The following is a 56280-nucleotide window of genomic DNA, read 5'->3' on the forward strand; positions in this document are numbered from 1 at the left end:
TTTACAACATCTGCGCTTTTTACTTTGAACTTTGATGCAATACCGCTGACTGTGTCACCTGATCTTACGTTATAAAAGACAGTTCGGATGATGGCACCGTCGGAACTATTCTTCCAAATGACCAGTTCTTGACCAATTCGAAGCGTGTCGCGTGGCCCCATACCATTCCACTTAGCAAGTGATTGATGAGATACCTTATTTGCGCGTGCAATCGTCCATAGGCTGTCACCACTTTTTACGGTATGACTAAGCTTATATTGACCTCGACTCTTCGACTGTGTGCTTGCTAGGCGATTTGAAGCGCTTAGTGCGTATGTCTTGTCGTCTTTGGTGGATGTTGGGATAAGTAAGTGCTGTCCAATACGAATATTGTTGTTGCTCAAACCGTTTGCAGAGCGGATCACTTTGCTGGTGGTGTTATATTTGCTTGCGAGCACGCTAATGCTGTCACCAGACTGAACCTTGTAACGCACCAACTTCATGCCTTTGCCTTTATTGGCAGCGACTTCTTTGTTGAATTTCTCAACAGAGCCTAGGGGAAGCAATAATTGCTGATGCTTTTCAGGTGCCGTCGCCCATTGGTTATAAGCGGGGTTGTAGCCTTGCAGTTCTTTGACTGGAATACCTGCGTAGCTTGCAGCAATCGCTAAATCAAGCTGTTCGTTTGGGTTAACCAAGGCCAGTACTGGCTTGTTTGGAATCGCAGGGATATCGATGCCATACTTTTCTTGGTTGGCAATCACATCAGCTAGAGCAAGCAGTTTAGGTACGTAGCTGCTGGTCTCTTTTGGTAAGTCCAAAGAGAAGAAGTCGATTGGCTTACCCAGCTTCTTGTTCTTGCGGATAGCACTGTTTACACGACCGCCGCCACTATTATAGGCAGCAATGGCATGGTTCCAATCGCCATCGAAACGTCGGTTAAGGTCTGAGAGGAAATCCAATGCGGCGTCAGTAGAGGCAGCCACATCACGACGACCGTCGTACCAGAAGTTCTGTTCAAGTCCGTAGTCTTTGCCTGTGCCAGAAATGAATTGCCATAGACCTGCTGCGCTGCCATGAGAGTAGGCAAATGCATCGAAAGAACTTTCTACAACGGGTAATAGTGCCAATTCTAGTGGTAAGCCTTTTTCTTCAATCTTAGTTGTGATCAGATAAAGGAAAGGTTCAGCACGTTGTGAGACGGTTTTTAGATGACTAGGGTGTTTTAAATACCAAGTTCGGTAGTAATCAACCTTCTTTTGGTCGGGTACTTCCATTTCTAGTTGCATCGCAATACGTTTCCAAACATCTTCTTGTGTTTGTGGAGTAACGACAGGTGCTTCAACTTTTTGATCTTCTTTGGCTGCTGCTTCTGATGAAGCGTTCGCTTGAGAAACTTCTTTAGTAGGAGATGTGTTGGTTTGCTCGGAAGCTTGGTCTGGATTCTCTGACTGAGTTAATTGGCAACCAGAAAGTAGTAATACCAAAGCCCAGCTGTACTTAACTCGCATGTTACAGCCTTTTTAATTAACGGCCGGTGATAATACTTGCCACCCCCTATGAGTGACAAGTCTGTATTTGTTAAAATTCGTTCTTCCACGCACGTAAAGCGGTAAATACCGATAAAGGATCGGTCTGCTCAGTACGATTAGATACTGATTTCACTACACTTGGCTCGGTATAGCGCAAGAAAGGGTTCACAAACTTCTCTTGTCTCAAATTTGTGGGGATGGTCGACTTATTCTGAGCTCGCAGTCGGTTCACTTGGTCGCGATATTGCTGCAAATGTTGGTTGTCAGGCTCAACAGCCAGTGCGAAAGCGATGTTCGCGGCGGTGTATTCATGAGCACAGTAAACCTCGGTTTCTTGAGGCAGTGCTGTGATCTTGTTCAGTGCATCAAACATTTGCTGTGGCGTGCCTTCCATGATTCGACCGCAGCCTGCTGAAAACAGCACATCGCCACAAAATAGTTTGGCATCGCCCACATAACCAATGTGACCAGCGGTGTGGCCACTGAGCCCGAGTACTAAAAAGACTTCACCAAACAATTCTAATTGGTCACCATCATCAACGGGGTGAGTTAAGGTCGGGATCGGTTCATTCCTTGGACCCACAACATCGATGCTTGGAAACTGTCTGACTAATTCTGGAACGCCACCAATGTGATCATGGTGGTGGTGTGTAATCAAGATTGCATCTAAAGTTAGCTCATGATGTGCTAAGTACTCTAACACTGGAGCCGCATCACCAGGGTCGACGACAGCACAACGACGATCGCTATTTTGAATCAGCCAGATGTAATTGTCGTTAAATGCAGGTATGCTTTTGATATGTAACATTATTGATTCTCCAGTCACTTTTAGTGAGACAGAATAAGTGAGACAGGTTATTGATGAAGCCAGCACGTAGCAGAAAGAAGTTTGAGCGTCCTTACACTTGGGCACAATTGCACAATGGGGACTGGTTGAGAGAATCTATTCAAACTCGACTCGATGAGTGGTGCCCAAAGCTATTTGGTTACCATATGCTCAAGCTTGGCGGTCTCAGTAGTGAGATTTCTAGCTGCACATGCAACATTCAACATCAAGTAAACCTAGATATCCAGAACCCATTACATAATGTGATAGCGGATGTCTATAATTTACCCTTTTTGGAGAAAAGCTTTGATGTTGTGGTGCTGAGTCATCAGTTAGATTATAGCAATGACCCGCATCGATTATTGAGAGAAGTCGACCGAGTGATGATGGACGATGGTTATATCATCATTACTGGCTTCAATCCGTTTAGTATTACCGGACTCGCAAGTTTACTGCCTTGGCGAAAGAACAGCTTGCCTTGGAGTGGACGTATGTACACGCCAAACCGAATTAAAGACTGGTTAGGTGTATTGAACTACGAAGTGATTCACTGCGATACCTATGCACTATTTCCGATGAGTAAGTATCAGGCGATGTGGACGTGGTTGGAGAATAGTTTAGGCGGCTGTGCTTCCTTTGCTGGTAGCCAATACTTTATTGTTGCTCGTAAACGAACTTACCCACTTAAGCCTATTAAGCCACATTGGCACCTTAAGCGACGTTTCTCTCCGGTTGGAGCAAGCTTTAGGACCAATACGCGTCGTACCATGGATTCAGCTAAAGCTTCATATCCGTTGAAAACAGAAAAAGCCGACTAGTAGTCGGCTTTTCATCTATTAATTAGGTTAATCAATTATCAACTAGTTTAAGAAGCTATCAATCAGGTTAAGAAACTATCAATCAGGTTTGGAAAGTATGAATCTGTTTCTGAAATCTGCATCTCATTTAAAATACGGTTAGCTTGGTTGATAGCCCGTATCTTCTTGAGTCGGATTCTCCGCTGCATTTCGCGCTAAATCATCACACATTTCATTTTCTCGGTGCCCAGCGTGTCCTTTAACCCAGCGCCAATCAACACTATGACGAGCAGTTTCTTTATCGAGCCTTTGCCACAGGTCTGCGTTTTTAACCGGTTTCTTGTCGGCGGTTTTCCAGTCACGCTTTTTCCAGTTGTGGATCCACTGTGTGATGCCTTGGCGAACGTATTGGCTATCCGTGGTCAGAATTACAGAGCAAGGTTCCTTGAGTGCTTGGAGAGCGATGACAGCTGCGAGCATTTCCATACGGTTGTTGGTCGTTAGTGTAAAGCCTTCGGCTAGTGTCTTTTCTACTTTTTTATAGCGAAGTACGATGCCATAGCCACCAGGACCTGGGTTGCCTAAACAAGAACCGTCAGTGAAAATTTCAACTTGTTTCGTCATGATTTGATACTATTACCTCAAGCACATTATCGGCATAGTCTGACACAGTTATCCTTATGAATACCAGTAGCACTCCAGAACAAAACACGAACGAAAAAAACAGTTCGGACGAAAATAAGCGCATCATTGTACTCGATACCGAAACCACCGGTATGAATACAGAAGGTGGCCCTCACTATATAGGGCATCGCATCGTTGAGATTGGTGCGGTAGAGATCATCAACCGTAGGCTGACCGGGCGTCACTTCCACGTCTATATAAAGCCCGATCGTGCGATTCAAGAAGAGGCGATTGGCGTTCACGGTATTACCGATGAATTCTTGATTGATAAGCCAGAATACCAAGACATACATAAAGAGTTTCTCGACTTTATCAAAGGTGCTGAGCTGGTAGCTCATAACGCGCCCTTCGATACGGGCTTTATGGACTATGAGTTTGAGAAGCTCAACCCAGCGATAGGTAAAACGGATGACTACTGTAAAGTTACCGATACCTTGGCCATGGCGAAGAAGATATTTCCAGGCAAAAGAAACAACCTAGATATCTTATGTGATCGTTACGGTATTGATAATTCGCACCGTACCCTCCACGGCGCATTGCTCGATGCGGAGATCCTAGCCGACGTCTATTTATTGATGACGGGTGGGCAAACTTCGCTGCAATTTAACGCCGGGCAAAAGGAAGGTGAAGGTGAAAGTATACGAAGAGCAGAAAGTGGTCGAAAATCCCTAAAGGTTTTACGAGCTACGGCCGATGAAGTAGAAGCGCATCAAAGTCGTTTAGACCTCGTCGAGAAAAGCGGAAGCTGCCTCTGGCGTCAGTAGGGAGAAAGTATGTTAAGGGTATTGGCTACCGGTTGCTTATTGTTGTTAAGCTTTAGCTTACATGCGGCAACAGAATCCGTAATGAGTTTATTGGACAACCGTTTTCGAGTTGATCCCAGTATTGAACAAGTCACCTTTGTGATTTATCGAGCCGATAACTCTAAACCTGTCGTTTTGGTTCGTCCGGATGGCAACAAATACTACTCTTGGCGCAATGCTGATAATGTCCGCTGGTACGAAGAATCGTCCATGGACATTATCTCTATCGACGATCCGATGCCAGGCCCTTGGCAAGCGGTAGGTAAAGTCTCACCTAAGAACAACATCAAGCTATTGTCTCACCTTGTTTTGGATGCCAATGACTTCCCAGACAAACTGTATCAAACCGAACACATTAAATTTACGGCTCGTTTGACCTCTGACGGCAAGCCTCTTGTGCTGCGTGATTTTTTAGATCGCGTGAAACTTAAGGTCACTTTTACTAAGTTCGTTGAAAATGAAGAGTCTTTAGTGAGAGAGGCGCGCCCAATTCCGGTTGTGATGGGCGAGTTTGCCGACGATGGCAGTGGTCTTGATGAAAAAGCCGGAGATGGCGTTTTCACTGTGTCGTTGCCGATTGATATTGAGCCAGGTAAATACCGCGCGCGTATTACTTCTGGCAATGGTGTGTTCCTGCGAGCGCAAGAGCAAGAAGTTTTGGTGTACCCAACACCGATCACTACAACCTTCATTCAGTCTCGAAAAGAGGGGCAGCCTCATACGATTGTCGTTTCAGGGGAGCCGGGCATGATTGCGCCGAGTTCGTTAGCGGTTCATGTTGAACACAAGGCTCCGGATGAATACCAAATGTATAAGCAGGGCCAAGCTGAAGTCGATGCAATGAAAGTCGCTTTAGAGGTGCCTTATAATGGCGATTTGGGGATTTATAACTGGTCGGGGATGGTTTACGCCACTGATGCCTCAAGCCAACGTCCATTGATCTTTCCCATTACTGAGCACTCGTACAGCGTTGTTGAAGATATCGACTTAGCGGAGTCACGACGCCTGCAAGAAGAAGCGCTTGCTGAGCAAAAGCGTATCGCAGCAGAGTTGATGATACTTCAGAAGCGAGAAGATGACAGACAGCGCAGTATGATCATTATTGCGGTGGGTAATGTGGTCGCGATTCTATTAGGTTTATTGATTTGGTTTGTGGTTCGTCGGGTAAAGGCGAAGAAAAAAGCTCAACCAGAGATGCAGCTTAAGGCTCCTAAGTAACTCGCCGATATCATTAGAGTTGTCTTGAGAGAGCAAACTTCGAGAGAACAAATCTCGAGAAAGTAAGCCTCGAGAATGTAAGCATTAAAATTTGTGACAACGATGTCATGACCAAAAAAAACGGGACTCATAGGAGTCCCGTTTTTGTTTCTTTTTCTAACCTTAAGCGACGTTATCAATCGATTGGTCTGGGTACTGAGACTTTGCTGCAAGCTCCTCTGGAGAGAAGTCGTCAACGTTAATCGTGTACAGTCTATGTTCCTCGGCGCTAATCAGCAGAACTGCCTCTTCTTGCGTTAAGATGCCTTTCTCTAGCCCTAATTGAGCAACAAGGTCTAGTCGTAAGAAAGCGCGCTTTTGGTGCGTCTCTTTGCAGACTTTGTCGAATAGAGGTTCTGCTTGAAGAATAACTTCTAACGCTTTTTCAATCTTACCTACTGGGTTGTATTCAGTCGCTTCCAAGTATTGGCCACGGCCGATACGAGAACGCGTTTCGCTTGGCGTTTGTAGAATGTGCGCGACTTGGCTGTCCAGTTTGTCGTTTGGTGCACGACGAATGCGACCGAATGGCATCAATACAACACGAAGTAAACGGCCAATCACAGGATTAGGGAAGTTCGCTAGGAACTCATCAATCGCAACTTCAGTCTGACGTAAACTATCTTGCATACCCCAATGTACTAACGGTAAGTCTTCAGCGTGGCTGCCTTCACTTTCGAAGCGCTTAAGTGTTGCTGAACCTAGGTACAGTTGGCTTAGGATATCGCCTAATCTTGCTGATAGGCGCTCTCTGCGTTTCAGTGAACCACCCAAAACGGCCATTGAAATGTCAGAAAGTAGCGCTAAGTTGGCACTGTAGCGGTTCAATTTTTGGTAGTAGCGTTGAGTTTGTTTGTCCGCTTTATTCGATGGTGTTGGCGTGTCTGAGCCTCGACCATCAGTTAAACCAAACCACACACTGCGGACTAGGTTGCTCATCGTAAAGCTAACGTGTCCTGCTAACGCTGAATCAAACTTATCCAGTGCATCACTGCTTTCAGAATAAGCGGCTTCCATTTCATTCAGTACGTAAGGATGACAACGAATTGCACCTTGACCATAGATGATCATCGAACGAGTTAGGATGTTGGCACCTTCCACGGTAATCGCGATTGGCGCGCCTTGGTAGCTACGAGCTAAGAAGTTTGATGGACCTAAACAGATGCCTTTACCACCGACGATATCCATTGCATCGATGATGCTGCGTTGGCCACGGTGAGTACAGTGGTACTTCACAATTGCTGAGATAACCGAAGGCTTTTCGCCAAGATCGATACCTGCAACCGTTAGGTTACTCGCCGCATCCATTACGTAGGCATTACCTGCTAGGCGTGCAAGCGGCTCTTCAACCCCTTCCATGCGACCAATAGGTTGTTTGAATTGGCGACGAATACGAGCGTAAGCACCGGTTGCAAGCGCGGCCGATTTAATGCCGCCCGTTGAGTTTGAAGGCAGTGTGATACCACGACCAACAGATAGACACTCAACCAGCATACGCCAGCCTTGTCCTGCCATCTTCTGGCCACCAATGATGAAATCGATAGGAACGAAGAGATCATCACCTTGGGTTGGGCCATTTTGGAACGGTACGTTAAGTGGGGAGTGACGATTACCAATCTTCACGCCTTTTAAATCTGTAGGGATAAGCGCGCAAGTGATACCGAGCTCTTGCTTGTCACCAAGTAGGCCGTCTGGATCTCGTAATTTAAACGCAAGTCCCAATACTGTTGCGACAGGTGCAAGGGTAATGTAGCGCTTGTTCCAAGTGAGGCGCATACCTAGAACTTCTTCGCCTTGCCATTGACCTTTGCATACTATGCCGTAATCGGGGATTGAACCGGCATCTGAGCCTGCTTCTGGGTTAGTTAGGGCAAAACAAGGGATCTCTTTACCTTCCGCTAAGCGGGGTAGGTAGTGGTTTCTTTGTTCTTCTGTACCGTAGTGCTGCAATAGCTCACCGGGGCCTAACGAGTTAGGCACGCCGACGGTTGATGATAATACGCTAGAAACGCCCGTTAGCTTTTGTAGAACCAAAGACTGAGCGTAAGCCGAGAACTCTAAACCGCCATATTTTTTCTTGATGATCATTGCGAAGAATTTATGGTCTTTCAGGTATTGCCATACTTTTGGTGGCAAATCAGCCAGCTCATGCGTTACTTGGTAATCATTGACCATTTCACACACTGTATTTACTGGACCATCTAAAAATGCTTGCTCAGCTTCAGACAGCTTAGGGTCAGCGATGTTTTGAAGTTTCTTCCATTCAGGCTTGCCTTTGAACAGCTCAGCTTCCCACCACACAGTACCCGCTTCTAATGCTTCCTTTTCTGTCTGAGACATTGCAGGCAGTACTTTTTTAAACAAAGAAAGTGCTTTTTGACTGATGATGGTCTGACGAATTGCCGGTACAGCAAAAATCGCAATGGCTAAGAGATAGCAAAGCCAGCCAGTGACAGCTGCGCCGCCAAACAGTGTTAATGCTACCATTGTGCCGGTTAATACGATTAATGCGCGTACTAGGCTAACTCTATGGTAAAGACAGACGCTTAAGACTGCTGTCATGCCGAGTAGGGAGAGCAATATGTTCATGATCGATTTCCTTTTCAGAGATCACTTATTGTCATTAAGTTTAGGTAAGAGGTCTAACCAGTCAAGTGTAAACAAAATATTAAATATTTGTAAAACTCTAAAGTGGATAAAAAGTGATCTCAATAGAGTTAAAGTTCTAATTATGAGAGGTTGGTGGCGAATATTTGGGCGGATCGGCAGCGACAGGCTAATAAAGGTGGCAATCTTTGGGCTTAAGTGTCGACACTATTTCATGTTTGTGGGTAAACTCAGGTAATAGAGGGAAAAACCCTCAGCTCTCATTTCACGTACTTTAAGTTGCGTAAAAAAATATAAGAGATAAGCCTTATGTACCAAGACCTAATCAAAAGTGAATTGAACGAAGCTGCTGACGTTCTTAACAAATTCTTGAGTGATGACCATAACATTGCTCAAATTGAAGCTGCTGCAAAGATGATTGCTGACTCATTCAAGCAAGAAGGCAAAGTGCTTTCTTGTGGTAATGGTGGCTCACACTGTGACGCGATGCACTTCGCGGAAGAGCTTACTGGCCGATACCGTGAAAATCGTCCAGGCTTCGCTGGTATTGCGATTTCAGACCCTAGCCATTTATCTTGTGTAAGTAACGACTTTGGCTACGACCACGTATTTTCTCGTTATGTAGAAGCCGTAGGCCGTAAGGGTGACGTGTTGTTTGGTTTGTCGACTTCAGGTAACTCTGCCAACATTTTGAAAGCGATTGAAGCTGCTCAAGCTAAAGGTATGAAAACCATCGCGCTAACCGGTAAAGATGGCGGTAAAATGGCAGGTTGTGCCGATATCGAAATTCGAGTTCCACATTTTGGTTACGCTGACCGCATCCAAGAGATTCACATTAAGATCATCCACATTGTGATTCAGCTTGTTGAAAAAGAAATGGAATAATAGTTTTAAAGACATTTGGGGCCCAACTTAGGCTCCATTGGTTTTGATAGGGAGTAGATTAAACCATGTGTGAATTGCTCGGTATGAGCGCGAATGTGCCAACTGATATTTGTTTTAGCTTTACTGGTCTTATGCAGCGTGGAGGCAATACCGGCCCGCACCGCGATGGCTGGGGTATTACTTTCTATGAAGGAAAGGGTTTCCGTACGTTTAAAGATCCTAACCCTAGTTGCGAATCCAAGATCGCTGAGTTGGTTCAAAACTACCCAATTAAAAGTCAAGCTGTTGTCAGTCATATCCGTCAAGCTAATCGTGGTGGCGTTAATCTAGAAAATACTCACCCATTTACCCGTGAGCTTTGGGGACGATACTGGACCTTCGCCCATAATGGCCAATTAACGGATTACGATGATCTGATTAGTGGTCGTTTCAGACCGGTCGGTGAGACGGACAGTGAACTGTCTTTCTGTTGGTTAGTGAAACAACTAGAAGATCGTTTTCCTGAGCCACCTCAAGACATGGAAGGTATGTTTCGCTTTGTCGCTGAGTGTTGTGATCAGCTAAGAGAGAAAGGCGTCTTCAACATGTTACTCAGTGATGGCGAGTACGTGATGACCTACTGTACGAATCATTTGTACTGGATAACAAGACGCGCGCCTTTTGGTAATGCGAGCCTGATTGATGAAGATGTTGAGATAAACTTCCAAGAAGAGACCACGCCGAATGATGTGGTCACGGTGGTAGCAACTCAGCCTCTAACATGCAATGAAGAGTGGTTTAGAATGAAGCCGGGCGAATACGCGTTGTTTCATTTTGGTGAGCTGATCGGCAATAACCATAAAGCATTGGAAGATGTTGCTTATGCACCTAAAAAGGTTGCAAGCCAAGCACCAACTGAGCCATTGAGCTAAACGCTCCGAATAGCATCATTTTTGATCCGAACAAAAGAAAGGCCGCTTGCTGAACTAATAAGTCAGTAAGCGGCCTTTTTGTTTTCTGATTTTTAAGGGCTGCTCTTCAGTGATTTACTTTTTATTCCGTGATTTACTATTGCGAGAATAGCTATACGAATTACTCTTCTGCGTAACCGTGATTACCTAATACTTTACCGTCTAAGACAGCTTGACCGTTTACCATCGATAAACGATCTTCGGCAAACCATTTACAGACCATAGGGTAAATGCAGTGTTCTTGAGTCAGCACTCGACTTGCTAACATGTCAGCATCATCATCTTCAAATACTGGCACCTTAGCCTGTAAGATCACAGGGCCTCCATCGAGTTCTTCGGTAACAAAGTGAACGCTGGTGCCGTGTTCTTTGTCTTGCGCATCAATGGCACGCTGGTGGGTGTGTAGGCCTGGGTACTTAGGTAACAGAGAAGGGTGGATATTGATCATTTTACCCGCGTAATGACGAACAAACTCTGAACTCAGAATACGCATATAGCCCGCGAGTACAATCAGGTCGGGTTGGTAAGCATCGATCTGAACCATCAATTCATGATCAAACTCTTCACGGGAGTTAAATTCTTTTGGATTCACTGAGTGAGCGTCAACACCTGCTGATTTTGCACGCTCTAGACCAAAAGCATCCGCTTTATTTGAGAAAACGGCCTTAACAGAGGCGTCAATCGTGTGGCTGTCACAGGCATCCAAAATGGCTTGCAAGTTACTTCCGCTTCCTGAGACTAAAACGACGATGTTTTTCTTAGAGTGACTGTTATTCATAGAATGGCTGTTCTTCATAGAGTGGGTCATGCGATTGGTTAACCGAAGTATTTACAATGTACCTACATAAACTAAGGTTTTCTGCGGGCTAAATAGCAAAATGAGGACCATAAGGTCCTCATTGATTAACTAAGTAAGTGAGCGTATCACTTATTTGATTTCTACTTGCTCTTCGCCAGCTTCAGAGTTTGCGATCTCACCGATAACCCAAGCGTTTTCGCCTTCAGCTTTCAGTAGTTCAACAGCAGCGTCTGCTTGATCTTTAGGTAGAGCAACAACTAGGCCTACACCACAGTTGAAAGTGCGGTACATTTCAAATGTTTCCACGTTCCCTTTCTCTTGTAGCCAGTTGAAGATAGCAGGCCATTCCCAGCTTTTTCCGTCAATCACTGCTTTAGTGCCTTCAGGAAGTACGCGTGGGATGTTTTCCCAGAAACCACCACCTGTGATGTGCGAGATAGCATGAATGTCATGCTCAGCAATCATCTTAAGTGCCGATTTGATGTAAATCTTAGTCGGTTCTAGTAGGTGCTCACCAATAGTACGACCTTCTAGCTCTTCACTTTTATCAGCACCAGAAACTTCTAGAACTTTACGAATTAAAGAGTAACCGTTTGAGTGTGGACCACTTGAACCAACAGCGATAAGTGCGTCGCCTGCTGCTACTTTAGTGCCATCGATGATGTCAGCTTTTTCGACGACACCAACACAGAAGCCTGCAACATCGTAGTCATCGCCTTCGTACATGCCCGGCATTTCAGCCGTTTCACCACCGATTAGTGCACAGCCAGCTTGAACACAACCTTCAGCGATACCAGAAACAACGTCTGCTGCTGTATCTACATCTAGCTTACCTGTTGCGTAGTAGTCTAGGAAGAATAACGGCTCACCACCTTGAACGATTAAGTCGTTCACACACATTGCCACTAGATCGATACCAATGGTGTCGTGTTTTTTCAGATCCAAAGCAAGGCGAAGTTTAGTACCAACACCATCAGTACCTGAAACAAGTACTGGCTCTTTGTATTTCGTTGGAAGTTCACATAGGGCGCCAAAGCCACCAATACCGCCCATTACTTCAGGGCGACGAGTGCGTTTAACAGCACCTTTGATACGGTCTACTAGTGCATTACCTGCGTCGATATCAACACCAGCGTCTTTGTAGCTTAGAGAAGAAGTATTACCACTCACGGGATAGTCCTCGAACTTAAGTTGGATGTGAAAACGGCGCTATTCTAACAGGGCTTGATTACCAAGAGCAAACGTTTGCGCGGTTTTTTTTATTAGAATAAAGATTCTGAAATAACCCCACAGTTCGTGTATAATCTACAGGTTTGTTTAAATATTGCCGGAGTTGGAAATGAAAGTTGTTGAAGTGAAACACCCGCTAGTAAAACATAAAATTGGCCTGATGCGTGAAGGTGACATTAGCACTAAGCGTTTTCGTGAGCTAGCGACAGAAGTGGGTAGCCTTCTAACATACGAAGCGACATCAGATTTTGAAACTGAGCGTGTGACGATTAACGGTTGGAACGGTCCAGTAGAAGTTGACCAAATTAAAGGTAAAAAAGTAACTGTAGTGCCAATCCTACGTGCTGGCCTAGGCATGATGGACGGCGTTCTTGAGCACATCCCAAGTGCACGTATCAGCGTTGTTGGTATCTACCGTGACGAAGAAACGCTTGAGCCAGTACCATACTTCAACAAGCTTGCATCTAACATCGACGAGCGTATTGCTCTAGTGGTAGATCCTATGCTTGCGACGGGTGGTTCTATGATCGCGACTATCGACCTTATGAAAGAGAAAGGTTGTAAGCACTTTAAGATTCTTGTGCTTGTTGCTGCTCCTGAAGGTATCGCTGCTCTAGAAAAAGCGCACCCAGATGTTGAGCTGTACACGGCTGCAATCGATGAGAAGCTAAACGACAAGGGCTACATTGTTCCTGGTCTTGGCGATGCTGGTGATAAGATCTTCGGTACTAAGTAATTCAGTTTCGGTTTAAGTTAATTTAAAAAGTTTTTAAACTTAACTGAACCTGCTTAATTAGCCGTATAAATAAAAGGGAGAGCATTCGATGCTCTCCCTTTTTTGATCTTGTTAGGTTGTGATTCTTTTGAATCTAGCCTTACCGATAAATTAATCGATTTGAGCTTTGTCTACTACGGTGTTGTCGCCTAATTCTTCTGGAAGGACTAGGTTAAGTAGGATTGCCACGATACCGCATAAGCTTACGCCCTGTAGGCTAAAGTCGCCGATGCCAAATGCCATGCCGCCAATACCAAAGACTAACGTAATGCCGACAATCACAAGGTTGCGTGATTTGTGTAGGTCAACTTTGTTCTGAATTAGAGTATTCAAGCCTACCGTTGCGATTGAACCAAACAGTAGAATCATGATGCCGCCCATCACAGGAACTGGGATCGTTTGTAATAGAGCGCCTAGCTTACCTACTAATGCTAGAACAATCGCTGTTACTGCTGCCCAAGTCATGATCACTGGGTTGAATGCTTTAGTCAGCATTACAGCACCCGTTACTTCACTGTAGGTTGTATTGGGTGGCGCGCCCAGCATAGAAGCGGCAATCGTTGCCACACCATCACCAGTAATAGTGCGGTGTAAGCCTGGCTTCTTAAGGTAGTCTTTACCGGTTACGTTCGAGATAGCAAGCATGTCGCCCACGTGCTCAACAGCAGGTGCAATTGCCACAAACACCATAAAGAAGATAGCGTTGATGTTGAACTCTGGTGCAGTGAAGTTTGGTAGTGCTAACCAAGCTGCTTGAGCTACGGGGGTGAAATCAACTACGCCGTATACCAAGCTCGTTACATAACCCGCAACAATGCCACCAAAGATAGGCAATAATTTAAGGAAGCCTTTCGAGAAAACACTGATGACAATCGTCACTAGCAATGAAATAGACGAGATCCATAACGCGGCGTCTGCATCGATAAGTTGAACCGCACCATCGCCGGTTTTGCCTAGCGCCATGTTTACTGCAACAGGCGCAAGACCTAAGCCGATAACCATGATCACAGGGCCAACCACCACGGGTGGAAGCAGTTTATGGATGAAGGCTACGCCACGCACTTTAATCAACGCGCCCATTAATACATACACAACACCAGCTGCCATTAGGCCGCCCATGGTTGCACCGACCCCCCAAGTTTGAATACCAAACATGATAGGCGCGATGAATGCAAAAGAAGACGCTAAGAAGATAGGCACTGAACGGCGTGTAATAAGTTGGAATAAAAGGGTACCGATACCCGCGCCAAAGAGTGCAACGTTGGGATCGAGTCCAGTCAGTAGCGGCACTAATACAAGCGCACCAAAAGCTACAAACAGCATTTGTGCACCTTGCAGAGCATTCTTCATGTTATGTCCTTAAAAATGGTCGTTATATGAAAAGTGAAAAATAAAATTCGCGGGATTCTATCACTTAGCAATCGATTGCCACACCAAATAGATCAAATTTATTTATCTTAGTGATATTTTATATTCGTCAAAGCTCGAAAAATTCAGTTTATAAGTGAGCGATTTATCATGGCCAGGTGATATTTTGTGGTTATTAAACACAGTGGGCGCTATCGACCTTGCCCCTCAATCCATAGTTGCTTATCATCTAGGCACAAGATTTGAATATTAGGATCAGTATGCGCTACATAGCATTGTTGTTGATGGGACTATTAGCCTCTCCGAGTTATGCCTTAACTCAAGTAGATATCTTTAGTGCTGAAGTTGCGATTAACGCTGAAAACAAACAGCCAGAACAAGTGGCAAGAAATACCGGCATGGAGCAGGTTTTGATACGTGCGACTGGCCAAACTGATGTCGCTTCGAATGAGACGATTCAAAAGGCGATGCGTAAGAGTTCGCAGTACATGTCTCAAATGAGTTTTGGTGAAAGCAATGACCAATCAACATTGCGCATGCGTTTTAACGGCGCTCAAATCCGTTCGCTACTGACTCAAGCACAATTGCCGTACTGGCCTGATACTCGCTCAAACATCCTTGTTTGGCTGGTGGAAGAACAGAACTACGACAAGAATATTGTGTGGGAACACTCCAACTCACAGTTGGCTGCAGGTTTACAAGCCAACGCAAAAGAGCGCGGTTTGCCTCTAACGCTACCTGTGGGTGATTTTGATGACATTACCGGTATTGCGACCTCTGATCTTTGGGGTAGCTTTGTTACACCAATCAGTAAAGCGAGTCAGCGTTACCCGGTTGATGCTGTTCTGGTAATAAAGGCTCAATCTTCAGGTCTACGTTGGACTCTATACGATCAAAAGCCAAACCAATTGACGAGCGCACCAAAATCGCCAGTCAGTGGTTCGCTATCGGGCAACAGCGCGACGACTTCTAAGAAACTTGTCGACCAAATCAGTAACTACTACGCAGGTAAAAGTGCGGTTACAGTAGCAAGTGAATCATCAGAGTCGATTTTAACGCAATTTATTAGCCTGAATAACGCACAAGACTTTTTCCAATTGGAGAATGCACTTAAGCGTTTAAACTCGGTGGCAAGCTTAGAGATTCTGAAAATTCAGAATAACGAAGTAACTTTTCGAATTCACTTATTGTCGACTCAACAAGAGTTTGAGCAAGAAGTGGAAAGCATTCGCCAAGTCGCAAAGGTTGAAGAATCTTATATTGAACCTGAAGTGAGCCCTGAATTTGAAACGCAAGACAACACCATGTCTGTAGGCGATGATTCAGCAGCTGTTACTGATACGACCCTGGACGATGGCGCAGAAGCGACGGCTAACGAAGCTGACCCAAGTGTTCAAGTCATCAAAGGTAGTGAGTTATCAACTGAAGCGGATGCTGAGCTAACGAATACGTCTGGCTCGGAAGAGCTAACAGTTGTTGCGCCAGTACATGCTAAGCCAAGCCTAGTATACGAATGGGTTCGCTAGTGATTGTCTTCTGACATGACCGATTGAAATGAATTCATGAAAAAAGCCCTGCAAGAGAAATCTCGCAGGGCTTTTTGTTTGTTGTCACTTTTTTCTATTGATACTAGATCAGGACAACCTAATCCAGGTTACTGCTCGAACTTAGCTTTCTCGGTCTTTTCTACTTCAGAAAGGCGCTTAAGTTTGATGCCTAATTCTTTGGCTCGAAAGCGAGTAAATAAGATATTGCCCGCGAAGCCTAGAGTCGTCAGAAGCAGTTCTACAGCCGCTAATAAGCGCTCGCCACCGTCGACATACAAAATAGTTAATGCGTGTAGGAAGTAGAGCATTAAGACAAAGTTCGCCCAAGCATGCGTATAAGGTTTACCTGCTAGAATGCCCGGTAATGGCAGTAACAGCGGTATAGCCCAAGCGATCGCAAGCGTTACATTACTTAGATGAGGGTGCGGCGAAAGTGTCATCTGCCAAGCAATCACCCAGAATAAAAGCGACAAGTTGCCCGCTAAAGCAAGGTAGCGGAATAGCTTGGTTGTGGGAGACATCGCCTTCTCTGGCATATACATCATTGAGAAATTCCCTTCTGGTTTATTGCGATGCGCGCTAGGCGTTTGCCTAGGTTTTGCGCCAACTCAATTTCATCTTTGCTTAATGAAGCGCTCTCTCCGGTACTACTCGCACCATAGGGTGTGCCACCGGTTTGAGTGGTGTGCAGCGCAGGTTCTGAGTAGGGGATACCCACCACTAACATGCCATGGTGAAGCAGTGGCAACATCATGCTTTGTTGTGTGGTCTCTTGCCCGCCATGCAGTGATGAAGAAGAGGTAAACACGCAAGCTGGCTTATCGATCAGATCGCCATTAATCCACAGTGATGTTGTGCTGTCCCAAAAGTGCTTCATAGGTCCAGCCATGTTGCCAAACCAAACCGGACTGCCTAGCGCTAAACCATCGCAAGAACGGAGCTCTTGCAGTGTCGCAATAGGATCGGTCGGCTGATAGCGTGAATCAGGCTGCTCTTCTACCGTGTACACGTCGTTCACCGTTCTTAACATGGCTTCGCAGTTCGGAATAGATTCAACCCCTCGTGCAATTTGCCTTGCTAGCGCTCGTGTGTTGCCGTGGCGGCTGTAGTAGAGAACAAGAATGTTGATGCTCATATCGGCTTACAGAATCTCTAGCACTTGCTCTGGTGGACGACCAATCTTTGCTTTGTTGTTCGCAACAACAACAGGGCGTTCAAACAGTTTTGGATTTGTCGCCATTGCTGAGAATAGATCTTCATCGGTAACAGATGCATCGCCAAGATTAGCCTCTTTGTAATCCGCTTCTTTGGTGCGCATCATTTCGCGAACATTGTCAAAACCAAGCTGCGTGAAAAGCACTTTAAGTTGCTCGATAGTTAAAGGCGTATCTAGGTATTTGATAACTTCTGGCTGTACGCCGTTTGCTTCAAGCAGTTCGAGAGTTTGACGGCTCTTTGAGCAGCGTGGGTTATGATAAATCACGACGGACATGGTTCTTCCTCATTATTATTTTTGATTTAATTGTTCAGTTGAAGCAATTGTTCAGTTGAAGCCACTTGAGTGGCTTCTTTACTATGTAACGTTGAGCTTTCTTTTTCTTCTGACAACGAACCGCTGCCAATAAATACATTTACTGTAACGACAAGAAGCGTTCACGCTGAATCATTAGTTGATCAATTCGGGCGTCGTAACGTGCTTGTTTTAGGCTGCCGAGCTCTGCGATTTGACTAGCCTGCGTATAGTACTGAATCGCTTTGTTCCAGTTGGCTTGCAGTGCCAAGATCTCTGCACGAGCAGCCAGTTCTTCGTCGCTATTACCCAGGCTTGTATTTACTTTTGAAAGTAGGTGCCAGCCGTTGGTGTCGTTCGGGTTATCGTGCGTGTAACGTTGCAACACGCGAACGGCTTCCTGTAGGTCTTCATTTTCAATCAGCGCATTGGCGTAGTTAATGGTTAGAACAGGGTTGTTTGGTTGGCGAACCAGCGCTGATTCGAGTTCTTTAATCGCAATCTCAGGCTTTTTCTGTTCAATGTGGAGGTCTGAAATGGTATCTAGATAAAACAGGTTGGTTGGGTCGCTGTTGATGAGCTTGGTCAGAATCGGCTCAGCTTTATCTAATTTTTTAGAATCTAAGTAAACCAGAGCTTGGCCATACTCTAATGATGGAACCAAGGCTTTAGGTGCTTTCTTCAACTTACGTTCAAACCAATCTAGAGCGGCATCGTTATTAATGCCGGCATAGCGCGCGACAATGCGAGCTCTTGCTAGATGGTAATCCAGTGATGGGGCCAGTTTAAGTGGCGGATAGCTGCGAGCGCGAGCGCGTGAATCGGTGATTCGATCTTCTGGTAATGGGTGAGTCAGCAGCATTGGGGGTGGTGTGCTGGCATAACGGTATTCATCAGCCAAACGACCGAAGAAACGCGGCATCGCATTCACATCGAACCCTGCTTTCGCCAGTGTATTGATACCAAAGCGGTCAGCTTCTTTTTCATTACTACGGGTGTAGTTGATCTGGCTTTGCATGTTACCAGCGGTTGTGGCAGTTAGAGCTGCGATACCTGCTTCAGGTGCTGCAATGGCCAATAATACAGAGGCTGCTAGCGCTGCGATGGTTGCTGGAGAACGACGAGCTTGATCTTCCATACTACGCGCTAAGTGACGTTGGGTAACGTGCGCGATTTCGTGCGCTAATACTGAAGCCAACTCACTTTCAGATTGTGCATGCAGGAACAGACCTGAGTGCAAAGCAACATAACCACCAAAGAATGCAAAAGCGTTGATGTTGCGGTCTCGGATCATAAAGAACTGGAAAGGTGTCTTTACATCATTCGCGCTTGCGACAAGACGATGGCCAAGCGTATCAATGTACTGGTTGAGAACCGGGTCGTTTACGATAGGCTGGCTGCTTCTGATGATGCGCATGTAGGCATCACCATAGATAAGTTCTTGGTCGATAGTGAGGGTGCCGCCAGCAGCGGTGCCGATATCGGGTAGCTCCAAACTGTTGGTATTCGCCAACGTTGGGGTGCTTAATGTAGCTGCGATGCATAAGCAAGCAATTGAGCGAGCGCGTTTAAACATATTAGTCAGTAATACTCCGTTTCTTCTGACAGTAAGACAAGTGCAATGCAAATTGGTTCTTTATCTGATGTAACCTTTGCCGAGTGCGTGCGCTATCATGAAGGAAGATGAATGAATGATGGCGCGTTTTCAAAAACAGATTACAATACGACCCTTATAATAAGCATCGAGCTCAAGAATGACACCTAATATTCTAGATTTACGCCAAGAGCGCTGTCCAATGGCACTATTATTAGCCAAGCGTCACAGTGTAAAGTTAGAAGTAGGGCAATCATTGTCAATTTATGTCTCTGATAACAGCTCAATGAAAGATATTGTTACTTTTTTGTCTAAGCAAGCCTATGACGTCATCACTGAGGTTTGCTCTAATTACTATCATCTCCTCGTCACTAAAAAGGAATTGCAGTCAGATGCTTGAAATGGTCAATCGTTGGTATAAACGACGTTTCTCTGATCCCCATGCTGTCAGTTTGGTTGCCATCATTCTCTTCGGCTTTATTACGATCTACTTCTTTGGTCATCTCATCGCGCCATTGTTGGTGGCTATTGTATTGGCTTATTTGCTTGAGTGGCCGGTTACCCAACTCCAAAGACTCGGTGTTCCAAGAACGCCATCGGTGATGCTAGTCATCATGATGTTCTTTAGCCTGATGTTGCTGGCGCTGTTTGGCTTAGTGCCTACCATTTGGGAGCAAGTGGGTAATCTCATCAATGATATTCCAAGTATGTATGGCGGCTTACAGAAGTTCATCGCGACCATTCCTGAGCGCTATCCTGAGTTAGCAAACTTGCAGATCGTTGAATCGATTGTGTCTAACGCGAAAAATAAAGCATTAGGTTTTGGTGAAAGTGTTGTTAAAGGTTCTTTAGCTTCCCTTGTGAGCTTGGCTACGCTTGCGGTTTACTTGATTCTTGTGCCACTGTTGATCTTCTTCTTACTAAAAGATAAAGAAGAGATGATCAGCATGGCGAGTGGTGTGCTACCGAAAAATCGTCGTCTAGCGACCAAGGTTTGGGTTGAGATGAACCAACAAATCTCAAACTATATTCGCGGCAAGGTACTTGAGATCTTGATCGTCGGTGGTGTCAGCTACGTGACCTTTGCGATTCTAGATTTACGTTATTCAGCTCTGCTGGCTGTCGCGGTTGGCTTCTCGGTACTGATTCCTTATATCGGTGCGGCAGCTGTGACCGTTCCAGTTGCGATTGTTGGCCTGTTCCAGTGGGGATTAGAGCCTCAATTCTACTGGCTGTTATTGGCTTACGGTATTATCCAAGCGCTAGATGGCAACGTGCTCGTTCCTGTTCTGTTCTCTGAAGCCGTGAACCTACACCCAGTAGCGATTATTGTAGCGGTGTTGGTGTTTGGCGGACTGTGGGGATTCTGGGGCGTATTCTTTGCTATCCCGCTTGCTACGCTGGTGAAAGCGGTTTGGAATGCTTTACCGAGTCATGCTCTCGACGATGACCCTGAGCATCAATCGTAATTGAAGATCAATACAGTTGAGTAAGTATTAAAAAGGCCGAATATCCATGATATTCGGCCTTTTTGTATTTGGATTAGTCAATTGTGAACTTAGATCATCTAGGTATGAAATTAGGTCATCAATTCACTAGAAACAACATTAAGCTTCTGGATTGAAGTAGTCTAGAACCACTTCGTGGTGAGTCTTAGTCTTGAACTTGTTGAAGACGTGTTCAATCTGACCTTCTTCATCAATTAGGAAGCTAATACGGTGCAGACCGTCGTACACTTTGCCCATGAATTTCTTCTCTCCCCAAACACCAAACTGCTCAGCAACGCTGTGGTCTTCATCTGATAGCAGTGTGAAGTTTAGAGATTTCTTCTCGACGAAATTTGGTAGGCGTTTTACTGGATCAACACTCACACCTAGAACAACCACATTTAGGTCATCAAGCTGTGCTTTGATATCACGCAGACCTTCAGCTTGCACAATACAACCTGGAGTCATTGCTTTTGGGTAAAAATAGAAAAGGACTTTTTTACCTTTGAAGTCACCAAGAGATACGATATTGCCATCTTGATCAGGAAGAGAAAAAGCAGGTGCTGGAACACCAGCCGTTAGCGTATTCATGATATTTCCTTTTTAAAAACTGTTTTTGATAAAGTTGAGCGAGCCTTGTACGGATAGGCTCTGACACAGCGCGTCAAATTCTTCTTGTAGCTGCATCAAATTACATTCTGATTGCACAGAAGCGGTAATAGAGATATGGAATTGGTCGTTGTCGAGCTGAACTTTAGATTTATTGATGGTTCGGGCGCTCAGCGAGTCGAGTCCTATGTTGCGGTCAGCAAAGAACTGAGTGAACTGCTCGGTAAGGCCGATTTTATCGTCTGACTCAACGAACACCTCTACTGTGTAAGAGTTCTCAATAACATCATGAGTTGAGGTTCGCTTCATAATCGTAATCAAGTCGTGCTCTTGTCCAAGCAAGGGCAGGGTGGTTTCAACGCGGGTGATGTTGTTTGCCTTTCCAGACAGCAGCATGATAAGCGTAAATTCTTCGCCAAATAGAGCGATACGGCTATCAATAATGTTACAGCCTGATTGGGTGACTAAATGAACCACTTGGTTGCATACACCTGGGCGATCTGTGCCCACAGCTGTGATTACTAGATGTTGAGTCATAAAATCACGTCTCTTTATATTCCATTGATTCATGCATGTTAGCACAGTTAGCTCGTGGAATAAGCGTGCGTACGGGGCTTTTTATGAGGCACCTTGCTTCTAACATGCAACCAATGATAAGAATATCGAGAGCGTTAAAAAATGAGATTGAGTGGTGAGAGCACAGCTTACTTGTTACTGACATCCAGTGCTGTGCTATCCGCTAGATTGAGCGCAGGTTACCCAAATTCTCGGTAGAACGCCGTTAGAAGTCGTTTTACCTCAAACATACGACAATATTTAATGCAGATGTTGCCGGTAAGCCACTTTAATGTCTTGTGTTTATTGATTGGCTTACAGTAACATGCAAAAAGAATAAATTAAGGGAGATAGACATGTTTTCAGGAAGTATCGTTGCGCTAGTTACGCCATTTAATACAGATGGTGAAGTGGATTTCGACAGCCTTAAAAAGTTAGTTGAGCACCATGTTGCTGCAGGTAGTGATGGTCTGGTTGCGGTTGGCACAACAGGTGAGTCTTCAACACTCACTATTGAAGAGCATGTCAAAGTCGTCAATAAGATCGTTGAATTTGCTGATGGTCGTATTCCCGTTATCGCTGGTACAGGTGCAAATGCAACTCACGAATCTGTTCTATTCAGCCGTTTGCTGAATGGTTCTGGTATTGCTGGTTGCCTGAGCGTAACGCCTTACTACAACAAACCAACTCAAGAAGGTTTGTACCAACACTACAAAGCGATTGCTGAAGTCAGTGACGTTCCACAAATCCTATACAATGTACCAGGTCGTACTGCTGTAGACTTGTTACCTGAAACGGTTGCTCGCCTTGCTGAGATCGAAAACATCGTTGCACTTAAAGATGCGACGGGTGATCTCGACAGAATTGCAATTCACCGTGAACTTTGTGGCGAAGATTTTATCTTACTAAGTGGTGATGACTTAACAGGTCTAGAATTTGTTAAGCGTGGTGGCGATGGCGTGATCTCTGTAACAAACAATGTTGCAGCCGCTGATATGGCAACCATGTTCAAGTTAGCGAAAGAAGGCAAGTTTGAAGAAGCAGAAGCGATCAATGAGCGTTTGATGCCTCTACATAAGAATTTGTTCGTTGAGTCCAACCCTATTCCCGTAAAATGGGCGGTTCATAAAATGGGTCTGATTGCTGAAGGTGGCTTACGTCTACCGTTGACTGAATTGTCAAAGCCAGCTCAACCCGTTGTTGCTCAAGCAATGACTGAAGCGTGCATTTACTAAAAACGTATGAAGTGATGCCGAAGTGAACCTTCGGCATTTAGGAGTATAAATGAAGTATTCTCACCAGCTAGTGATTGGATCACTGGCTGTTTTCGTTCTTACAGCATGTTCTGGCAGCCCGACTCAACGTCGCCAAGCCAAAGATGATTTCGAATACTTAGAAACACCTGAGTTTTCACAATGGCAGCTGCCTGAAGATGCTCAACCTCAGTTCTATCCAAATTTTGACATCCCAAGTGGTGAGTTCAGTGGTGGTACAGGCCGTGAAGTGGATATTCGTCCGCCGCAACAGGTTCTTGAGCTGATCCCAGGTGCTCGAGCTGAACGTCAAAATGGTGAAGTGACACTATGGCTTCTTCGTGCTGAAGAGGCAGACCGCGTGTGGCAAACGGCTGTAGATATGCTGGCACAACGTGGCATTGGTATTCGTGAACAGTCAGAAAACGATATTGAGACCGATTGGGTTACTTGGGTTTCTGAAGATGAAGAAGTAGAGATCGGCAGTCGCTACTCTATCTCTCGTTTCCAAGCGAACAACCGCCATGGCTTCAAGATCAACCTTATCGATTGGCGTGAAGGCTCTGAAGAGAAGCCGGTATCGGCAACCAATAAGGAGCGTTACAACGCGTTCTTAACGAACCTAGTGATGGCTAAGTACGATGAAAACCTTCGTGCTGAAGCGGCGTTGAAAGCACAAGAGCTGGTTAAACGCATTCCAATCTCAATGGGTGCTGACCGCAGTGGCTTCCCTGTGATCATTGCTCGTACTCCATACAATGTATTGTGGCAGCGTTTGCCTACCTTGCTACCGACTATGGGCTTTGAGCTTGAAGAGCGTAACCAGTCTCAAGGTACTGTAAAAGCTAAGTATGCTGCGCCAGATGATGAATTCTGGGAAACAATTGGCCTACAACCCATTGATTTGGCTCCAGGCACTTACACTTTCTTGTTTGGTGATCTTGGTAACCGTACGTCAATTAACGTAACGGATGCATCAGGTAAGCCAGTAGAAGAAGAGCTACTGAAGTCAATGGTACCGGTACTAGCACATGTTGCTGACCAAACCAAAGATGACAAAGAAGCTGATGCAGAGTAAGTAAGCTGAATGAGCATAGCTGAAAAACCACAGAGTAAGTCATATCAGCCCTGTGGTTAGCTAAAGCCAATAAAAAAGAGGACACATTGTGTCCTCTTTTTTGTATTCGTTGATTAGTCTTCAGCGGATTATTAACAAATTAGATTGGCTCCTTAGAGCTACAAAATTAAGCGTCTTTGTTGTTCGTAGACTCATCTTTTTGAGCTTTCTCTTGGTTCTGTTTATCCAATTGATTGAGCTTGTCTAAGTCTTTCTCTGTTTTGTTACGACCAGTCAGATCCATATTGGCGGTCTGTTTGAGCGCAGCAATATTACCCACCACAACACTAACCACGATGATGATGATCACCCAAGGGTTTGTAAGCCACTCCAACATAAGCGCTCCTAATGACTGATATTCGCCACGAAGCGCGCATAGATCTCGTCTAGCTGCTCCATAATAATCTCATACCCTAATATTGGCTTAGATTGGAGTTGCTTGCCAAGTAAAGAGGGAGATAACTGTGATAAACACAACTCTGATACTTTTCGATGGCTGATATGCCATGGTTCGATCGCCACACCGCCGAGGTCTTGGCTGTACGGAAAGAAGAACCCAAATTGAGATGCATTGGCAAAAAGCCATTGGTAAAACGCTTGCTGGTGGCCAGTAAGGTATTCCCATGGTTCCAGTTGCAGCTGTGTGCCTTCAGGTAAGTGATTACGAGCAAAGACATCAAAGTCACAACCCCAATGGTGACGACTCGCCCCAGGTAGTGCAGACCACCTCAGTATCGCTGACAACTTTTGATGTTCACTGAGTCTTGAAGCATCAAGTGGTTGGCTTTCTGAGTCTAATATTGGTGCTTCACCAGAAAACTTACGGTTCCAAATCAGAGATTGCCTTTCATAGTCGCGAAAGCCACTGGCAATCTCCATTTTAAAGCCAGCGAGTTGAGCAGCTTCAATCAAACTGTTTAGGTCATCTTTGACATAACTGTGAACCAAGAATGTCTTGGTGCCAATCAGGTTAGGTTCCAGATGAGAATCTGATTGCCCGGTAAGCTGCTCTGGTGTCATAACGCGTCTCTCAATAATTAGATGCTATCAATCGCTGATGAAAAAACTATTTAGCGAACAGGTTCACTAATGTTCTCTCATACATGTCGGTTAGCTTCTCTAAGTCAGCCACTTTCACGCATTCGTTAACCTTGTGAATGGTGGCATTAACCGGACCTAGCTCTACGACTTGCCCTTTCATGCGCGCAATAAAGCGTCCGTCAGATGTACCACCTGTAGTCAGTAGTGCTGGTTTTACGTCATTAACGTGACCAACGGCATCAACAATAGCATCAAGCAGTGAGCCTGCGTCTGTTAAGAACGGGTCGCCATTGAATGTCCATTTCAAATCGTATTCGAAATCGTACTTGTCGAGTGTATTTGTGATTCGTTCAACGATGATGTCGTTGTTTAACTCAGTGCTAAAGCGAAGATTAAACTGAACATTAAATTCACCAGGAATAACGTTTGACGCGCCCGTGCCCGCACTTACATTTGGGATCTGGAAGCTGGTTGGTGGGAAGTAGTCATTACCTTTGTCCCACTCGGTCGTTGCCAGTTCGTTGATCGCAAGTAGAGAGCTGTGTACTGGATTGTTCGCTAGGTGAGGGTAGGCAACATGACCTTGTGTGCCTTTAATCGTGAGATCGCCAGTAATAGAACCACGACGGCCGTTCTTCACAACGTCACCAACATACTCAGTACTTGATGGTTCACCAACAATACACATATCGATGTTTTCACCACGGGCCATTAGTGCTTCAACAACACGGACTGTACCGTTGATGAAAGGGCCTTCTTCATCTGACGTGATTAGGAAACCGATTGAACCTGTGTGGTCTGGGTGTTTAGCTATGAACTGCTCTACAGCAACGATCATTGAAGCCAAAGAGCCTTTCATGTCTGCCGCGCCGCGACCGTGTAGGAAACCATCTACGATAGTCGGTTCGAATGGCTTGGTGTGCCACTGTTCAATCGGGCCTGCAGGTACAACATCGGTGTGGCCTGCAAAGGCAAATAGAGGCGCCTCTGTACCACGGCGAGCCCAAAAGTTCGTCGTATCTTCAAATACCATCACTTCGATTTCGAAGCCGAGTGCTTTTAAGCGTTCAATCATTAAATCTTGGCAGCCTGCATCTTCAGGGGTTACTGATTGGCGGCTAATGAGGTCTTTTGCCAGAGCCAAAGTTGGGCTATCTGTCATCCTTGAATTCCTTGTTTAAATAAAACGTCTAGTCATTAATTTTTAGGGCGCTGATTTAATGATCAACGTCCAGTAGTCTGTCTATCTAAATACAGTGCTCTAAGCAAAAATAGCGGCGTATTGGTCGGCTTTAAATCCGATATGAAGCTTACCGTCTACTTTTAGTATTGGTCGCTTAATCATTGCTGGTTGTTCAACAAGCAGAGTCACGGCTTTGTCTTCCGTTAATGTATCTTTCTGTTCTTGTGAAAGTTGGCGATAAGTCGTACCACGTTTGTTCAATACAAGTTCCCAGCCAAGTTCTGAACAGAAGGTCGTAACCAACTCTTCAGTGATGCCTTGTTTACGATAATCGTGAAATTCGAACTTGATCCCTTCAGCTTCGAGCCATTTCTTTGCTTTTTTAATGGTGTCGCAGTTTGGAATGCCAAACATAGTGATAGTCATTGTTCTTCCTTTGGGTGATTTTATTTCGTTGTTATGAGTTGAATCCTATCAGGAAGCTGCAATTCAGACAAAATAGAGTGAGGAATATTTCATAGAGTGAAAAAAAACAGTAAGAAAATGTCACTATTGGAGACTTATTGATCAACCTCAACATGTTGTCAGCGAAAAAAGAAATAATTGAGTTGCACATATATAGGAGGTGTCAATGGAGTTGAGTCCTGTTTTTGCAAGGCGGCTATATTTAGCATTGTTAGTGGAAAGCCTTGATAGGCCAAATGTGCCTAAACTCATCGAAAAAACGGGTTGGCCTCGTCGTACTATTCAAGATGTACTCAAGGCGTTACCGGGGATCGGTATCGAACTTATGTTTGTTCAAGATGGGCGACGTCATAATGATGGCTATTACCAGTTATCCGACTGGGGTCCATTTGACAGTCAATGGGTTATCCAGCGTAAAGGCGATATAGCAATAAGCCTTGGATTTAGTGCATAAGCCAGCGAAAGCTGGCTTTCTTTTTTGCAGTAAAAGTAGAAGTAGAAATCGAAGTGGTAGCCTCTCGCTCATTTGAGCGCTGAGCTGTCTAACTATGTTTCTACCTACTTATACAGTTTCTGCCTACTTACACCGATAGGCAGTGCCCAACATAGTCACGGAAGTGGAAAAGTCTTGGGGAAGTGTAAATATCACGGTATCTGCACCTAACTCAATCGTATTTGACTTGAGCTCATTCATCGCGCCCTGAATCAAGGTGTCATTTGGGTAAAACAGGTAACTATACCAATGGCCCTCGCTGCCAGTGACTTCCCCTTTATACTGACATTTATCGATATTAATCACGCCATGGTAATCCATTTGCACGTTGGCAGCTTCGCTATGAGGCGTTGATGTCGGTGTCGTGCAACCGAGTAACACGCTACTCATAGCCAAAGCGATTAATTCCTTTTTCATACGCTTATCCTGTTATTTCATCAAATAAATCGCGAAACCTATCCAGCTTGCGAACAATAATAACCACGGCAATTTACTGGCGTGATTTGATGTTGTTTCATTATTCGAGTCGACATTCTGTTCTTGGTCTTGGTTCGCTTGTAGAGTCTGCTTCTCTTTTTGTACGCGCTTTTTAGCTTTATCGGCTTGGCGGCCACGTTCTTTCTGCTGCTTTTTATAGAGTGCGATGCCTTTCTCGATACCTTGAGCAATCAACTTGGTTTGTTCTTTGGTTTGAGCTGGCTTTTGCGTCGCTTTGGCTATCTTCAGTGCTTCTTGTTGAGATTCAACAGATGGTGTATTAGTTTTCTTTTTCATACTGAGTTCGATAATTAAAACGGATTAACCAATAAGATAACGCAAACCTAGTTAAGTATGAATGATTTGCGTTAAAGTGTTGGTTTGAAAATAAGTGAAAGTGAGATTTGTGCGGTACTCCATAGAACAATACGACAAGCACGGCTTTTTAAAAGCCCCAATCCTATTATGGTTAGGTTGGCTATTTCTGGCGAAAGCTTTGGTCGTTTTCATTGTTGCAGGTGCAAGCCGAGAGTCGGGCACTGATATCCTCGAAATCATCTATCCAGATCATCAAATGTTTTATGTTGGGATTGCATTGAGTATTCCGAGCTTGTTACTCATGTGGTTGTTTGGACTCAGATCACCAGATAGAAAGCGCCTTAATAAAGTGGTTTCATGGGGACGTTGGGTCTCCATGATGGCTATCTTGGCACAAGGAACCCATACACTTTATTTAATCTATTTAGATAACGGATGGTTCCGTTGGTCTAATGCTATCACCCTATTGTTGCTCCTATGGTTAGCGCTTTATCTAACCAATAGCCATGCCGCCAGGGATTGCTTTAAAGTGGTTGAGCACGAAGACTGATTTTCATCAAAACATTTGCCCCATTCACAATTATACTAAGAAGCTAAAAATGAAAGGATTAATCTATGCTTAACACCTCAAATGAGCAGCCTAAAATTCAAAGTGCTATCTTGCCAGAAGCAGGGCCTTTCGCTCTTTATGTTCAACTAAAAGTGAATGAGAACGCTGCTAACGTATTAGCGGAACTTCAAAAGCTTCCGAGTTTAATCGACGAACTAAACCAAACTCAACCAGATGCGAACTTAACGGCATCGGTTGCGTTTTCAAAAGCTTTTTGGGATAAGTTCGAGCAAGCTTCCCCCTCTGATTTGATTGATTTCCCTGCGCTTGGTAAAGGTGATGTCACTGCACCGAGCACATTGTCAGATGTTCTGATTCACTGTCATTCAAATAGACACGATCTGCACTTCTTTATCTTACGTAAATTGCTATCTGAAGTAGCAGCGGACGTTGAAGTAGTTGATGAAACCTACGGTTACCGCTTCCTAGATTCTCGTGACATGACTGATTTCGTTGATGGCACTGAAAATCCAAAAGACGCACAGCGCGCTGAAGTAGCGATTGTTCCTGAAGGTGAATTCGCGGGTGGTAGTTATGTGATGGTGCAGCGTTTTGTGCACAACCTGCCAGCTTGGAATCGATTGAATGTCTCAGCACAAGAGAAAGTGGTTGGCCGCACTAAACCGGACTCTATCGAGCTAGATGATGTTCCAGCGGCGTCTCACGTTGGTCGCGTGGATATCAAAGAAGAAGGCAAGGGTCTTAAGATTGTTCGTCACAGCCTACCTTACGGTACCGCTACGGGCGATCACGGCTTACTGTTCATTGCTTACTGTAATGTTCGTCATAACTTCGATGCGATGTTAGAGAGCATGTACGGCGTAACAGATGGTAAAACAGACCAACTGCTTCGCTTTACTAAAGCAGTGACAGGCGCTTACTACTTTGCGCCTTCGACTGACATGTTGAGTGCATTAACGATTAAGTAAATCACCTCGTATGCAGTAAAGAACGGGAGCCTTAGGGCTCCTTTTTTATTAAAGCTTTATATGAACTGGTCGATATAAGAGCAATCGTGAGTTTTATTCATATTTTTGTAAGTGAAGGTCTATGGCTATAACTGTTAATACAAATGTCTCAGCTTTAGTAGCTCAGAAAAACCTCTCTAATGCTAATAACATGCTGAATCAATCTTTGGAGCGCTTAGCTTCAGGGAGCCGTATTAATAGTGCAAAAGACGATGCGGCTGGCTTACAAATCTCGAATCGATTAGAAGCACAGATGAGTGGCATTGATGTTGCTGTTCGTAATGCTAACGACGGTATCTCCATTATGCAGACAGCAGAAGGAGCGATGAATGAAACCACCAATATCATGCAGCGCATGCGAGATTTGTCACTGCAGGCGAGCAATGGCTCGAATAGCCAGTCGGAAAGGACGGCTATTCAAGAAGAAGTGACAGCTCTAAATGATGAGTTGAATCGAATTGCTGAAACAACGTCATTTGGCGGTAAAAAACTCCTTAACGGTAGCTTTGGTAGTTCTTCATTTCAAATCGGTGGCAGTTCTGGTGAAGCGGTGCAGATAGGTTTGAAAAACATGCGCACCGATGACATCAATATGGGTGGTTTTAGCTATGTCGCCAATGGCATGGCAAGTGACTCGTGGGAAGTCAAATCCAACCAGAATGATATGACGATGTCGTTTACCGACCGTTTTGGTCAGCCACAAGAGCTCACCATCAACGCGAAAGAAGGCGATGATATCGAAGAGTTGGCGACTTATATTAACGGTCAAACGGATCTCGTCTCTGCTTCCGTCAATGATGAAGGGCAGCTTCAGATCTATATGTCTGGCGAAGACACCGCAGGCACGATCTCTTTCTCAGGTTCGTTAGCCAGTGAACTTTCGATGTCGGCGGGTTATTACGAATCAGTCGATGACATCAATGTGACTAATGTAGGTGGCGCGCAGCGTGCTGTCTCTATTTTAGACACAGCGATGAAGTATGTTGATAGTCATCGTTCTGAACTAGGGGCAATGCAAAATCGTTTTGATCATGCCATCAATAACCTTGAAAATGTTCATGAGAACTTGGCGACATCTAACAGCCGAATCAAAGATACCGACTACGCCAAAGAAACCACTCAAATGCTCAAGCAACAAATACTACAACAAGTCAGTACTACTATTTTGGCTCAAGCTAAGCAAGCGCCCAATCTAGCTTTAACGCTGCTGGGCTAATAAATTACCTCAAATTTTATAAAGGTAATTCAGCTTAACTAAAGCCCTTTGGTTAATAAAAGCACAACTTTTCGCTCGACCAACTTATCGACAACTTTAGCGTTTTTCTCATCTTTTTTTGATAATTTTACTGCCAGTCACGCTTTCTTCCCCTTTCTCTCTATTTCGTTAATTTTGTTGTTTTTTTCCTAAAGGTTTCAGCATTCACGCCGTTATTAATAGTAACTTAGAGATAACTACTTGGTTTTCCGAGACGTCGGAAACCGCTATACCGGAAAATCAATTGGAGAAGTCACCATGGCAGTGAATGTAAATACAAACGTTTCAGCGATGACAGCGCAACGTTACCTAAACAACGCAAACAGCGCACAACAAACATCAATGGAGCGTCTAGCTTCAGGCTCTAAAATCAACAGCGCGAAAGATGACGCTGCGGGCCTACAAATATCGAACCGTTTGAACGTTCAGAGTCGTGGTCTTGATGTTGCTGTACGTAACGCGAACGACGGTATCTCTATTGCACAAACTGCTGAAGGTGCAATGAACGAGACAACGAACATCCTGCAACGTATGCGTGATTTGTCTCTACAATCTTCAAACGGCTCAAACTCAAAATCTGAGCGTGTAGCGATTCAAGAAGAAGTAACAGCACTGAACGACGAACTGAACCGTATCGCGGAAACGACGTCTTTTGGTGGTAACAAGCTGCTTAACGGTACTCACGGTACTAAATCATTCCAAATCGGTGCGGACAACGGTGAAGCGGTAATGCTTCAACTGAAAGACATGCGCTCTGATAACGCTCAGATGGGTGGTAAGAGCTACCAAACTGAGAACGCAAAAGACAAAGACTGGAACGTTCAAGCTGGCGCAAACGACCTAAAAATGTCGTTCACTGATAACTTCGGCCAAGCACAAGAAATCGATGTGTCTGCGAAAGCGGGCGACGACATCGAAGAGCTAGCAACGTACATTAACGGTCAACAAGATTCTGTTAAAGCGTCTGTAACTGAAGACGGTAAGCTGCAAATGTTTACTGGTAACAATAAAGTTGAAGGCGAAGTAGCATTCTCTGGCAGCCTTGCTGGCGAACTAGGCATGCAACCTGGCAAAGATGTAACCGTTGATACTATCGACGTAACATCAGTTGGCGGCGCACAAGAATCTGTTGCAGTTATCGATGCGGCACTTAAGTATGTAGATAGCCACCGTGCTGAGCTAGGTGCTTTCCAAAACCGTTTTGACCACGCTATCAGCAACTTAGACAACATTAACGAGAACGTTAACGCATCTAAGAGCCGTATTAAAGATACTGACTTCGCGAAAGAAACGACTCAGATGACTAAGTCTCAGATCCTTTCTCAAGCATCAAGCTCGATTCTTGCTCAAGCGAAGCAAGCGCCTAACTCGGCACTTAGCCTATTAGGTTAATCGATTAAAAAGCCACGTTGACACGTTGGTTATAAGCGCTGTTGATCATAAACGTTAACGTAAGGCTTCCACAAATTAGCTCGTGGTGAGAGATGAGCGCTAAACAGACCCAGCTTCGGCTGGGTTTTTTATTGCCTGCAATTTGGCGAAGGTGTATTTGAAAAAGTGTAATGTTGGTAAGCAGGAGCAAAAGCGAGATTCCCTATCACGTTCGTTCCTCACTGTAGGGAATGACGACTATAGAGAGGTATTTGACTTATTGCCTACCTGAATCGAAGTCTTTAGTCGTCATCTCAGAATCGAGTAGAACGAGATATCAGAGATCTCTGTTTGTTAAAATTCACAAGTGTAATTTGATGTATAGGCGAAATGCCTTGAATAGCGCTTAACAACGTTTAGTAAAAAACTAGGTCGGATAGCAGGGGACAAACGGTCAGTGTAGTTGTCATTGGTTGAGGGAACTAGGAGAAGGGTTTCGGTGTGATAGTCAGTAATGCCTATCTGAGGTATTGAACAAATATAACAGGCACAAAAAACGCCACCCTTAGGTAGCGTTTTAATTAAAGCAGTTAAGTAATCGAGATTACTTAGTTACTTTAAGAACTGGAGTTTCGCCAACAGTTACAGAACCAGAAAGCTTGTTCAGCTCCTTGATTTCGTCCATGTTAGAGATAACAACTGGAGTAAGCGTAGATTTCGCTTTCTCTTCTAGAAGCGCTAGGTCGAAAGTGATGATAGTGTCACCAGCTTTAACAGATTGACCTTCTTCAGCAACACGAGTGAAGCCTTCGCCTTTAAGTTCAACAGTATCGATACCGAAGTGAACGAAAAGCTCAACACCGTCGTCAGACTCGATAGAGAATGCGTGGTTAGTTTCGAAGATCTTACCGATAGTACCGTTAACTGGAGCTACCATTTTATCGCCAGCTGGTTTGATAGCGATGCCGTCACCAACGATTTTTTCAGCGAAAACTACATCTGGCACGTCTTCGATGTTTACGATTTCACCAGAAAGAGGTGCGATGATTTCGATTGCACCAGCATCAGCGCTGTCATCAGATACAAGCTTTTTCAGTTTGTCAAACAGACCCATTGTGTCATGCTCCTAACGTTTAGTTTTATTCTGTAGAATATACTATACCAATCTAACAAATTAGACGACTATTTTTAGCCGTCTAACTTTATTAAGCTCTTGGTGATTACTGAGTTTTCTCAGCGATGAATTTTTCTACGCAAGCTTCAATTTCTGCAGCTGTAGGTAGAGATAGCGCTTCGTCAGCCATAGCTTTAACTTCTGCGAAGTTAGAGTTACGGATTACTTTCTTAACTTTAGGGATAGAGATACCGCTCATAGAGAACTCATCTAGACCCATACCAAGAAGAAGTAGAGTTGCACGCTCATCGCCTGCTAGCTCGCCACACATACCTGTCCATTTGCCTTCTTTATGAGAAGCATCGATTACTTGCTTGATTACAAGAAGAACCGCTGGAGACAGTGGGTTGTAAAGGTGAGAAATCATCTCGTTACCACGGTCAACTGCAAGAGTGTATTGCGTTAGATCGTTAGTACCGATAGAGAAGAAAGCCACTTCGTTAGCAAGGTGGTGTGCGATTGCAGCAGCTGCTGGAGTCTCAACCATTACGCCAATTTCGATGTCTTCATCGAAAGCATGACCTTCAGCGCGAAGTTCAACTTTGTACTCTTCGATTGCTTTTTTCAGTTCACGGATCTCTTCGATAGAAATGATCATTGGGAACATGATACGTAGCTTACCGTGTGCAGATGCACGAAGAATGCCGCGTAGTTGGTCGCGTAAGATTTCACGACGATCCAAGCTGATACGTACTGCACGCCAGCCTAGGAAAGGGTTCATCTCTTGTGGAAGATCCATGTATGGTAGATCTTTATCGCCACCGATATCCATAGTACGGATAATCACTGACTCACCGTGCATTGCTTCAGCTACTTCTTTGTAAGCAACGTATTGCTCTTCTTCAGTAGGAAGTGCAGTACGGTCCATGAATAGGAATTCAGTACGGTACAGACCAACACCTTCGCCACCGTTGCGCAGGATACCGTCACAGTCTTTAACTGTACCGATGTTGCCGCAAACTTCTACTTGATGGTTATCAAGTGTGATAGCTGGTAGGTCTTTAAGTTTTGCTAGTTCAGCCGCTTCTGCTTCAAAATCAGATTTGATTTTCTTAGCTTCTGCTAATTCAGCGTCAGAAGGGTTGATGATGATCTTATTGTTCATCGCGTCTAGCACAAGCATGTCGCCGTTCTTAACTTGCTTAGTGATATCGTTAGTACCTACGATAGCTGGAAGCTCAAGTGAACGTGCCATGATTGATGTATGAGATGTACGACCGCCGATGTCACAAGCGAAACCAAGAACGTAGTCTAGGTTGATTTGTGCAGTTTCAGATGGCGTTAGGTCGTAAGCAACTAGGATAACTTGTTCATTGATATCTGCTAGAGACACAATGTTAATGCCTAGTGCATTTTTAACGAAGCGAGTACCGATATCACGGATATCAGTCGCACGTTCTTTTAGGTACTCATCATCAAGTGACTCAAGTGCAACAGCTTGCTCTTCGATCACTGTGTAGATCGCGTTGTCTGCGTGCATTTTGTCTTTCTTGATGAGTGCTAAAATCTCTTCTTCTAGCTCTTCATCTTCAAGCAGCATGATATGGCCTTCAAAGATTGCTTCTTTTTCTTCGCCAAAAGTTTCAAGTGCTTTTTGCTTTACAACTTCAAGTTGTTGAGAAGATTTGTTACGAGCGTCAAAAAAACGCTGAACTTCTGCTTCAACTTGATCGTCTGAGATAGATTGAGTGTTTAGGACAATTTCATCTTCTTGAAGTAGTAGTGCTTTACCGAAAGCAATACCAGGAGATGCTAGGATGCCTGAAATCATAGCCTTACCTTAGTTGTTCAACTGTAAACGGGAGAATGTGTGACTTTAAGTCGTCGACTAATGTCGCGCTTATCGCTATCTATTTCGAACAAAGCCACTTTGCTGTGCAAAATGGCTTTGAAAGAAGGAGACCGTATTAGTGTAGTTGATCCATAAGAGCAACTAGGTGGTCTACTGCTTGCTGAGCTTGAGGGCCTTCAGCAGAAATAGTTACGTTAGTACCTTTTACTAGGCCTAAAGTTTGTAGTTTGAACAGGCTTTTAGCGCTAGCGCTTTTGCCGTTAGAAGTCACTGTGATGTCAGCGTCGAAAGATTTTGCTTCTTTAACGAACTGTGCAGCTGGACGTGTGTGAAGGCCGTTTTCTGCTGTGATTTCTACTTGCTTCTCGTACATTTTATATACCCCAATTAATTTATTTTTTGTAAGTTTGTAACCAGATTAGCTTAACTGCTTTAGCCCAAATGCGCTAGAGGCTAGTACGCCATGTTCGTGTTAGAACTTAGACTGGTTATAAATTTTTATCCAGCCATGGTCGTCTTTTGTTGAGTACTCATGACTTTCAGAATTTGTTTATTGCTTCTTTTATTTTGAAGCGAAAAATAAAACAGACCCGATATTACCAAAGGTGGGGCAGGGATCAACAAAAAAGCCCCTAAACGGGGCTTTTTTGGACGAAAAATTGATTTGACCACATATTATTGTTGGTTCTCTTTCTCCGTAAAGATGCCTGCAAATAGGGCTGTACTTAGGTAACGTTCGCCAGAGCTTGGCAGCACGGTGACAATGGTTTTTCCTGCAAATTCAGGTAGTTCCGAGATTCTGTTCGCCGCTACTACTGCTGCGCCAGACGAGATGCCCGCAAGAATACCTTCCTCTTTCATTAGGCGTTGAGCCATCTCAATCGCTTCTTCAGAAGTTACTGGCTCTACACGGTCGATAAGGTCTAAATCTAGGTTTCCAGGGATAAAGCCTGCACCAATACCTTGGATTTTGTGCGGAGCTGGTTTGATTTCTTCGCCAGCAAGCGCTTGTGCAATCACTGGAGACTCTGCTGGTTCAACCGCTACAGAAGTGATTGCTTTACCTTTCTCGCCTTTAATGTAACGGCTTGTACCAGTAAGCGTACCGCCGGTACCTACACCTGCGACAAATACATCGATTTCGCCGTCTGTTGCTTCCCAAATTTCAGGGCCAGTTGTCTTCTCGTGAATTTGTGGGTTAGCTGGGTTGTTGAATTGCTGAAGTAGCAGATATTTTTCTGGATCTGAAGCGACAATTTCTTCTGCTTTAGCTATCGCGCCGTTCATGCCTTTTGGTGCTTCAGTAAGAACTAAGTTTGCACCTAGTGCTTTAAGCAACTTACGACGCTCTAGGCTCATTGACTCAGGCATCGTTAGCGTTAGCTTGTAACCGCGAGCGGCTGCTACGAATGCAAGAGCAACACCTGTATTACCACTGGTAGGTTCAACAAGCTCGATACCTGGTTTTAAAGTTCCTGCTTTTTCTGCTTCCCAGATCATGTTTGAACCGATACGACACTTAACGCTGAAGCTTGGGTTACGAGCTTCAATCTTAGCTAGAACGTTGCCTTTGCTTACTTTGTTAAGGCGGACTAGCGGTGTGTTACCAATCGTTAGGGTGTTGTCTTCGTAGATCTTGCTCATGCGATATTCCTTCATTTAATGACAGAACTAAACGTAGTATATCAATCACTTTACCGTCTAGTGTCTTTCGATGTTTGTTTAGCTTGAATTTAGATTAAACAAGTTGAAAAAAAGGTAAAAGGATTAAAAAGTTATATCATATAGATATGTAGCAGAGTTCACGCCTATCTTTATTGTGTTCAGAACTTCAAAAAGATAGGCGTTGTTAAAGAGAGAATGAAGGTTATAGACGAGAGCGCAGAGCTTGGTCTTTAAACTCAGCAACCCACATTGCAGTAGCACCGCAGACGGCAACGGGCATGACGATCAGATTTAAAATTGGAATCGTTGTGAAAACAGACACAAGTGCACCGAAGCTATAGCTCTTACCTTGTTTTTGTTTCAAATTGTTTCTCATATCATCAAATTTGATTTTGTGGTTATCAAATGGATAGTCGGCGTACTGGATCGCTAACATCCATGCTGTGAAAATGAACCATAAAAACGGTGCAACGGTTTGTCCCAGTGCTGGAATTAACAAAAGTAGGAATAAACCTATCGCTTTTGGCAGAATGTAGACAAGCTTGCGCCATTCTCTCGCTAAAATACGTGGAGTATCTTTGAGTGCATCCAGCAAACCATCGTCATTTACTTTTTTGCCACTGAGTAGCTCTTCTACCTTTTCTGCGAGCAACCCATTGAAAGGTGCGGCAATGAAGTTAGCTAGCGTACTAAAGAAATATGAAAACGTGGCTAAGACGGTTAACACAAGTAGTGGCCATAGAATGTATGACAACCACGACAAAAAGCTTGGTAATGCGCCAATCCAGCCCTCAATCCAAGTGTTTAGGTTGGAGAAGATATAAAACAAGGCACCACCAACGAGTAACACGTTAGCAATAAGTGGCATTAGTACAAACTTACGAATGCTCGGCGATAAAGCGATTTTTATTCCGAAAATAAAATAGCCAAAGCCTGAGCGGGGAACAGATTCAATAGTCATATTTAAATTGGGTCACATGTGAATTTGGTTAAATAGCAAACATCCCTAGTGTACTAGACCGAAATTAAGAAAAAAAGCGTGGTGAAAATCACACCATGTAAGGAACTAATTGTATTAAGTTGTTCTAAAACAGTGGCTACTTTTGATAGAGTAGTGAGATTAGCCAAATTAACCCAACTTAGTGACAGCGTGTTTATAGCTAGTCGACTAAGAAAGCTGAGAGCGAAAAATGCAGGAATTGCGATTTGTACTCATTATTGTTGGCGCATTAGCTATCGCCGCATTATTGTTCCATGGTCTATGGACGAGTAAAAAAGAAGGGAAAGCAAAGTTTGGAGATAAGCCGCTTGGTAAGCTTGATAACGACAGCTTAGATGAAGCAGAAACGATCCCAAACCGTTCATTCGCCCCAGAAGATGATTTTGAGATAATCCGAAAAGAGCGTAAAGAGCCGGATTTTGCAGTCTCACCATCTGAGACTGATCCGCTGATTGACTCAGATCCACTCACAGCGCCACAAGCGAAAGAAGTTATCGAAGACGACATCGAATTGAATGATCTTCCTTCTTTCAGTGTTAAAGAAGAACCAGTTCAGATCGAGAGTGAACCTGAAGGTATACAAGAGGCCACTGAACCAGAGGTTCCAAGCTTTGAATTGACTGACGAGCAAAAAGAAAGTCATGCTGGTTTTCAAGAGCAGTACGGTTCGTTTGAAGAAGCTTCTGATTCGGTTACCGAGCCACTCGTTCCTAGTGAATCATTGACGCCAAGTGAACCGCTTGTTTCGAAAGAGGTCGTTGCTCCACAAAGTGCATCGCCTGTTGAAGAAGCTAAGCCAGATGAAGAACTTGGCTTAGAAGTGATTGTTCTTAATGTTCACTGTGCAGGAGAAATCCCATTCGTAGGGACTGAACTTTTCCGTAGTATGGAGAATAACGGCCTAACTTATGGTGAGATGTCTATCTACCATTGCTTTGCACAATCTAGCGATGAGCCAAAAGTTATTTTCAGTGTTGCGAACATGATGCAGCCCGGAACTCTAGAACATGATGATCCCGCTGACTTTACAACGAAAGGTATTTCGTTCTTCATGACGCTGCCTTGTTACGGTCAAGCTGATCAGAACTTTAATGTAATGCTGAGTGCAGCTCAGAAAATTGCTGATGATATGGGCGGAAACGTTTTGGACGAGTCACGTAACTTAATGACGCCCAATCGTTTGTCAGACTACCGCAAGCAAATCAGAGATTTTATGACGGCTACGAATGCCTAACCGTATTGTTTAGCCTTGTTAATAATCTATATTTATAGAAAAGGGCTCCTAAGGGAGCCCTTTTTGATATTTCAATCACGACAGAGAATGATATGAAAGAATCGATTCAAGTTACCTTAGAGCAGTTAAGAGAAACTCTGCACTATCATGCCGTTCGTTATTACGTAGAAGATAGCCCTGAGATCCCTGATGTCGAGTACGATCGATTAATGCAACAGTTGCTAAAGATCGAGGAAGAGAATCCAGAGCTTGTGACGGTGGATTCTCCGAGCCAACGTGTCGGTGGTCAGCCTCTCGATGGTTTCACTCAAGTGGCTCATGAGATCCCGATGCTTTCTCTGGATAATGCATTCTCTGATGAAGATTTGGATGCGTTTAATAAGCGTATGTCTGATAGAGCGCCAATGGCCAATCTTAAGACTTTCTGTTGTGAGCCTAAGCTTGATGGCTTAGCGGTAAGCCTACTCTATGTAAATGGCACCTTAGTTCAGGCAGCAACGCGTGGTGATGGCGCTACTGGCGAAAACATCACAGAAAACGTACGAACGATCAGCTCTATTCCACTTAAGTTGCAAGGCGAAGGTTGGCCAGAACGGATTGAGGTTCGTGGTGAAGTGTTTATGCCAAAAGCAGGCTTCGATAAACTGAATGAAATGGCATTGAAGAAGGGCGACAAAGTTTTTGTTAACCCACGCAATGCCGCTGCAGGTAGCCTGCGTCAGCTTGATTCTCGCATTACAGCGAAGCGTCCATTAGCTTTTTACGCTTACAGTGTCGGTGTTGTGCAAGGGGCGGAGCTTTCAAATAGCCACTATCAACGCTTCTTGCAGCTGAAAGGCTGGGGTTTGCCAATGTGTCCTGAAACTAAGCAGCTAAGCTCGCTTGAGGACGTAAAAGCGTACTATCAAGATATTATGAATCGTCGTGATGCTCTGGCTTATGAGATTGACGGTGTGGTGATTAAGGTTGATGACATTGCCGCACAAGTGACTCTAGGCTTTGTTGCGCGAGCGCCTCGTTGGGCTATTGCATACAAGTTTCCTGCTCAAGAAGAGATTACATTACTTAACGATGTTGAGTTTCAGGTGGGTCGTACAGGCGCAATTACGCCGGTGGCTAAACTAGAACCTATCTTTGTTGGTGGTGTGACGGTAAGCAATGCCACGTTGCACAACGCTGATGAGATTGCTCGCTTAGGTGTGAAGGTAGGCGATAGCGTGATTATCCGTCGTGCTGGTGACGTTATCCCTCAAATTGTGGCTGTGGTACTCGATCGTCGTCCTGAGTCGGCAAAAGATATTGTATTCCCTGATGCTTGCCCTGTATGTAACTCTGCAGTAGAGCGCGTTGAGGGAGAGGCTGTAGCGCGTTGTACTGGTGGCTTAGTCTGTCAGGCACAGCGTAAAGAAGCGCTTAAGCACTTTGTGTCTAGAAAGGCTCTGGATGTTGATGGTCTTGGCGTAAAAGTGATAGAGCAGCTTGTAGACCGTGAAATGGTAGAAACTCCAGCCGATCTATTTAAGTTAAGTGCGGGTGTGATTACGGTTCTTGACCGTATGGGGCCTAAATCAGCACAGAATGTAGTGAGTGCGCTTAATAAAGCCAAAGACACGACATTAGCGCGTTTTCTTTATTCTTTAGGGATTCGCGAAGTGGGTGAAGCGACGGCTATGAACTTAGCTCAGCACTTTAAGACGTTGGAGTTGGTTCAAGCTGCCACTCATGAGCAGTTGGTTGAAGTGTCAGATATTGGCGACATCGTAGCAAGTCACCTCACGAGCTTCTTCTCACAGGAGAAAAACAGAGCCGTAGTCGAGCAGTTGCTAGAGCTTGGTGTTAACTGGCCTGCAATCGAAGAAGCTGCAGATGATCAAGAATTGCCATTAGAGGGTAAGGTGGTTGTGTTGACGGGCTCACTGTCTAAATTAGGACGCAGTGAAGCGAAAGCCGCTTTGCAGGCTTTAGGCGCAAAAGTGACTGGTAGCGTGTCTAAGAAAACGGATATCTTATTCGCTGGTGAAGCCGCTGGTTCTAAACTGACTAAAGCACAAGATTTAGGTATCGAAATAAGAACAGAAGAAGATCTAATTGCACTTATTTCGTAAGTAAACCAAGGTAAAAAAAGCTCAAAAGCACTCCTTTAAAGGGAGTGCTTTTTTTGTGTCTGCTACAAATTAGATGTCTTTTTAATTGTTGAGAATTTTGTTCCTATACGAACTCTAAAATCAGGACAGTGACGCTGCTCAACATTAATGAAATACCATGGTGGTTGTATTGAAAATGCGAGTCACTTCTATGTTTACAAGGATGGAATTTATTTAAGTTGTTGATAGTTATTGTTTTTGTTGTTTTTGGTTGTGAGCTTTACAATTTATCGATCTGGATCACTAAGTACCTACTAAATTTGCACCAACTCATATTTTTTTAGATGAAAATTAAGTTCTCATTGATCTTTTTGAGGGCGAAGTTAGTCTTAATGCCATGGATGCACACGATGTGCATAACCAGAAAGGAAATAGAGAATTCAGAGTTTAGGGTTCTCAAACAAGAAAAGGTATTTCTCTCTACGGCGGCCAACTTTAGGCGGGAAATATTCAAACAGCTATATCCATTTTTAGGAGTTTTATTCCATGGAAAACAAAATTTTCAAACGTACTTTATTAGGCGCTGCTGTAGCGATGATTTCTTCAGGAGCATTTGCTGGGACAGAGTCCTCTCAGGTTGGTATTATTTCTGATTTCAATGTACAAGCTTACGGTGTTGCAGCGATTTCGGTTGTGAATTATGACTCAGAGCAAACTAAAGCTGGCGTCAAAACCGATACTGGTACCGGTTACGACTACGAGAATGAATCTCGAATTGGTTTCCGTGCAAGCAAAGATATGTTCGATAACGTGAATGTATTTATGCAAATCGAATCTGGTTATGTAGGTGAAAACGGTGACGGTGCAACATTAGGCAACCGTGATACGTTCTTAGGCCTTCAGGGGGACTGGGGTAAAGTTCGTTTTGGTCGCATGTTGACGCCAATGTACGAAGTAATCGATTGGCCTTACGCTAACCCAGGTTTGGGTGCTGTATGGGACTGGGGCGGCGATGTGAAATACAACCGTGACCGTCATGGTGATATGGCTCGATACGATTCTGCGGATTTGAATGGCTTTACATTCAACTTAGCAACTGGACGTGGTGATTCAAGCGTTAAAGATAACTATTTCTATGGTGCTGGTGCTCATTACCGTTTAGCAGATACCATTACTTTCCATGCTGCAGTTGAAACTGAAACAGATCGTCAACTGAAAGCTGGAACAGCTGCAACAGCTGCTGGCACATGTTTAGTGGGGACTGGATGTGGTACTGGTGTTAACTTTGGTGACCCGACGGCAGCTGTTGCTGCAACCTCGGCTGAAATGGCTGATACATTTGGTTACCTAATCGGTTTTGAAGCATCTCTTCCTGCAGGTTTTGGTATTTCAGCAGCTTACAAAGCTGGTGAATCAGACGTACAAGGTGGAGATAAGTCGAAGCAAGCTTCTTACTCGGTAATCGGTCAATACTGGAATGGTCCTTGGGGCTTTAAGCTAGGTTACGCGGCTAACCTAGAGTCAGAAACTGAAGGTGTTAAAAACGGTGATGAAGATAGCGTTATTTCAGGACAGCTAATGTATGTTCATAATGGCTTTGTTCCTTACATCCGTATTGCAAAACGTGATATCAATTCAGATGATGAAGGTTCTATCGTAAATACAGACACGTTTGTTACACGTGTTGGTCTTGAGTACGGTTTCTAATAAAATCATGCTTTAAGTAAAGATATGCGCTGGCTAATAAGCCAGCGCATATTCATTTATAGTCCAGCCTAAGAAAGAGAAGGCATCGAATAATATTATGGGGAAACCCTTGAGGTAGTTAATATGAAAAAAATAGTTTTAGCATCGATTCCTTTGTTCTTAATTGGATGTACAACATTAGATTCAAATAGTGATTTTACTGATTCAGTCAAGAGAATAGATAGCAAACAAAATTATCAAGTCGTTATTGGTGAGTCATTAACCCCCGATGTACTTGAGGTTAGGCAAGGTCAGTTAGTAAACTCATCTTTAGAGTTAAATTACGTGAAGCCATACGGCACAGAAACGGTACCTGATTCATATATTACGATGGAGCTTCAATACTTTAAGAATTACAACGAATACCGCACTGTCTTAGTTAAGGGAGCCGAAGACAAAGTTCCATTGAAGCCTTATGCTGCATCGGCTGAGACTTGTAGTGACATTTGTACTCAAACACAGTATGTAAAATTCCCTGTGTCTAACGAGATATTCAACGAGGCACCTTTTAAAGATTTGATTTTTGATGTTCAGGTTTCAAATGCGAACAGTATTTCTTTTTCTATCCCAGCTGGTTATATCGAAGCTATCGTCAATACTGGGGATCAAAGTGACACTGTCAAACCTGTTGTTGCAGCGGCAGTCCCTGTAGTAGCAACAGCAGCTATTCAGAAAAAACCTGCGAGCCAAGCTCTAGATATGTCAAAGTATTGGTTTGAACAAGTTCCACTGGAACAAAGAGATTCAGTTGTTAACTGGTCTGTGGCAAATCGAAATGGTGTTGTTGATTCATTAGACGGAAAAACAAAAGAAATTGAAATGTTCGAATATTGGTTTGAAAAAGCTTCTAAAGAAGAGCGTAAAGCCATAATCAAGCAACTATTAGAGTTTTAAAGGAAAGGAGCCTAGGCTCCTTTTTTGTTAGTGCAGAACCTTCCCATCACTATGCTTACAAATCACTATAGGCATATATTCTACAACATTGCTTCCCAGGTCACATTTTACAATAGGCCCAGATGTTGTACTTCCTACATTTTGAGCCGATACAGAGAAACTTAAAAACAAGCTAAAAATTAACGCTAGATAACATTTCATAATGACACCTCACTAAAAATCTCTTTAAACAAGAGATACTCATTAGTATGTGATGTATTTCTCAAAGATCAAAAAAATTAAAAAATTTCCTATGAAAAATAACAAACACCTATTTCAATAGTTCAATCAGTAACTTATTGATAGTTGGTGTTTGACTTTGTAGAAAAAACTAAGCTATTTACATAATTTGCCGTAAAATCATCGTAAATAGCAGACTTTATTTTCGGCCATTATATTGGTTTTAATATTTTTGTTGAAATGACATAAATCTATAGGTATTTGAAGATAAGTTATATGCTCCCAAGTGATCTCTATTCGATACTTACTTGAGTAATATTATGAACATAAGCGAAGTTGCAAATCTCACCCAACTATCACCAAAGTCTATTCGTTTGTATGAAGACAAAGGAGTGATATCCCCGCCGTTACGCTCTGAAAATGGCTACAGAACCTATGGCGCTAAGCAGATTAAAGAGCTTGGGATCGTTGCGAAGGCGAGAAGTGCTGGATTTTCGCTTGATGAGTGTCGTGCACTCGTTGAATTAGCCGACAATCCATGCCGAGAAAGTGCCGATGTAAAAGCAAAAGCGCAAAGCAAGCTAAACGAAGTGAACAGAAAAATAGAAGATCTACTGGTAATTCAAAAGACTTTAGTAGAGTGGGTTGAACAATGTCCCGGTGACTCAAATAGCCATTGTCCAATTATCGATTCGCTTGTAGAGAAAAAACCATAAGTAAAAACACTTATGGCTTGGAAGCTCATCTGGATTATTCTTTAGTTGGGCTGATTGTTAGAACAATGCCATCGACAGCTGTAATCACGACTTCCTCTCCTGCATCAATATCATGTGTACTAATCGCAGACCAAGAACTATCTCCAAGGTTTATTCTACAGTTCCCTTTTTGTACAGGCTCTAAAAGCCGTGTGGTTCTTCCGATTAGTTGTTTGTCTCTCTGATTCAGTTCCCGACTAGCATCAGAGTGCTTATCATTGGACAGCTGCCTTCTCCACCATAACCAAGTGGTGATGAGCGAGAAGCTAGCGAATGATAGCCATTGCATCTGCCAACCCAGCGGTAATGCACCCAAAAGAGCCCCGACGAGCATGGCTGATATACCAATCCAAAGAAAGTAACCAGCCGTTCCGATAAGCTCAAGAGCTAATAGTGCTAGACCAAACGCCAACCAATGCCAGTGGTTTACTTGTTCTAGTAATTCGACCATAAGTTAGTCCTTACTGCCTTTGTCATTGCTTTGTGCAAACATCTCGGCGATGCCTGCGACTGAGCCCATTAGCCCTGTCGCCTCTAACGGTAACATAATGATCTTACCGTTTTCTGCTTGGCCAATCGATTTCAGAGCATCAGTATAGCCTTGTGCGATGAAGTAGTTGACGGCTTGCATGTCGCCTTGAGCAATCGCGTTCGATACCATCTCTGTCGCTTTAGCTTCTGCTTCTGCTGCACGTTCACGGGCTTCAGCTTGCAGGATTGCTGCTTGTTTTTGGCCTTCTGCTTTTAAGATTTCTGATTGCTTATGACCTTCGGCTTTTAGGATCTCAGCTTGTCTTACGCCCTCTGCCTCTAAAATATCAGCACGCTTGTTACGCTCGGCTTTCATTTGAGCGTTCATCGCTGCGGTTAGATCCGCTGGTGGCTGCACGTCTTTGATCTCGATACGTGTAACTTTGACACCCCAAGGGTTTGTTGCTTCATCGACGATGTTTAGCAGCTTAGTATTGATCATGTCACGCTGGCTGAGCATTTCATCCAACTCCATAGATCCAAGCACGGTACGGATGTTAGTCAGGGTCAAATTACGGATCGCGTGTTCAAGGTCGTTGACCTCGTAGGTTGCTTTGGGCGCATCAATCACTTGAACAAAACAGACAGCATCAATCATGACATTGGCGTTGTCTTTTGAAATGACTTCCTGAGCTGGAATATCCAGTACACGTTCCATCATGCTGATTTTTTGACCAACCTTGTCAATGAATGGAATGATTAGGTTCAAGCCTGGTTGGAGGGTGTGTGTGTAGCGACCGAAACGTTCGACAGTCCAGTTATTACCCTGTGGAACGGTTTTGACACCAGCGAAAATAAAGAGAAGTGCGACGGCAGTAAAGACGCCAATAGTAATCAATGTATCAATAGGCATACGAAATCCTTTGCAAGTGTGAGTTTTTGATAGTTCTTTACTCATACTGGCTCATATTTAAAATTCGAGCAAATTTATAAACGAGAAATGGGCCATAAAACCTTGATTTTATGACCCATTTTACTTTGTGTTATACGATAAGATTGCTGAGGTTTCTATCATTTATCAGGGTGATTTTTCCTCTGTACTTATCAATTTGTTAGCGTTCGAATTAGTAAAGCAGAGAGTACAATTGGCGGCGGTATTTGCTCGCAACTGCATTGCCTTGTCCAAGTGCGCTTAAGATATCCATGAATTCTTTTTTCATATCACCATCGAGGGTATTGAGATCTTTTGCCAAGAATGACCATAGAAGATCCATTGCTTCTTCGCTGCGGTTCACTTGGTGGTACTGAAGTGCTAGGTCTGAGGCTGTTTTAGCATCACTTGGATTTTGCTGTAGCGTTGTTTCTAGCGCTTGAATTTCAGGGCTGTCTGCCGCCTGTTTGTGCAGTTCGAGTTTAGCGACTAAGCCTTTGTAGTAATTGTCTTGATATTCTAGAGGGATAGTCGACAGTTGAGTTTCAGCTAGATCAAACTGTTGCGTTTCTAGTAAACATTCTGCGATCGCCAGTTTTACCTCGCCTTTGCCCGTCAGCTCTATTGGCAATTGTTGCATTGCTGCGAGCGCTTGTGCATGCTCGCCTGCTTGCATTTGCTCGAGAGCCTGACGCAGTGCGAGCTCGTCTTGGCTAGGAAGATGTTTTCCTAACATTTCAACAATCGCTTCGATGCTTTGTGGACCACCCAAACCATCGACAGGCTGACCGTTAACAAACAGTGCAATAGTAGGGAGTGCTTGTACGCCAAATTGGCTAGCAATTGCCTGCTCTTGTTCACAATTCAACAGAGCTAAAGTAAAAGCGCCGTTGTATTGCTGAGTTAATGTTTGCAGTTCAGGGATCACCTGAGCACTTTCTTGGCTCATTGGTGCCCAAAAGTGGATGAGTACAGGCGTCTGCATTGAGGTTTCTAATACTTGACGAAAGTTCTGCTCATTAAGTTCAACAATATGCGGAGATTGCATTTACGTTCCTTGAGGTGTGTTTTGTGGGTACGTTGCAAATATGGGGGGAGATGCTGGTAACTTCAAGATCTAACTTGGTTATCTCAAATAAAAAGAGCCAAAATAGAAAACGCTATGCTTCAATGTTGATAGGTGGTTATCTTAACAGGGAGAGCATAGCGTTATCATTGAGGTGGTCAGTGAGGCATAGCGTGAGATACTCAAAACAGAATAAACAACGTAATCGCCAGACTCACACCGACCCAATTAAGGCGGTTTAAAGTCATGAAATATCCAGATTAGGCTCATTAATTGGGAGTAATTGATGAGATAGGGTAATCATGACATCTAATTGTTACGGAAAAATTACATCGTTACATTAAAGTTTGCGACTCTACATTCAAAGTTAGCAATTTATGCTGCTTTTCTTAAAATAGGGTCTAGCAAGCGACTCGGTAGAATTCTTTTCAGCACCGCGAACACCTTAGTAGGTGTCGTCACTCGGTATCTTAGCTTTGGTTTCTCTGCGGTGAGTGCGTGATAAACTGGCTCAACACAACTTTCAGGCGGAAGAACAAAAGCGTTGTTCGATGACTCCTTTTCGAGTCGGTCTTTTTGTTGTTGATAAGCGTCTTGATGAGCGCTGCCAGCAATGGTGATCCATTTATTGAAAGCTTTCAGGGCATTATTTCTAAATTGGGTTTCTATTGGACCTGGCTGCAATAACGATATATGAATACCACTATCATGCAGTTCTAAACGTAAGGTATCTGTCCAGCCTTCTAGCGCGAACTTTGAAGCGTTGTAAGCGCCACGATATTTCATGGCCGCAAAGCCTAATACGGAACTGTTTTGTACGATTCGGCCTTCGCCGCGTTCGCGCATGTGCGGGAGGATCTGACAAACAAGATGATGCCAGCCAAAGAAGTTGGTTTCGAATTGCTCTCTGAGACCTTGGGTCGGCAAGTCTTCTAGCGCGCCAGCTTGACCATAAGCGCCGTTATTGAATAAGCCATATAATCCGTTAGGCGCCAGCTCAATAGCAAGTTGTGCAGCTTGTTCAATACTTTCTTGGTTAGAAAGGTCGAGCTGTATGCAGGTCAGTCCCTCATCTTGCAGACGCTGTACATCTTGCGGATGACGACACGATGCAATGACGTGGAAGCCACGCTTTTGTAGTGCATGCGCACATGTATAGCCAATACCCGTTGAGCAACCGGTGATCAGAATCGACTTGTTCACGCTTAATCCTTCATTAGAGTCTTTGTCGCTCTAGGGTAAAGAATTAGTCTTGATGTTGTAACAAGTTTTTTAGTGCTGGTTCGATTCTTGAGTAACTAAAGATAAATCCCATTTCAGTGAGCTTCTTTGGTTTAGAACGAATGCTGTCAAAAAGCAGACAAGAAGATTCACCCATCAGAAGCGACATTGCCCATTTAGGTGTGAACAAGAAATGCGGTCGACGTAGTTGCTTGGCGAGTGTGCTGCTGAACAGTTTGTTGGTGACAGGGTGTGGTGCACACATATTAAATTCCCCTTGAGCGTGAGGTATCGACAATAAGTGATTGATGGCTCTCACCATATCTAGCATGTGAATCCAAGGCATATATTGCTCGCCTGAACCTAGCGGTCCGCCAACTCCTAGTTTGTACGGCATAAGCATCTTTTTGAGCGCACCGCCATTTTCACCAAGTACAATACCTGTTCGCAGTAGTATCACGCGTGTGCTTTCTGATTGTGCTCTCTTGGCTATCTCTTCCCAATGAGCGCAAACTTTGTGAGGGAAGCTTTCATCTTCTACTTGTAGTGATTCGTCAAACGGATGTTGCTGTTGATCACCATAGTAACCCACGGCTGAGCCGCTAATAAAAGCCTTCGGCGGGTTGCTGCTGGCATGAATTAACTCAACCAGTTTTTCAGTAATGTGCCAGCGACTGTTACAGATCCTCTCTTTTTGCTCCACACTCCAACGCTTGTCAGCGATAGGTTCGCCAGCAAGATTGACCACTACATCGAAGTCATTGAGATCGCTCAGTTCATCAAGAGATTGAATATAATGAAGGTTGTTCTGGTTGAGGTGATTTAGGTTTTGCTTCGCTTTTTCAGGACTCCGCGTCAACAATGTCACGTCGTCAATGTTCCAACTTTTGACCAATTCAGAGCCAATAAATCCCGTACCACCCGTTAACAATATCTTCATACCAATCTCCCTATTAAACATAATTATAGACATGGCTTGTTTTTAATCGCCAATCAATACGAAAAAATCACTATAACGATCAGTTGGTTTCAATCGTGTGATACCTAAATTACGCCTTATGCAATTTACTCAGGAGTGAAATTAAATCCACCTAGCTCGTTTGCAAACTAGGCAACTCTCGCTGAGCGACGCATCTTGAGGTTACTTAGGTATATACCGCTATCACATTTATGCACTTTACTCCGATATGTTACCAACTGCGTAATATTTGTCACATAAGGAATGATAAGGATTTGCCATGATTATTAGTAATTAATAACCAGACACAATTTCAGTCACAGGGAGTTGCGATGACGGCAGTGCTTGCTTTGTTTCGAGCCATGTTAGGTAGTCTAAGGGATCTCTTGCCGATCGTGGCGGTGATTGCTTTCTTCCAACTTGCTGTTTTGCAAGAGCCACTCCCTCATCTTTTGTCTATTCTAACCGGCTTAGTGCTGGTGGTCTTTGGGCTGACTTTCTTTATCTTTGGCCTTGAAATGGGGTTGTTCCCGATTGGCGAATCGATGGCGCAAGCATTTGCCAGAAAAGGGAGCGTGTTCTGGTTATTGACCTTCGCTTTCTGTTTAGGCTTTGGTACCACCATTGCCGAACCCGCGTTAACCGCAGTGGCTGCTGAAGCGGCAGAAGTCGCAGCTGAAGGTGGTGTTATTCCCAACTCTTTAGATGAAAGGGAACAATATGCCGATGGCCTGCGCTTCACCGTGGCGTTATCGGTCGGCATTGCCATTCTATTAGGAGTACTTCGGATCTTAAAAGGTTGGCCAATTCAGTACATGATCATCGGTGGTTATATTGGTGTGGTGGTGCTCACTGCATTTGCCCCGGAAAACATTATTGGGATTGCGTACGACTCTGGCGGTGTCACAACATCGACGATCACCGTTCCGTTAGTGACCGCATTAGGGGTGGGTTTAGCCTCGGCGATTAAAGGACGAAATCCTATGATTGATGGCTTTGGATTGATCGCGTTTGCTTCACTTCTGCCGATGATGTTTGTCATGGTGTACGGGATGGTGGTGACATGATCAGTGTGCAGCAATTTATCGACACCTTTCTAGGCACTGTGATGGATGTGATTCCGATTGCGGTGATCATCTTTGGTTTTCAGTTAGCGGTACTGCGTAAGCCTGTCAATAACCTAGCCAAAGTGCTCATCGGTTTCTTTTACGTCATTCTTGGCTTATCACTCTTTTTGATGGGGTTGGAGCTCGCGTTATTCCCTCTAGGGGAGACGATGGCAATGCAACTCACCGAACCAAGCTTTTTGACTGAGTTTAAGATCAGCTCTGGTCTTTCATTGGCTTGGTTTGATTATTACTGGGTTTACCTGTTTGCGTTTTGTATTGGTTTTAGTACCACGATAGCCGAGCCTTCTTTGATTGCTGTAGCGATTAAGGCAAACCAAGTATCCGGTGGCAGTATCAGTGTTAACGGACTGAGAATCGCTGTGGCATTAGGCGTTGCCATCGGTATCTCATTGGGTAGTTACCGTATTGTTGCGGGCGATCCTATTCATTACTACATTATTTGTGGCTATGTCATTGTGGTGATTCAAACCTTTTACGCCCCCAAATTGATCATTCCATTGGCCTACGATTCAGGCGGGGTTACGACATCTACCGTGACTGTACCTTTAGTGACGGCTCTTGGATTAGGGCTTGCTTCAACTGTACCGGGACGAAATCCAGTAATAGACGGTTTCGGCTTAATCGCCTTTGCGAGTTTGTTCCCCATCATTTCGGTGATGAGCTACGCCCAAATAACCCAATGGTTAAACCGTTTACACACCTCTAAGGAGAGCAAAGATGCGCTTTAAACTTATCCTAGCGTTTGTAGAAGAGAGCAAAACCGACATTGTGCTCGATGCCGCGCGTGATGCGGGCGCAACCGGAGCAACCGTGATTAATAATGCCAGAGGGCAGGGCTTAAACCAAAAGCGCACCTTCTTCGGATTAACATTAGAGGTGCAAAAAGATGTGCTGCTGTTTGTCGTTGAGGAGCATCTAGCAAGGCATATTCTTGAAAGAATTAGTGAAGTGGGGGAGTTTGACCAAGAATCGGGACAGGGTATTGCAGTACAGATAGATGTGGAAGATGCAGTCGGCGTTGCGCATCAAGTTGAGACGTTAACAAAGGTTGTGGAGGATGAGCTATGAGTACCAGTGAAAAGATCCGAGTAGGCGATGTCATGGCCAATACGTATGTGATTATCGATGGGCTAACTACGGTGTTTGAAGCGATAGAGATGGCTAAAAAGCACAAAGTGAAGGCAATCATTGTCGATAAACGCCACGAGGATGACGAGTACGGTATCGTGTTGATGAATGATATAGCAAAGAAAGTGTTGGCTAAAAATCGATCTCCGAAGCGAACCAATGTTTATGAAATCATGACCAAGCCAGCGCTAAGCGTATCTGCTGAGATGAACGTAAAGTATTGCGCTCGCCTGTTTGAACGCTTTGGTATCAGTCGCGCGCCAGTAGTTCGTGATAACAAGATAGTCGGTATGGTTAGTTACAATAATATCGTGATCAACGGTATGGCGAGAGATGACGTGTAGCATTTAGATACGTACAATAGGCTCATAAATTTTATGGAGAAGTACGTGTGAAATTATTTTTTGCTTCAGACCTACACGGTTCGCTGCCCGCAACAGAAAAGGTATTAGAACTCTACCAAGCGTCTGGTGCGCAATATTTAGTGCTATTGGGTGACATTCTGAATCATGGGCCAAGAAATCCGATTCCAGAAGGATACAATCCACCGGCGGTTGCAGAGAAGTTGAATGCGTTTTCTCAAGAGATCATCGCCGTTCGTGGTAACTGCGACAGTGAAGTGGATCAAATGCTGTTGTCTTTTCCAATGATGATGGATTACTCATGGGTGTTATTGGAATCAGGTCAGCGTATCTTTCTAACCCATGGTCATTTGTATAACACCACTAAACGACCAGCACTAAAAGCGGGTGATATTATTGCCCATGGGCATACCCATATTCCAGTTGCCGAATACCAAGATGATATCTTTATCTTTAACCCTAGTTCGGTGACATTCCCACGAGAGGGTCACGCAGCGAGCCATGGCATCTATGAAAATAATACCTTTAAAGTTATTAGCCTTGAAGGTGACGTAATTGTGAGTGGCGAGCTTTAAATAAACTCAATCGGCGGCGTTAGAAAAGGCTCACTTTGAGTCTACGTGGCCGAGGTCCCTGTCTGGAGCAATGATGTTTCGCACTCTTTGCTTCAGAACTTTCGATTCTGGAAAACCTTGATCTGCTTTTCTTTCCCAAATCTGCACACCATTACAAAAGATTTCGAACCTGCCTCCGGTGTCTGGATGCAAGCTCACTTGTTCAATTTCTTCGCTAAAGGTATGCAGCAGCTCTTGGCATAACCAACTAGAACGAAGCATCCAATTACACTGACGGCAATAGTGTATTGCGATTGTCGCTTTTGTTGCTGTCTCTTTAGCTGGCGTCAGATTTGGTTGATCCGTATTCATAGTTAATCCTTAAAATGCTACATCCGTAATTTGATACCAACGGCTAACAAAAAAGGGCATCATGCCCCTTTTCTATTGGTTTACCGTTTAATGGTATTCAGTTATTGATATACATAAATAACTGCAGAGTTTTAGTTTGAGAACAAAACGGTAGAACCGTGATTTAAGCTAGTGAGCAGCAGTGCTTTCTGATTAATAATATCAATGCGTCGGCTTTGCTCTGCATCCATCTTAATCACTTGAGTGATAAGTTCGAGTTGCTCTTCCGAAAAGTCTTGGCGCTCAGCCGAAGTTACATCTTTAAACTCCGTTGGCGAAATCAGTAAATAGTTATCGTTAATATCCCACTGACCTGTTTCTGATATGTTGATCACATTCGCAGGTGCAGTTTGAGTGCTGTACAGCCTAACCACTGACATTCTCAGGTACGTACCATTTGGTAGGTATTTCGCATTCGATGATAGTTCAACTCTACGCAGCGGGCCGATTGCATCAGCTTGCTTGTTGTCGCTAATCAGAGTCACCATTTTCGATTGCCACTCATGCTGAGTGAGCAAGCGCTCTACTTTTGCATCGCTGCCCCAATATAACCAACCACTTAAGAATGCAGATAGAACCAGTAAAATAATCGATACTTTTAATTTCATGTTACTGACCACCGTTACAAATGTCGTTTACATCCGACTGGTTTGCGTAAATTCTTAGGGTTACATTTTCGCTAGAGTAATCTTGCGGGTGAATGTAGTTGAGGGCAAGGTTGTTGGTCTGTCCACCTGTTGCAATCACCTCAGTCGGTTTCAGCATGCCAGTGTGATTAGTGTTGTAGCGCAATACACACTTCTCTATCGCAGGTAGCCAACTACTGAGATCAGGATGATTGATTGGGGTTTGAATCTTTACACCATCCACTTCAGTCAATGTTCTGAACTCGGATTCTGCGGGGTTAGTAAACGTTAAAACCAGAATTGGCATGATGAAAGCCGCAAGCAATAACGAAAACGCTAACCACTTATTGGTGCTTTTAACCGGGGTAGCAGTTGGTGTTGTTGCTGGTTCCACTTCAACTTTGGTTTCTTGAAACTTTGTAATTGACTCGGGCTCGACAGCTTCAGTCATTGCTTCTTCGGTCATTGTAGGCGTTGCAAACGTTAAGATAGGTTCTACGTCATTTTCTGCAATTTCAGCCGCTGCTGGCTGATCATTTGATGAAAGTGGTGCAGAGCGCTCAACGGTTGCAATAAATTGGTAACCGCGTTTAGGTACCGTTTTTACGAATTCTGGAGATTTGGTTGAGTCCTTGAGCATCTTTCTCAGGGTCGAAACTGCTTGCGTTAAGCTTGAGTCATCAACCTCAAAGCCTTGATCTCGCCAAACATACTCGTGCAATTCATTACGAGTGATAACTTCATTGGGTCTTTCTGACAGCATCAGGAGAATGCGGCTTTCATTGCTGCCAAGGCGCACGACTTCGCCGTCGCTCATTTGATCAACAAGTGAATTGCTATTTGGATCGAATACGAACCGCTGTGCGAGAATAAACTTTGTGCCGATATTGCTCATTGAATTCTTCTATTTTGGATGATTTTGAGTGCGAAATAGACAAATCTCAGGTGAAGTTCCGTTAATTCTTCACCAAATCATGGCTTCTTTTATGTTCTTTTATATTTATCAGGCTCAAGGATAATAAAAACAGATCAAAAAAACAGTGTTTTTATGGTTTTTGACCTTGAATTTACATTTGTCATCCTCATGTTAATGAACATAAGAGTGGCATCAAGTGTTACGCCCCTATGGTATTCAACATAAAGTATAGATGTTTTGGAGTAAAAATGAGCGAAACAGCAACGCAAAATAAAGAGACTCGTGGCTTTCAATCTGAAGTAAAACAATTACTTCACCTAATGATTCACTCACTGTATTCAAATAAAGAAATCTTCCTACGTGAGCTGATCTCTAACGCATCTGACGCGGCTGATAAGCTTCGTTTCCAAGCCTTGTCAAACGGTGACCTTTACCAAGGTGATGCAGACCTAGGCGTAAAATTATCTTTTAGCGCTGAAACCAATACTTTAACGATTTCTGATAACGGCATCGGCATGAGCCGCGACAACGTTATTGAGCATTTAGGTACGATTGCTAAATCGGGTACTGCAGACTTTTTCTCAAAGCTGTCTGAAGACCAAAGCAAAGACTCTCAATTGATTGGTCAATTTGGTGTTGGTTTCTATTCTGCATTCATCGTTGCAGACGCGGTAACGGTTCGCACACGTGCAGCAGGTCTAGCGAGTAATGAAGCTGTTCAGTGGCACTCTGCAGGGGAAGGTGATTACACCATCGAAGACATCACTAAAGAGTCTCGTGGTACTGATATCATTCTTCATATGCGCGAAGACGGTAAAGAATTCCTAAATGAATGGCGTCTGCGTGAAGTCATTGGTAAATACTCTGATCACATCGGTATCCCTGTCTCAATCTTAACTGCGGTTAAAGATGACGAAGGTAAAGACACCGAAGAGAAACATTGGGAACAGATTAACAAGGCTCAAGCACTTTGGACTCGTAACAAGTCTGATATCGAGAAAGAAGAGTACCAAGAGTTTTACAAGCACGTATCTCACGACTTTGCTGATCCACTAACGTGGAGCCATAACAAAGTTGAAGGTAAGAACGACTACACAAGCCTACTTTACATCCCAGCTAAAGCACCTTGGGATATGATGAATCGTGACCATAAGAGCGGCCTTAAGCTTTATGTACAGCGAGTATTCATCATGGATGATGCAGAGCAGTTCATGCCATCTTACATGCGTTTCGTTCGCGGCTTGATTGACTCAAACGATCTACCACTGAACGTGTCTCGTGAAATCCTGCAAGATAATAAGGTAACTCAGTCTCTTCGTGGCGCATGTACCAAGCGTGTCCTGACTATGCTTGAGCACATGGCGAAGAATGACAATGATAAGTACCTAGAGTTTTGGAAAGAGTTTGGCCTTGTACTGAAAGAAGGCCCAGCGGAAGACATGGCGAACAAAGAAAAAATCGCTGGTTTACTTCGTTTCTCGTCAACGGAAGTTGACTCTGCTGACCAAGCTATCAGCCTAGCTTCTTACGTTGAACGTATGAAGGAAGGCCAAGACAAGATTTATTACCTAACAGCAGATAACTACGCTGCCGCTAAG

The 56280-nt window shown here is 44.1% G+C and carries 59 protein-coding genes (2 of these 59 cut by a window edge); 27 read left to right on the top strand and 32 right to left on the bottom strand.

Annotation, left to right across the window (positions count from 1 at the left end):
• Together AACR09_RS02880 and gloB are read right to left on the bottom strand one after the other, a co-directional pair.
• Window positions 1-1490: the 5' portion of a LysM peptidoglycan-binding domain-containing protein gene (locus AACR09_RS02880; RefSeq protein WP_193835989.1), read on the bottom strand. Its footprint begins 85 nt before the window's first position; the window shows 1490 of its 1575 coding nt (coding positions 1-1490); its start codon is at window positions 1488-1490; its stop codon lies off the left edge, out of view.
• Window positions 1491-1560: 70 nt separating this feature from the next.
• Window positions 1561-2319: a hydroxyacylglutathione hydrolase gene (gloB, locus tag AACR09_RS02885; protein WP_004734329.1), complete on the bottom strand. Its 759-nt coding sequence runs from the start codon at window positions 2317-2319 to the stop codon at window positions 1561-1563.
• Window positions 2320-2372: 53 nt separating this feature from the next.
• Between gloB and AACR09_RS02890 the strand changes: the two genes are divergently transcribed.
• Window positions 2373-3155: a class I SAM-dependent methyltransferase gene (locus tag AACR09_RS02890; protein WP_004734328.1), complete on the top strand. Its 783-nt coding sequence runs from the start codon at window positions 2373-2375 to the stop codon at window positions 3153-3155.
• A 138-nt stretch (window positions 3156-3293) separates the two neighbouring features.
• Here the strand turns inward: AACR09_RS02890 and rnhA are convergent, their stop codons facing one another.
• Window positions 3294-3758, bottom strand: a complete 465-nt coding sequence (gene rnhA, locus AACR09_RS02895) for a ribonuclease HI (RefSeq protein WP_004734327.1) — start codon at window positions 3756-3758, stop codon at window positions 3294-3296.
• Between the two features lie 56 nt (window positions 3759-3814).
• On the opposite strand from rnhA, the gene dnaQ reads away from it, so the two are divergent.
• Both dnaQ and AACR09_RS02905 read left to right on the top strand, forming a co-directional pair.
• Window positions 3815-4582 (top strand): DNA polymerase III subunit epsilon, encoded by a 768-nt coding sequence (dnaQ, locus tag AACR09_RS02900; RefSeq protein ID WP_193835990.1) that lies wholly within the window; start codon window positions 3815-3817, stop codon window positions 4580-4582.
• Window positions 4583-4591: 9 nt separating this feature from the next.
• Window positions 4592-5839: a TIGR03503 family protein gene (locus tag AACR09_RS02905; protein ID WP_193835991.1), complete on the top strand. Its 1248-nt coding sequence runs from the start codon at window positions 4592-4594 to the stop codon at window positions 5837-5839.
• Between the two features lie 162 nt (window positions 5840-6001).
• Here AACR09_RS02905 and fadE read toward each other — a convergent pair whose 3' ends face one another.
• On the bottom strand, window positions 6002-8467 hold the full coding sequence (fadE, locus tag AACR09_RS02910) for an acyl-CoA dehydrogenase FadE (RefSeq protein WP_193835992.1): 2466 nt from the start codon (window positions 8465-8467) through the stop codon (window positions 6002-6004).
• 327 nt (window positions 8468-8794) lie between these two features.
• Between fadE and lpcA the strand changes: the two genes are divergently transcribed.
• Complete coding sequence (gene lpcA, locus AACR09_RS02915) at window positions 8795-9370, top strand: D-sedoheptulose 7-phosphate isomerase (RefSeq protein WP_017084137.1); 576 nt, start codon at window positions 8795-8797, stop codon at window positions 9368-9370.
• Between the two features lie 65 nt (window positions 9371-9435).
• A complete protein-coding gene (locus tag AACR09_RS02920; protein ID WP_193835993.1) occupies window positions 9436-10281 on the top strand; it encodes a class II glutamine amidotransferase in 846 nt (281 codons plus the stop codon).
• A 160-nt stretch (window positions 10282-10441) separates the two neighbouring features.
• On the opposite strand, the gene purN is transcribed toward AACR09_RS02920, so the two are convergent.
• A complete protein-coding gene (gene purN / locus AACR09_RS02925; RefSeq protein WP_099426121.1) occupies window positions 10442-11128 on the bottom strand; it encodes a phosphoribosylglycinamide formyltransferase in 687 nt (228 codons plus the stop codon).
• Window positions 11129-11248: 120 nt separating this feature from the next.
• Entirely contained in the window at window positions 11249-12289 is a 1041-nt protein-coding gene (gene purM / locus AACR09_RS02930) for a phosphoribosylformylglycinamidine cyclo-ligase (protein ID WP_004734319.1), read from the bottom strand.
• 169 nt (window positions 12290-12458) lie between these two features.
• Between purM and upp the strand changes: the two genes are divergently transcribed.
• Window positions 12459-13085: a uracil phosphoribosyltransferase gene (gene upp, locus AACR09_RS02935; RefSeq protein ID WP_004734318.1), complete on the top strand. Its 627-nt coding sequence runs from the start codon at window positions 12459-12461 to the stop codon at window positions 13083-13085.
• Between the two features lie 150 nt (window positions 13086-13235).
• Here the strand turns inward: upp and AACR09_RS02940 are convergent, their stop codons facing one another.
• On the bottom strand, window positions 13236-14474 hold the full coding sequence (locus AACR09_RS02940; protein WP_004734317.1) for a uracil-xanthine permease family protein: 1239 nt from the start codon (window positions 14472-14474) through the stop codon (window positions 13236-13238).
• A 278-nt stretch (window positions 14475-14752) separates the two neighbouring features.
• Here AACR09_RS02940 and AACR09_RS02945 point away from each other — a divergent pair, with 278 nt between their 5' ends.
• The gene (locus tag AACR09_RS02945; RefSeq protein ID WP_193835994.1) at window positions 14753-16018 is read left to right on the top strand and encodes a DUF2066 domain-containing protein; all 1266 of its coding nucleotides are present in this window, start codon (window positions 14753-14755) and stop codon (window positions 16016-16018) included.
• 128 nt (window positions 16019-16146) lie between these two features.
• Here AACR09_RS02945 and AACR09_RS02950 read toward each other — a convergent pair whose 3' ends face one another.
• From AACR09_RS02950 to AACR09_RS02965, 4 genes are all read right to left on the bottom strand, one after another.
• Complete coding sequence (locus AACR09_RS02950) at window positions 16147-16584, bottom strand: DUF2069 domain-containing protein (protein ID WP_004734315.1); 438 nt, start codon at window positions 16582-16584, stop codon at window positions 16147-16149.
• Window positions 16581-17174: an NAD(P)H:quinone oxidoreductase gene (wrbA, locus tag AACR09_RS02955; protein WP_193835995.1), complete on the bottom strand. Its 594-nt coding sequence runs from the start codon at window positions 17172-17174 to the stop codon at window positions 16581-16583. The genes AACR09_RS02950 and wrbA overlap by 4 nt, the downstream gene beginning before the upstream one ends.
• Window positions 17175-17180: 6 nt before the next feature.
• Window positions 17181-17531, bottom strand: a complete 351-nt coding sequence (gene arsC / locus AACR09_RS02960; RefSeq protein WP_004734313.1) for an arsenate reductase (glutaredoxin) — start codon at window positions 17529-17531, stop codon at window positions 17181-17183.
• A 139-nt stretch (window positions 17532-17670) separates the two neighbouring features.
• Window positions 17671-19125, bottom strand: a complete 1455-nt coding sequence (locus AACR09_RS02965; protein WP_193835996.1) for a beta-barrel assembly-enhancing protease — start codon at window positions 19123-19125, stop codon at window positions 17671-17673.
• A gap of 178 nt (window positions 19126-19303) precedes the next feature.
• Here AACR09_RS02965 and AACR09_RS02970 point away from each other — a divergent pair, with 178 nt between their 5' ends.
• Both AACR09_RS02970 and AACR09_RS02975 read left to right on the top strand, forming a co-directional pair.
• Window positions 19304-19543 carry a sulfurtransferase TusA family protein gene (locus AACR09_RS02970; RefSeq protein WP_004734311.1) on the top strand — a complete coding sequence of 80 codons (240 nt, stop codon included), beginning with the start codon at window positions 19304-19306 and terminating at the stop codon, window positions 19541-19543.
• Complete coding sequence (locus AACR09_RS02975) at window positions 19536-20612, top strand: AI-2E family transporter (RefSeq protein ID WP_017084129.1); 1077 nt, start codon at window positions 19536-19538, stop codon at window positions 20610-20612. The genes AACR09_RS02970 and AACR09_RS02975 overlap by 8 nt, the downstream gene beginning before the upstream one ends.
• A 138-nt stretch (window positions 20613-20750) precedes the next feature.
• On the opposite strand, the gene bcp is transcribed toward AACR09_RS02975, so the two are convergent.
• Together bcp and AACR09_RS02985 are read right to left on the bottom strand one after the other, a co-directional pair.
• Window positions 20751-21221: a thioredoxin-dependent thiol peroxidase gene (gene bcp, locus AACR09_RS02980; protein ID WP_017079430.1), complete on the bottom strand. Its 471-nt coding sequence runs from the start codon at window positions 21219-21221 to the stop codon at window positions 20751-20753.
• Window positions 21222-21233: 12 nt separating this feature from the next.
• A complete protein-coding gene (locus tag AACR09_RS02985) occupies window positions 21234-21776 on the bottom strand; it encodes a glycine cleavage system protein R (RefSeq protein ID WP_017079431.1) in 543 nt (180 codons plus the stop codon).
• 374 nt (window positions 21777-22150) lie between these two features.
• Between AACR09_RS02985 and dapA the strand changes: the two genes are divergently transcribed.
• Both dapA and bamC read left to right on the top strand, forming a co-directional pair.
• Window positions 22151-23029 (top strand): 4-hydroxy-tetrahydrodipicolinate synthase, encoded by an 879-nt coding sequence (gene dapA / locus AACR09_RS02990; RefSeq protein WP_004734279.1) that lies wholly within the window; start codon window positions 22151-22153, stop codon window positions 23027-23029.
• 49 nt (window positions 23030-23078) lie between these two features.
• Window positions 23079-24125: an outer membrane protein assembly factor BamC gene (gene bamC, locus AACR09_RS02995; protein WP_017084128.1), complete on the top strand. Its 1047-nt coding sequence runs from the start codon at window positions 23079-23081 to the stop codon at window positions 24123-24125.
• Window positions 24126-24291: 166 nt separating this feature from the next.
• On the opposite strand, the gene AACR09_RS03000 is transcribed toward bamC, so the two are convergent.
• The 4 genes from AACR09_RS03000 to AACR09_RS03015 all read right to left on the bottom strand — a co-directional run bounded on the left by AACR09_RS03000 (window position 24292) and on the right by AACR09_RS03015 (window position 26814).
• Window positions 24292-24501 (bottom strand): DUF2897 family protein, encoded by a 210-nt coding sequence (locus tag AACR09_RS03000; protein WP_193835997.1) that lies wholly within the window; start codon window positions 24499-24501, stop codon window positions 24292-24294.
• Window positions 24502-24509: 8 nt separating this feature from the next.
• Window positions 24510-25184 (bottom strand): M15 family metallopeptidase, encoded by a 675-nt coding sequence (locus tag AACR09_RS03005; RefSeq protein WP_004734276.1) that lies wholly within the window; start codon window positions 25182-25184, stop codon window positions 24510-24512.
• Between the two features lie 46 nt (window positions 25185-25230).
• Entirely contained in the window at window positions 25231-26367 is a 1137-nt protein-coding gene (gene dapE, locus AACR09_RS03010; RefSeq protein WP_017090166.1) for a succinyl-diaminopimelate desuccinylase, read from the bottom strand.
• 99 nt (window positions 26368-26466) lie between these two features.
• Window positions 26467-26814: an ArsC family reductase gene (locus AACR09_RS03015; RefSeq protein WP_017079437.1), complete on the bottom strand. Its 348-nt coding sequence runs from the start codon at window positions 26812-26814 to the stop codon at window positions 26467-26469.
• A 205-nt stretch (window positions 26815-27019) separates the two neighbouring features.
• Between AACR09_RS03015 and AACR09_RS03020 the strand changes: the two genes are divergently transcribed.
• Window positions 27020-27307: a winged helix-turn-helix domain-containing protein gene (locus AACR09_RS03020; protein WP_029224613.1), complete on the top strand. Its 288-nt coding sequence runs from the start codon at window positions 27020-27022 to the stop codon at window positions 27305-27307.
• A 123-nt stretch (window positions 27308-27430) separates the two neighbouring features.
• Here the strand turns inward: AACR09_RS03020 and AACR09_RS03025 are convergent, their stop codons facing one another.
• The gene (locus tag AACR09_RS03025) at window positions 27431-27763 is read right to left on the bottom strand and encodes a DUF4156 domain-containing protein (RefSeq protein ID WP_102572572.1); all 333 of its coding nucleotides are present in this window, start codon (window positions 27761-27763) and stop codon (window positions 27431-27433) included.
• A 12-nt stretch (window positions 27764-27775) separates the two neighbouring features.
• Window positions 27776-28120 (bottom strand): DUF2956 domain-containing protein, encoded by a 345-nt coding sequence (locus AACR09_RS03030; RefSeq protein ID WP_054541672.1) that lies wholly within the window; start codon window positions 28118-28120, stop codon window positions 27776-27778.
• Between the two features lie 109 nt (window positions 28121-28229).
• On the opposite strand from AACR09_RS03030, the gene AACR09_RS03035 reads away from it, so the two are divergent.
• The 4 genes from AACR09_RS03035 to AACR09_RS03050 all read left to right on the top strand — a co-directional run bounded on the left by AACR09_RS03035 (window position 28230) and on the right by AACR09_RS03050 (window position 32366).
• On the top strand, window positions 28230-28691 hold the full coding sequence (locus AACR09_RS03035) for a DUF2919 domain-containing protein (RefSeq protein WP_029222110.1): 462 nt from the start codon (window positions 28230-28232) through the stop codon (window positions 28689-28691).
• Between the two features lie 65 nt (window positions 28692-28756).
• The gene (locus AACR09_RS03040; RefSeq protein ID WP_017079441.1) at window positions 28757-29680 is read left to right on the top strand and encodes a Dyp-type peroxidase; all 924 of its coding nucleotides are present in this window, start codon (window positions 28757-28759) and stop codon (window positions 29678-29680) included.
• Window positions 29681-29801: 121 nt separating this feature from the next.
• Entirely contained in the window at window positions 29802-30935 is a 1134-nt protein-coding gene (locus AACR09_RS03045; RefSeq protein ID WP_193835998.1) for a flagellin, read from the top strand.
• Between the two features lie 297 nt (window positions 30936-31232).
• Window positions 31233-32366, top strand: a complete 1134-nt coding sequence (locus AACR09_RS03050) for a flagellin (RefSeq protein ID WP_004736189.1) — start codon at window positions 31233-31235, stop codon at window positions 32364-32366.
• A 583-nt stretch (window positions 32367-32949) separates the two neighbouring features.
• Here AACR09_RS03050 and crr read toward each other — a convergent pair.
• The 5 genes from crr to cysZ form a co-directional block, all read right to left on the bottom strand.
• The gene (gene crr / locus AACR09_RS03055) at window positions 32950-33459 is read right to left on the bottom strand and encodes a PTS glucose transporter subunit IIA (RefSeq protein WP_004737851.1); all 510 of its coding nucleotides are present in this window, start codon (window positions 33457-33459) and stop codon (window positions 32950-32952) included.
• A gap of 106 nt (window positions 33460-33565) precedes the next feature.
• Window positions 33566-35290, bottom strand: a complete 1725-nt coding sequence (gene ptsI / locus AACR09_RS03060) for a phosphoenolpyruvate-protein phosphotransferase PtsI (RefSeq protein ID WP_193835999.1) — start codon at window positions 35288-35290, stop codon at window positions 33566-33568.
• 136 nt (window positions 35291-35426) lie between these two features.
• On the bottom strand, window positions 35427-35684 hold the full coding sequence (locus AACR09_RS03065; protein ID WP_004734263.1) for an HPr family phosphocarrier protein: 258 nt from the start codon (window positions 35682-35684) through the stop codon (window positions 35427-35429).
• Window positions 35685-35986: 302 nt separating this feature from the next.
• On the bottom strand, window positions 35987-36955 hold the full coding sequence (gene cysK, locus AACR09_RS03070) for a cysteine synthase A (RefSeq protein ID WP_193836000.1): 969 nt from the start codon (window positions 36953-36955) through the stop codon (window positions 35987-35989).
• 223 nt (window positions 36956-37178) lie between these two features.
• Window positions 37179-37937, bottom strand: coding sequence for a sulfate transporter CysZ (gene cysZ / locus AACR09_RS03075; RefSeq protein ID WP_004734260.1), 759 nt, complete (start codon window positions 37935-37937; stop codon window positions 37179-37181).
• A gap of 229 nt (window positions 37938-38166) precedes the next feature.
• On the opposite strand from cysZ, the gene zipA reads away from it, so the two are divergent.
• From zipA to cueR, 5 genes are all read left to right on the top strand, one after another.
• Window positions 38167-39210, top strand: a complete 1044-nt coding sequence (gene zipA / locus AACR09_RS03080) for a cell division protein ZipA (protein WP_193836001.1) — start codon at window positions 38167-38169, stop codon at window positions 39208-39210.
• Window positions 39211-39302: 92 nt separating this feature from the next.
• Window positions 39303-41315 carry an NAD-dependent DNA ligase LigA gene (gene ligA, locus AACR09_RS03085; RefSeq protein ID WP_193836002.1) on the top strand — a complete coding sequence of 671 codons (2013 nt, stop codon included), beginning with the start codon at window positions 39303-39305 and terminating at the stop codon, window positions 41313-41315.
• Window positions 41316-41840: 525 nt separating this feature from the next.
• A complete protein-coding gene (locus tag AACR09_RS03090) occupies window positions 41841-43001 on the top strand; it encodes a porin (RefSeq protein ID WP_017110351.1) in 1161 nt (386 codons plus the stop codon).
• 123 nt (window positions 43002-43124) lie between these two features.
• Complete coding sequence (locus AACR09_RS03095) at window positions 43125-43934, top strand: VvgS protein (protein ID WP_017110350.1); 810 nt, start codon at window positions 43125-43127, stop codon at window positions 43932-43934.
• A gap of 539 nt (window positions 43935-44473) precedes the next feature.
• Window positions 44474-44869: a Cu(I)-responsive transcriptional regulator gene (gene cueR, locus AACR09_RS03100; protein WP_029223466.1), complete on the top strand. Its 396-nt coding sequence runs from the start codon at window positions 44474-44476 to the stop codon at window positions 44867-44869.
• A gap of 34 nt (window positions 44870-44903) precedes the next feature.
• Here cueR and AACR09_RS03105 read toward each other — a convergent pair whose 3' ends face one another.
• From AACR09_RS03105 to AACR09_RS03125, 5 genes are all read right to left on the bottom strand, one after another.
• Window positions 44904-45359 (bottom strand): NfeD family protein, encoded by a 456-nt coding sequence (locus tag AACR09_RS03105; RefSeq protein ID WP_017110348.1) that lies wholly within the window; start codon window positions 45357-45359, stop codon window positions 44904-44906.
• A gap of 3 nt (window positions 45360-45362) precedes the next feature.
• The gene (locus AACR09_RS03110) at window positions 45363-46292 is read right to left on the bottom strand and encodes an SPFH domain-containing protein (RefSeq protein ID WP_017106099.1); all 930 of its coding nucleotides are present in this window, start codon (window positions 46290-46292) and stop codon (window positions 45363-45365) included.
• A gap of 211 nt (window positions 46293-46503) precedes the next feature.
• The gene (locus AACR09_RS03115) at window positions 46504-47358 is read right to left on the bottom strand and encodes a co-chaperone YbbN (RefSeq protein WP_065110944.1); all 855 of its coding nucleotides are present in this window, start codon (window positions 47356-47358) and stop codon (window positions 46504-46506) included.
• 393 nt (window positions 47359-47751) lie between these two features.
• Window positions 47752-48579, bottom strand: coding sequence for an SDR family oxidoreductase (locus AACR09_RS03120; RefSeq protein ID WP_065110945.1), 828 nt, complete (start codon window positions 48577-48579; stop codon window positions 47752-47754).
• A 43-nt stretch (window positions 48580-48622) separates the two neighbouring features.
• The gene (locus AACR09_RS03125; protein ID WP_193836003.1) at window positions 48623-49537 is read right to left on the bottom strand and encodes a TIGR01777 family oxidoreductase; all 915 of its coding nucleotides are present in this window, start codon (window positions 49535-49537) and stop codon (window positions 48623-48625) included.
• 350 nt (window positions 49538-49887) lie between these two features.
• On the opposite strand from AACR09_RS03125, the gene AACR09_RS03130 reads away from it, so the two are divergent.
• From AACR09_RS03130 to yfcE, 5 genes are read left to right on the top strand one after another with little or no spacing between them, the layout of a single operon-like run.
• Window positions 49888-50622 carry a DUF1538 domain-containing protein gene (locus AACR09_RS03130; protein WP_017079455.1) on the top strand — a complete coding sequence of 245 codons (735 nt, stop codon included), beginning with the start codon at window positions 49888-49890 and terminating at the stop codon, window positions 50620-50622.
• Window positions 50619-51413 carry a DUF1538 domain-containing protein gene (locus AACR09_RS03135; protein ID WP_017090179.1) on the top strand — a complete coding sequence of 265 codons (795 nt, stop codon included), beginning with the start codon at window positions 50619-50621 and terminating at the stop codon, window positions 51411-51413. The genes AACR09_RS03130 and AACR09_RS03135 overlap by 4 nt, the downstream gene beginning before the upstream one ends.
• Window positions 51403-51753, top strand: coding sequence for a P-II family nitrogen regulator (locus AACR09_RS03140; protein WP_004734245.1), 351 nt, complete (start codon window positions 51403-51405; stop codon window positions 51751-51753). Before AACR09_RS03135 ends, AACR09_RS03140 begins: the two co-directional genes overlap by 11 nt.
• Window positions 51750-52157, top strand: a complete 408-nt coding sequence (locus AACR09_RS03145; RefSeq protein WP_102573022.1) for a CBS domain-containing protein — start codon at window positions 51750-51752, stop codon at window positions 52155-52157. The genes AACR09_RS03140 and AACR09_RS03145 overlap by 4 nt, the downstream gene beginning before the upstream one ends.
• Window positions 52158-52204: 47 nt before the next feature.
• Window positions 52205-52750 carry a phosphodiesterase gene (gene yfcE, locus AACR09_RS03150; protein WP_102560661.1) on the top strand — a complete coding sequence of 182 codons (546 nt, stop codon included), beginning with the start codon at window positions 52205-52207 and terminating at the stop codon, window positions 52748-52750.
• A gap of 30 nt (window positions 52751-52780) precedes the next feature.
• Here yfcE and AACR09_RS03155 read toward each other — a convergent pair whose 3' ends face one another.
• From AACR09_RS03155 to AACR09_RS03165, 3 genes are all read right to left on the bottom strand, one after another.
• Window positions 52781-53101: a SelT/SelW/SelH family protein gene (locus AACR09_RS03155; protein WP_108162082.1), complete on the bottom strand. Its 321-nt coding sequence runs from the start codon at window positions 53099-53101 to the stop codon at window positions 52781-52783.
• Between the two features lie 131 nt (window positions 53102-53232).
• A complete protein-coding gene (locus tag AACR09_RS03160; RefSeq protein WP_004734241.1) occupies window positions 53233-53748 on the bottom strand; it encodes a regulatory protein ToxS in 516 nt (171 codons plus the stop codon).
• A 1-nt stretch (window position 53749) separates the two neighbouring features.
• Entirely contained in the window at window positions 53750-54661 is a 912-nt protein-coding gene (locus AACR09_RS03165) for a transcriptional regulator (RefSeq protein WP_054547641.1), read from the bottom strand.
• A gap of 269 nt (window positions 54662-54930) precedes the next feature.
• Here AACR09_RS03165 and htpG point away from each other — a divergent pair, with 269 nt between their 5' ends.
• Window positions 54931-56280, top strand: partial view of a molecular chaperone HtpG gene (gene htpG, locus AACR09_RS03170; RefSeq protein WP_193836004.1) — the 5' portion only. The gene runs 555 nt beyond the window's last position; the window shows 1350 of its 1905 coding nt (coding positions 1-1350); its start codon is at window positions 54931-54933; its stop codon lies beyond the right edge, outside the window.

It is taken from the genome of Vibrio sp. OPT20 (assembly GCF_963889365.1).
GTDB lineage: Bacteria > Pseudomonadota > Gammaproteobacteria > Enterobacterales > Vibrionaceae > Vibrio > Vibrio splendidus.

What these genes read in the sequence shown, in the direction of transcription:
- AACR09_RS03095 (WP_017110350.1), top strand. Translation starts at nt 43,125, where the DNA reads ATGAAAAAAATAGTTTTAGCATCGATTCCTTTGTTCTTAATTGGATGT.
- AACR09_RS02905 (WP_193835991.1), top strand. Translation starts at nt 4,592, where the DNA reads ATGTTAAGGGTATTGGCTACCGGTTGCTTATTGTTGTTAAGCTTTAGC.
- dapE (WP_017090166.1), bottom strand. Translation starts at nt 26,367, where the DNA reads ATGACAGATAGCCCAACTTTGGCTCTGGCAAAAGACCTCATTAGCCGC.
- rnhA (WP_004734327.1), bottom strand. Translation starts at nt 3,758, where the DNA reads ATGACGAAACAAGTTGAAATTTTCACTGACGGTTCTTGTTTAGGCAAC.
- AACR09_RS03015 (WP_017079437.1), bottom strand. Translation starts at nt 26,814, where the DNA reads ATGACTATCACTATGTTTGGCATTCCAAACTGCGACACCATTAAAAAA.
- AACR09_RS03065 (WP_004734263.1), bottom strand. Translation starts at nt 35,684, where the DNA reads ATGTACGAGAAGCAAGTAGAAATCACAGCAGAAAACGGCCTTCACACA.
- AACR09_RS03020 (WP_029224613.1), top strand. Translation starts at nt 27,020, where the DNA reads ATGGAGTTGAGTCCTGTTTTTGCAAGGCGGCTATATTTAGCATTGTTA.
- arsC (WP_004734313.1), bottom strand. Translation starts at nt 17,531, where the DNA reads ATGTCCGTCGTGATTTATCATAACCCACGCTGCTCAAAGAGCCGTCAA.
- AACR09_RS03030 (WP_054541672.1), bottom strand. Translation starts at nt 28,120, where the DNA reads ATGAAAAAGAAAACTAATACACCATCTGTTGAATCTCAACAAGAAGCA.
- cueR (WP_029223466.1), top strand. Translation starts at nt 44,474, where the DNA reads ATGAACATAAGCGAAGTTGCAAATCTCACCCAACTATCACCAAAGTCT.
- crr (WP_004737851.1), bottom strand. Translation starts at nt 33,459, where the DNA reads ATGGGTCTGTTTGACAAACTGAAAAAGCTTGTATCTGATGACAGCGCT.
- AACR09_RS02975 (WP_017084129.1), top strand. Translation starts at nt 19,536, where the DNA reads ATGCTTGAAATGGTCAATCGTTGGTATAAACGACGTTTCTCTGATCCC.
- AACR09_RS03050 (WP_004736189.1), top strand. Translation starts at nt 31,233, where the DNA reads ATGGCAGTGAATGTAAATACAAACGTTTCAGCGATGACAGCGCAACGT.
- AACR09_RS03040 (WP_017079441.1), top strand. Translation starts at nt 28,757, where the DNA reads ATGCTTAACACCTCAAATGAGCAGCCTAAAATTCAAAGTGCTATCTTG.
- zipA (WP_193836001.1), top strand. Translation starts at nt 38,167, where the DNA reads ATGCAGGAATTGCGATTTGTACTCATTATTGTTGGCGCATTAGCTATC.
- AACR09_RS03145 (WP_102573022.1), top strand. Translation starts at nt 51,750, where the DNA reads ATGAGTACCAGTGAAAAGATCCGAGTAGGCGATGTCATGGCCAATACG.
- AACR09_RS03045 (WP_193835998.1), top strand. Translation starts at nt 29,802, where the DNA reads ATGGCTATAACTGTTAATACAAATGTCTCAGCTTTAGTAGCTCAGAAA.
- upp (WP_004734318.1), top strand. Translation starts at nt 12,459, where the DNA reads ATGAAAGTTGTTGAAGTGAAACACCCGCTAGTAAAACATAAAATTGGC.
- AACR09_RS03140 (WP_004734245.1), top strand. Translation starts at nt 51,403, where the DNA reads ATGCGCTTTAAACTTATCCTAGCGTTTGTAGAAGAGAGCAAAACCGAC.
- AACR09_RS03000 (WP_193835997.1), bottom strand. Translation starts at nt 24,501, where the DNA reads ATGTTGGAGTGGCTTACAAACCCTTGGGTGATCATCATCATCGTGGTT.
- cysK (WP_193836000.1), bottom strand. Translation starts at nt 36,955, where the DNA reads ATGAGCAAGATCTACGAAGACAACACCCTAACGATTGGTAACACACCG.
- AACR09_RS03025 (WP_102572572.1), bottom strand. Translation starts at nt 27,763, where the DNA reads ATGAAAAAGGAATTAATCGCTTTGGCTATGAGTAGCGTGTTACTCGGT.
- gloB (WP_004734329.1), bottom strand. Translation starts at nt 2,319, where the DNA reads ATGTTACATATCAAAAGCATACCTGCATTTAACGACAATTACATCTGG.
- bamC (WP_017084128.1), top strand. Translation starts at nt 23,079, where the DNA reads ATGAAGTATTCTCACCAGCTAGTGATTGGATCACTGGCTGTTTTCGTT.
- AACR09_RS02970 (WP_004734311.1), top strand. Translation starts at nt 19,304, where the DNA reads ATGACACCTAATATTCTAGATTTACGCCAAGAGCGCTGTCCAATGGCA.
- AACR09_RS03155 (WP_108162082.1), bottom strand. Translation starts at nt 53,101, where the DNA reads ATGAATACGGATCAACCAAATCTGACGCCAGCTAAAGAGACAGCAACA.
- dapA (WP_004734279.1), top strand. Translation starts at nt 22,151, where the DNA reads ATGTTTTCAGGAAGTATCGTTGCGCTAGTTACGCCATTTAATACAGAT.
- bcp (WP_017079430.1), bottom strand. Translation starts at nt 21,221, where the DNA reads ATGAATACGCTAACGGCTGGTGTTCCAGCACCTGCTTTTTCTCTTCCT.
- AACR09_RS03090 (WP_017110351.1), top strand. Translation starts at nt 41,841, where the DNA reads ATGGAAAACAAAATTTTCAAACGTACTTTATTAGGCGCTGCTGTAGCG.
- ligA (WP_193836002.1), top strand. Translation starts at nt 39,303, where the DNA reads ATGAAAGAATCGATTCAAGTTACCTTAGAGCAGTTAAGAGAAACTCTG.
- AACR09_RS02965 (WP_193835996.1), bottom strand. Translation starts at nt 19,125, where the DNA reads ATGTTTAAACGCGCTCGCTCAATTGCTTGCTTATGCATCGCAGCTACA.
- AACR09_RS03105 (WP_017110348.1), bottom strand. Translation starts at nt 45,359, where the DNA reads ATGGTCGAATTACTAGAACAAGTAAACCACTGGCATTGGTTGGCGTTT.
- AACR09_RS02940 (WP_004734317.1), bottom strand. Translation starts at nt 14,474, where the DNA reads ATGAAGAATGCTCTGCAAGGTGCACAAATGCTGTTTGTAGCTTTTGGT.
- AACR09_RS02920 (WP_193835993.1), top strand. Translation starts at nt 9,436, where the DNA reads ATGTGTGAATTGCTCGGTATGAGCGCGAATGTGCCAACTGATATTTGT.
- AACR09_RS02985 (WP_017079431.1), bottom strand. Translation starts at nt 21,776, where the DNA reads ATGACTCAACATCTAGTAATCACAGCTGTGGGCACAGATCGCCCAGGT.
- lpcA (WP_017084137.1), top strand. Translation starts at nt 8,795, where the DNA reads ATGTACCAAGACCTAATCAAAAGTGAATTGAACGAAGCTGCTGACGTT.
- ptsI (WP_193835999.1), bottom strand. Translation starts at nt 35,290, where the DNA reads ATGATTTCAGGCATCCTAGCATCTCCTGGTATTGCTTTCGGTAAAGCA.
- fadE (WP_193835992.1), bottom strand. Translation starts at nt 8,467, where the DNA reads ATGAACATATTGCTCTCCCTACTCGGCATGACAGCAGTCTTAAGCGTC.
- AACR09_RS03115 (WP_065110944.1), bottom strand. Translation starts at nt 47,358, where the DNA reads ATGCAATCTCCGCATATTGTTGAACTTAATGAGCAGAACTTTCGTCAA.
- AACR09_RS02950 (WP_004734315.1), bottom strand. Translation starts at nt 16,584, where the DNA reads ATGATGTATATGCCAGAGAAGGCGATGTCTCCCACAACCAAGCTATTC.
- dnaQ (WP_193835990.1), top strand. Translation starts at nt 3,815, where the DNA reads ATGAATACCAGTAGCACTCCAGAACAAAACACGAACGAAAAAAACAGT.
- AACR09_RS03135 (WP_017090179.1), top strand. Translation starts at nt 50,619, where the DNA reads ATGATCAGTGTGCAGCAATTTATCGACACCTTTCTAGGCACTGTGATG.
- AACR09_RS03110 (WP_017106099.1), bottom strand. Translation starts at nt 46,292, where the DNA reads ATGCCTATTGATACATTGATTACTATTGGCGTCTTTACTGCCGTCGCA.
- AACR09_RS03130 (WP_017079455.1), top strand. Translation starts at nt 49,888, where the DNA reads ATGACGGCAGTGCTTGCTTTGTTTCGAGCCATGTTAGGTAGTCTAAGG.
- AACR09_RS03165 (WP_054547641.1), bottom strand. Translation starts at nt 54,661, where the DNA reads ATGAGCAATATCGGCACAAAGTTTATTCTCGCACAGCGGTTCGTATTC.
- AACR09_RS03125 (WP_193836003.1), bottom strand. Translation starts at nt 49,537, where the DNA reads ATGAAGATATTGTTAACGGGTGGTACGGGATTTATTGGCTCTGAATTG.
- purN (WP_099426121.1), bottom strand. Translation starts at nt 11,128, where the DNA reads ATGACCCACTCTATGAAGAACAGCCATTCTATGAATAACAGTCACTCT.
- AACR09_RS03160 (WP_004734241.1), bottom strand. Translation starts at nt 53,748, where the DNA reads ATGAAATTAAAAGTATCGATTATTTTACTGGTTCTATCTGCATTCTTA.
- AACR09_RS02890 (WP_004734328.1), top strand. Translation starts at nt 2,373, where the DNA reads ATGAAGCCAGCACGTAGCAGAAAGAAGTTTGAGCGTCCTTACACTTGG.
- cysZ (WP_004734260.1), bottom strand. Translation starts at nt 37,937, where the DNA reads ATGACTATTGAATCTGTTCCCCGCTCAGGCTTTGGCTATTTTATTTTC.
- wrbA (WP_193835995.1), bottom strand. Translation starts at nt 17,174, where the DNA reads ATGAGCATCAACATTCTTGTTCTCTACTACAGCCGCCACGGCAACACA.
- AACR09_RS02945 (WP_193835994.1), top strand. Translation starts at nt 14,753, where the DNA reads ATGCGCTACATAGCATTGTTGTTGATGGGACTATTAGCCTCTCCGAGT.
- AACR09_RS03005 (WP_004734276.1), bottom strand. Translation starts at nt 25,184, where the DNA reads ATGACACCAGAGCAGCTTACCGGGCAATCAGATTCTCATCTGGAACCT.